The organism is Paenibacillus oryzisoli, from assembly GCF_050467285.1.
GTDB classification, from domain to species: domain Bacteria; phylum Bacillota; class Bacilli; order Paenibacillales; family NBRC-103111; genus Paenibacillus_E; species Paenibacillus_E oryzisoli_A.
Window position 1 is genome coordinate 230,687 of the sequence record NZ_JBCMUN010000007.1, and the last position, 57,671, is coordinate 288,357.

The 57,671-nt window shown below is 48.3% G+C and carries 38 protein-coding genes (1 of these 38 cut by a window edge); 8 read left to right on the plus strand and 30 right to left on the minus strand.

The features are described from left to right. The 16 genes from kdpA to ABE504_RS13585 all read right to left on the minus strand — a co-directional run. Positions 1 to 1,103, minus strand: partial view of a potassium-transporting ATPase subunit KdpA gene (kdpA, locus tag ABE504_RS13510; RefSeq protein ID WP_430089931.1) — the 5' portion only. It extends 568 nt beyond the left edge of the window; only the first 1,103 of its 1,671 coding nucleotides appear in the window; the start codon lies at positions 1,101 to 1,103; its stop codon lies off the left edge, out of view. 48 nt (positions 1,104 to 1,151) lie between these two features. Further along, a complete protein-coding gene (locus ABE504_RS13515) occupies positions 1,152 to 1,229 on the minus strand; it encodes a potassium-transporting ATPase subunit F (RefSeq protein WP_430089934.1) in 78 nt (25 codons plus the stop codon). 189 nt (positions 1,230 to 1,418) lie between these two features. Further along, positions 1,419 to 2,186: an ABC transporter permease gene (locus tag ABE504_RS13520; RefSeq protein ID WP_430089098.1), complete on the minus strand. Its 768-nt coding sequence runs from the start codon at positions 2,184 to 2,186 to the stop codon at positions 1,419 to 1,421. Next, positions 2,187 to 2,945, minus strand: coding sequence for an ABC transporter ATP-binding protein (locus ABE504_RS13525; protein ID WP_430089100.1), 759 nt, complete (start codon positions 2,943 to 2,945; stop codon positions 2,187 to 2,189). It lies immediately after the preceding gene. Between the two features lie 8 nt (positions 2,946 to 2,953). Beyond that, complete coding sequence (locus ABE504_RS13530; RefSeq protein ID WP_430089103.1) at positions 2,954 to 3,310, minus strand: DUF1048 domain-containing protein; 357 nt, start codon at positions 3,308 to 3,310, stop codon at positions 2,954 to 2,956. Between the two features lie 12 nt (positions 3,311 to 3,322). Then, positions 3,323 to 3,670 (minus strand): DUF1048 domain-containing protein, encoded by a 348-nt coding sequence (locus ABE504_RS13535; RefSeq protein ID WP_430089106.1) that lies wholly within the window; start codon positions 3,668 to 3,670, stop codon positions 3,323 to 3,325. Continuing rightward, positions 3,667 to 3,975 (minus strand): PadR family transcriptional regulator, encoded by a 309-nt coding sequence (locus ABE504_RS13540; RefSeq protein ID WP_430089937.1) that lies wholly within the window; start codon positions 3,973 to 3,975, stop codon positions 3,667 to 3,669. The genes ABE504_RS13535 and ABE504_RS13540 overlap by 4 nt, the downstream gene beginning before the upstream one ends. Positions 3,976 to 4,186: 211 nt before the next feature. Then, complete coding sequence (locus ABE504_RS13545) at positions 4,187 to 7,576, minus strand: DUF7594 domain-containing protein (protein WP_430089109.1); 3,390 nt, start codon at positions 7,574 to 7,576, stop codon at positions 4,187 to 4,189. Positions 7,577 to 7,714: 138 nt separating this feature from the next. After that, the gene (locus tag ABE504_RS13550) at positions 7,715 to 14,164 is read right to left on the minus strand and encodes an S-layer homology domain-containing protein (RefSeq protein WP_430089112.1); all 6,450 of its coding nucleotides are present in this window, start codon (positions 14,162 to 14,164) and stop codon (positions 7,715 to 7,717) included. A gap of 14 nt (positions 14,165 to 14,178) precedes the next feature. Next, entirely contained in the window at positions 14,179 to 16,056 is a 1,878-nt protein-coding gene (locus ABE504_RS13555) for an alginate lyase family protein (protein ID WP_430089115.1), read from the minus strand. A gap of 79 nt (positions 16,057 to 16,135) precedes the next feature. Next, positions 16,136 to 17,017 carry a carbohydrate ABC transporter permease gene (locus ABE504_RS13560; protein WP_430089117.1) on the minus strand — a complete coding sequence of 294 codons (882 nt, stop codon included), beginning with the start codon at positions 17,015 to 17,017 and terminating at the stop codon, positions 16,136 to 16,138. A 19-nt stretch (positions 17,018 to 17,036) separates the two neighbouring features. Then, entirely contained in the window at positions 17,037 to 17,891 is an 855-nt protein-coding gene (locus ABE504_RS13565) for an ABC transporter permease (protein ID WP_430089940.1), read from the minus strand. A 202-nt stretch (positions 17,892 to 18,093) separates the two neighbouring features. Beyond that, positions 18,094 to 19,731, minus strand: a complete 1,638-nt coding sequence (locus ABE504_RS13570; protein WP_430089120.1) for an extracellular solute-binding protein — start codon at positions 19,729 to 19,731, stop codon at positions 18,094 to 18,096. A 199-nt stretch (positions 19,732 to 19,930) separates the two neighbouring features. Then, complete coding sequence (locus tag ABE504_RS13575) at positions 19,931 to 22,318, minus strand: helix-turn-helix domain-containing protein (RefSeq protein ID WP_430089122.1); 2,388 nt, start codon at positions 22,316 to 22,318, stop codon at positions 19,931 to 19,933. 137 nt (positions 22,319 to 22,455) lie between these two features. Next, positions 22,456 to 23,589 (minus strand): glycoside hydrolase family 88 protein, encoded by a 1,134-nt coding sequence (locus ABE504_RS13580; protein ID WP_430089125.1) that lies wholly within the window; start codon positions 23,587 to 23,589, stop codon positions 22,456 to 22,458. A gap of 131 nt (positions 23,590 to 23,720) precedes the next feature. Further along, entirely contained in the window at positions 23,721 to 25,415 is a 1,695-nt protein-coding gene (locus ABE504_RS13585; RefSeq protein ID WP_430089128.1) for a P-loop domain-containing protein, read from the minus strand. Positions 25,416 to 25,805: 390 nt separating this feature from the next. On the opposite strand from ABE504_RS13585, the gene ABE504_RS13590 reads away from it, so the two are divergent. Then, positions 25,806 to 26,228 carry a universal stress protein gene (locus ABE504_RS13590; RefSeq protein ID WP_430089130.1) on the plus strand — a complete coding sequence of 141 codons (423 nt, stop codon included), beginning with the start codon at positions 25,806 to 25,808 and terminating at the stop codon, positions 26,226 to 26,228. Between the two features lie 70 nt (positions 26,229 to 26,298). Here the strand turns inward: ABE504_RS13590 and ABE504_RS13595 are convergent, their stop codons facing one another. The 6 genes from ABE504_RS13595 to ABE504_RS13620 all read right to left on the minus strand — a co-directional run bounded on the left by ABE504_RS13595 (position 26,299) and on the right by ABE504_RS13620 (position 32,427). Beyond that, entirely contained in the window at positions 26,299 to 28,377 is a 2,079-nt protein-coding gene (locus ABE504_RS13595; RefSeq protein WP_430089133.1) for a family 16 glycoside hydrolase, read from the minus strand. Positions 28,378 to 28,567: 190 nt separating this feature from the next. Further along, positions 28,568 to 28,981, minus strand: coding sequence for a glycoside hydrolase family 95-like protein (locus ABE504_RS13600; RefSeq protein WP_430089136.1), 414 nt, complete (start codon positions 28,979 to 28,981; stop codon positions 28,568 to 28,570). A 36-nt stretch (positions 28,982 to 29,017) separates the two neighbouring features. Further along, entirely contained in the window at positions 29,018 to 29,263 is a 246-nt protein-coding gene (locus ABE504_RS13605; RefSeq protein WP_430089139.1) for a hypothetical protein, read from the minus strand. Positions 29,264 to 29,287: 24 nt separating this feature from the next. Beyond that, positions 29,288 to 30,112: a carbohydrate ABC transporter permease gene (locus ABE504_RS13610; protein ID WP_430089141.1), complete on the minus strand. Its 825-nt coding sequence runs from the start codon at positions 30,110 to 30,112 to the stop codon at positions 29,288 to 29,290. Then, positions 30,097 to 30,981, minus strand: coding sequence for a carbohydrate ABC transporter permease (locus ABE504_RS13615; RefSeq protein ID WP_430089144.1), 885 nt, complete (start codon positions 30,979 to 30,981; stop codon positions 30,097 to 30,099). The genes ABE504_RS13610 and ABE504_RS13615 overlap by 16 nt, the downstream gene beginning before the upstream one ends. A gap of 63 nt (positions 30,982 to 31,044) precedes the next feature. Next, on the minus strand, positions 31,045 to 32,427 hold the full coding sequence (locus ABE504_RS13620; RefSeq protein WP_430089147.1) for an ABC transporter substrate-binding protein: 1,383 nt from the start codon (positions 32,425 to 32,427) through the stop codon (positions 31,045 to 31,047). 204 nt (positions 32,428 to 32,631) lie between these two features. Between ABE504_RS13620 and ABE504_RS13625 the strand changes: the two genes are divergently transcribed. Further along, the gene (locus ABE504_RS13625) at positions 32,632 to 34,263 is read left to right on the plus strand and encodes a response regulator (protein WP_430089150.1); all 1,632 of its coding nucleotides are present in this window, start codon (positions 32,632 to 32,634) and stop codon (positions 34,261 to 34,263) included. 13 nt (positions 34,264 to 34,276) lie between these two features. Next, positions 34,277 to 37,177, plus strand: coding sequence for a sensor histidine kinase (locus tag ABE504_RS13630; RefSeq protein ID WP_430089153.1), 2,901 nt, complete (start codon positions 34,277 to 34,279; stop codon positions 37,175 to 37,177). A 68-nt stretch (positions 37,178 to 37,245) separates the two neighbouring features. On the opposite strand, the gene ABE504_RS13635 is transcribed toward ABE504_RS13630, so the two are convergent. The 7 genes from ABE504_RS13635 to ABE504_RS13665 form a co-directional block, all read right to left on the minus strand. After that, positions 37,246 to 38,016: a DeoR/GlpR family DNA-binding transcription regulator gene (locus tag ABE504_RS13635; RefSeq protein ID WP_430089156.1), complete on the minus strand. Its 771-nt coding sequence runs from the start codon at positions 38,014 to 38,016 to the stop codon at positions 37,246 to 37,248. Then, entirely contained in the window at positions 38,006 to 38,590 is a 585-nt protein-coding gene (locus tag ABE504_RS13640; RefSeq protein WP_430089158.1) for a D-lyxose/D-mannose family sugar isomerase, read from the minus strand. The genes ABE504_RS13635 and ABE504_RS13640 overlap by 11 nt, the downstream gene beginning before the upstream one ends. A gap of 12 nt (positions 38,591 to 38,602) precedes the next feature. Next, on the minus strand, positions 38,603 to 39,802 hold the full coding sequence (locus ABE504_RS13645) for a carbohydrate kinase family protein (protein WP_430089160.1): 1,200 nt from the start codon (positions 39,800 to 39,802) through the stop codon (positions 38,603 to 38,605). 1 nt (position 39,803) lies between these two features. Next, on the minus strand, positions 39,804 to 40,961 hold the full coding sequence (locus ABE504_RS13650; RefSeq protein WP_430089163.1) for a Gfo/Idh/MocA family protein: 1,158 nt from the start codon (positions 40,959 to 40,961) through the stop codon (positions 39,804 to 39,806). After that, a complete protein-coding gene (locus ABE504_RS13655; protein WP_430089165.1) occupies positions 40,961 to 41,803 on the minus strand; it encodes a class I fructose-bisphosphate aldolase in 843 nt (280 codons plus the stop codon). The genes ABE504_RS13650 and ABE504_RS13655 overlap by 1 nt, the downstream gene beginning before the upstream one ends. Before the next feature lie 165 nt (positions 41,804 to 41,968). Further along, a complete protein-coding gene (locus tag ABE504_RS13660; protein WP_430089168.1) occupies positions 41,969 to 43,747 on the minus strand; it encodes a glycoside hydrolase family 36 protein in 1,779 nt (592 codons plus the stop codon). Positions 43,748 to 43,769: 22 nt separating this feature from the next. Next, complete coding sequence (locus ABE504_RS13665; RefSeq protein WP_430089171.1) at positions 43,770 to 50,285, minus strand: S-layer homology domain-containing protein; 6,516 nt, start codon at positions 50,283 to 50,285, stop codon at positions 43,770 to 43,772. A gap of 394 nt (positions 50,286 to 50,679) precedes the next feature. Here ABE504_RS13665 and ABE504_RS13670 point away from each other — a divergent pair, with 394 nt between their 5' ends. The 5 genes from ABE504_RS13670 to ABE504_RS13690 all read left to right on the plus strand — a co-directional run bounded on the left by ABE504_RS13670 (position 50,680) and on the right by ABE504_RS13690 (position 56,936). Continuing rightward, positions 50,680 to 52,539, plus strand: a complete 1,860-nt coding sequence (locus tag ABE504_RS13670) for a hypothetical protein (protein WP_430089173.1) — start codon at positions 50,680 to 50,682, stop codon at positions 52,537 to 52,539. A 236-nt stretch (positions 52,540 to 52,775) separates the two neighbouring features. Beyond that, the gene (locus tag ABE504_RS13675; RefSeq protein WP_430089174.1) at positions 52,776 to 54,353 is read left to right on the plus strand and encodes a spore germination protein; all 1,578 of its coding nucleotides are present in this window, start codon (positions 52,776 to 52,778) and stop codon (positions 54,351 to 54,353) included. Between the two features lie 33 nt (positions 54,354 to 54,386). Continuing rightward, positions 54,387 to 55,535 (plus strand): Ger(x)C family spore germination protein, encoded by a 1,149-nt coding sequence (locus tag ABE504_RS13680; protein ID WP_430089177.1) that lies wholly within the window; start codon positions 54,387 to 54,389, stop codon positions 55,533 to 55,535. Between the two features lie 28 nt (positions 55,536 to 55,563). Next, positions 55,564 to 55,809, plus strand: a complete 246-nt coding sequence (locus ABE504_RS13685) for a hypothetical protein (protein ID WP_430089179.1) — start codon at positions 55,564 to 55,566, stop codon at positions 55,807 to 55,809. Positions 55,810 to 55,838: 29 nt separating this feature from the next. After that, the gene (locus ABE504_RS13690) at positions 55,839 to 56,936 is read left to right on the plus strand and encodes a GerAB/ArcD/ProY family transporter (RefSeq protein WP_430089181.1); all 1,098 of its coding nucleotides are present in this window, start codon (positions 55,839 to 55,841) and stop codon (positions 56,934 to 56,936) included. A 41-nt stretch (positions 56,937 to 56,977) separates the two neighbouring features. Here ABE504_RS13690 and ABE504_RS13695 read toward each other — a convergent pair whose 3' ends face one another. Next, positions 56,978 to 57,580, minus strand: a complete 603-nt coding sequence (locus ABE504_RS13695; protein ID WP_430089183.1) for a dihydrofolate reductase family protein — start codon at positions 57,578 to 57,580, stop codon at positions 56,978 to 56,980. Between the last annotated feature and the right edge of the window lie 91 nt (positions 57,581 to 57,671).

Genomic DNA, 57,671 nt, shown 5'->3' on the forward strand with positions numbered 1-57,671 from the left:
TTGTTCAACATCATCTCTGCAAAAGGAGCAATACTTCCAAGAGGCGTAAGCGATTCATGCATCGCGTTAACACTCCCTGTTGTTGCAGCAGTGGTTACCGCCGCAAATAAAGCAGTCTCTGACACACCGAATCGAACTTCCTTGCCTTCCATATTGCCGTGCACACCCATTGCATCAATGGCAGCAATTCCTTTGTACTCTGCAAAGAAAACCGTAGACAACATCACGATAAAGATAATTCCCATCGCAGCAAAGATGGTCCACCCTTGTTTCTTGTTCTTAATCATGAGGCCGAAGGCATAGACCAGGGAGGTCGGCAGCAGCATCATACAAATAATGTGGATGAAGTTCGAAACTGGCGTTGGATTTTCAAAAGGATGCGCCGCATTTGTACCAAACCAGCCACCGCCATTCGTACCGATATGTTTAATCGATTCCAGAGAAGCAACTAAACCGCGAGTAATCGTCTGCGGCGCGCCTTCCATCGTTGTTGCTTGAACAGCCCCCAGCAAGGTTTGGGGAACACCTTGGAAAACCAGCACTAAAGCCACAAGGAAGCTTAACGGTAGAAATACACGTGTAATGGCTCTTGTCAAATCCACGTAGAAATTACCGAGATGATCTTGTCGACCGACTAAACCACGGATGAATGCGACAGCGACTGCGAATCCGGTTGCCGCGGAAGTAAACATCGGAAACGTAATAGCGGCCATTTGAGAGAAATAAGACAGTGTATTCTCCCCGCTGTAAGCTTGCCAGTTCGTATTTGTAATGAATGAAACAGCTGTATTGAATGCTAAAGCTGACGGCATATTACCGATACCATCGGGATTAAGCGGCAAATACTTTTGAAGTCTAAATACGGTATACATGAGGATCAGCATGATCAAATTCACAAGCAATACGGCACCAACATACTTTTTCCAACCCATCGCTTCATTTTCCCGAACACCCATGATGCGATAACATACACGCTCGAACGGAGCAAACACACGATCCAGGCCGCTCTTTTCATAGTCAAATACTTTGACCAGGTAACTTCCCATCGGTTTTACCAAAAGCATGATAATCCCTAGTGTGATGACGACTTGTAACATTCCCATACCCATAGTAGGTTCTCCCCCTGCTTACACAAGCTCATAGTCTTACAATTAGAATTTCTCAGGCTTCACTAGAACAAAACCGAGATAAACCATGACGGCACATGCAATTATTCCAATAACGATCATCGCGCTGCCTCCTACTATTTTTCTTTCACCGCTCCCTTTCCTGACTCATTGTAACGCCGAACCGTATAAAAATGGGGTAAAGAAACTTTAGCTCCGTATAAAAAAAACATAAAAAAACTCAACTTTTGAACAACAAAAAAGAAGCCTAAGAGTAGAGAAACTTTACTCTTAGGCTTCTTTTCAGCTTTTTTATACTCTCTTTTTATAAGCCCTCATTGCAAAGAAACAAGCGACGAGCATAATGCCGAGGCACCAGGCTAGCGCGATCCAAATATCATTGCCCACCGGCTGGCCCGCTAGCAAGGCACGGATGGCTTCTACAATTGAGGTGACTGGTTGGTTCTCAGCAAAGACACGAACAACAGTCGGCATCGACGCAGTTGGCACAAAGGCCGAGCTGATAAAGGGCAGGAAGATCAGCGGGTAGGAGAAGGCGCTCGCGCCATCGATCGTTTTAGCGGACAGGCCGGGTATCACGGCGACCCACGTTAAGGCTAGTGTAAACAGCGCAAGTATACCCGCTACGGCAAGCCATGGCAGCACGCCTACGGACGAGCGAAATCCCATCATCAACGCTACAAGGATGATAACAAAAACGGATATGGCATTGGATACCAGAGAAGTGACAACATGCCCCCAGAGCAAAGCGGAACGAGAAATCGGCATAGTGTAAAACCGCTCAAACAAGCCCCGCTGCACATCGGTAAATAATCGGAAAGCGGTGTAGGAGACTCCGCTGGCAATCGCCATAAGGAGGATGCCGGGCAGCAAATAATTCACATAGTTATCCGTTCCGGTTTGGATGGCTCCGCCGAACACATAGACGAACAGCAGCAGCATCGCAATCGGCATGATGGTGACCGTGACAATGGTGTCCATGCTGCGGGAAATATGCCGCAGGGAACGTCCCACCATAACCCCCATATCGGTGAAAAAATGATGTTGTACCGTCTCCATTTACTTCCCCTCCCTTTTACCGATGATAGTGAGGAAGATTTCCTCTAATGTCGGTTGCTTTTCCACATATTCCACTTTGGCCGTTGGGAAAAGCCGTTTAAGATCCGCGAGCGTGCCATGAGCGATAATCTTCCCCTCATGGAGGATGGCGATTCGATCAGCAAGCTGTTCAGCCTCCTCCAAGTATTGCGTGGTAAGGAACACCGTCGTACCGCCGTCAGCCAGCTCCTTGACAATTTTCCAAACCTCGATGCGAGCTTCAGGGTCAAGCCCCGTGGTAGGTTCGTCAAGGAAAATAATTTGCGGTTTGCCAACGAGGCTTAAGGCAATATCGAGCCTGCGGCGCATACCGCCCGAATACGTTGACACTCTGCGGTCGGCGGCATCTGTCAAGCCGAAGCGCCCCAGCAGGTCTTCCGTAACCTGACGCGGATTCTTGAGGTATCTCAGCTTCGCAATCATATTCAGATTTTCCCGACCGGTTAAAATTTCATCCACCGCGGCAAACTGCCCAGTCAGACTGATCGATTGCCGCACTTGATCAGGTTTTGCCGAAACATCGATCCCGTTGATCGCCGCGTCCCCGCCATCCTGCTTGAGCAGCGTGGTGAGGATTCTGACAATTGTTGTCTTGCCTGCGCCGTTAGAACCAAGCAGGGCGAAAATCTCACCGCGCTTGACTTCAAAATCGACGCCCTTTAGGACTTCCGTGTCCTTGAAAGACTTTCGCAGACCGTTTACTTCAATTGCTGTAGCCATCCTGTTCCTCACCCTTTACTTTTTTTATCTGTCACCTTTTTCATGGCCTTGTTCACTTCTTGCAAAACAGATTCTTGATAGATGTCAGCGTAGGTTTTGGAATCTTTGATGAGATCGTCGCAGAAGGCCGCTACGTCACTGCTCGTCACTTCCAGCACGCCTTTCCCCATGGCCGCGCCCTCTTCAAAAAGATCGACAATCCCCGAGAGCAGCCCCGTCCCTTCGGTTAGCTGGACAGGACCGACCTTAAATAAATATTTTTGAATTTCTTTATAAACAATCTGATAATCTTGCGGAAGCGCTTTGACACGCGCCATGTGCGCCCGCCACTCTTTTTTACCTTCGATGATATCCCGGATTCCCATTATTGTGTCCTCCTATTTACCTAATTTTTTGGCAATACTATGGTTAAGCTGTTCACGCCACTTATCACGGTAAGACTTTGCCCCTTCTTCGCCGGCCAGCGCTGCGCAGAAGCCTTGGATATCGTCACCCAAAACCTCTTGGACACTTTGGCCGTCTGCCGCCGTTTCTTCGAGCAGACCCAGTACACCGTCCAGAATTGGCATCAGGTTGCGACCGCTGAAATCTGAGTAGGACCAAAGATTTGTCTTCACTTTTTCCCACGAAGCTTGATAATCAGCAGGCAGCTTTTGGGCACGCGATTCAAAAGTTTTCATCTCTTTCGTCATGTCGCTGCCGGTGATTTTTTCCCAGAAATTCATTGTTTTGTCTCCTTTAACTCGTTAATTTTGGACGATACGAACGACCATTTGTCCCAGAACCTCTGCAGCTCTTTGCGTCCCGCATCGTTGATCGCAAAAAACTTTCGCGGAGGTCCCATGTCGGAGGGCTTCTTGGTGATTTCCACCAAGTTGTTTTTTTCAAGCCGGATGAGGATCGTATACACCGTTCCCTCCACAACATCTGTAAAACCGAGGGCGTTCAACTGCCGCGTAATCTCGTAGCCATACGTTTCGTTGCGGCTTATAATTTCAAGGACACAGCCCTCAAGCACCCCCTTGAGCATTTCCGTTATGTTTTCCAACACGATCACTCCTTGCTATTCTGTATCACAGGTATGCTGTATTACTTACTACCTCTATAAAGTAACACTGAGTAGTTATTTTGTCAATAGCGGTTTTTCTAAAATGGTGTCAAAGTAAAGCCCCACAGCAAAGATACGGCTGAGGGGCTTTGATTCGATTTCTAGTGTAACTCTCTCTGTTTGTCCACGCAGCTTAATTCCCTAAAATGAGATTCGGTTTATAGGATGAGTTACCATATTCTTTACTAGCAATACTTACGTTTGCATTTTTCGTATCCACTTCCAGTCGGAATGACAATACCTTATCCGGATGGCTTTTAACGTAGGTAGTCACATCAATTTCAATAGGAATGTTGGCCTGCGAAACAGGGATTGAGGCAATCAAGGTTCCCGCACTTGTTGGCGCCGTGTTCCATGTCATCGCATCCGTGGTATAGTTTGCTGTTTCCCATCTGTATGCGTTTGCTTCTTTCCAGGCATCTTCAGGGATGCCGTAAAGCTTTATTGTAACAGGCGCAGATACACTAATCGGTGTAATGCTTAATTTCGCTGTAGTTATCGACTGATCATACGGAGCTATATTAAATTTCAAAAATGCTTTTCTTGCATAATCCCCGCTATCATTCTTCAATTCCAAAACAGAGGATTGCCCGTAATTGGTATCCGCATATATCCCTCCTCTAACTGTTGCATCCTCAGTGGCACTAAAGTCAGTAGGGTTGCTAAAGATTGATTTAACAATTTCTGAACCAGGCTGTACTTCAAGTACCGGTCTATAACTGGCCGTTGCATGATCTTTACTGTATATATTTATCGTCTTCTCGATCTCTTTCCCCTCTAGTCTCAATACCGCGTATCTTCCATTCAATCCCTGAATGTAATGGGTAATGTCAAGCTCATATGGTGTTGCTGCTGCTGATAGGGCAATCTCTCCTAATAATGTACCTTTCTCAAAGGGTGCCGTATCCCAAATCAAATTCGTTTCGCTCCATGTAAAATTGGTGATGCCATATACTTTCAGGCTTCCGGAAGGACTAAACCCTGCGGTTGTTGTCACTTTCAACTTACTTGTTCCAGGATTGACCTTTAGCTTCTTTAAGTCGAAAACCATGTAGCCGACCCTGTTGTAATCTCCGGAAGAATTCTTGATGTCCATTTGCGATTCGGATCCATAGTTATTTCCTGCATATGCGCCACTGCGAACATAAGCATCTGCGACTGGCTGCAGGAGTGCTGTGGCCGTATCAGCTTGAATCGTACGATAATCTCCGTTGGAGGTAAAAGTGATAGCGTTACCATTGTAGGTGATGGTCACTACTCCGGGGGCATACAGGGTGATCATTTGGTTTAACTCTTTACTGCTGTACAAGTTCAATGTGCTGCCATTATATTCTACTTCCAAATTATCTATGGCATAAGCCGACTGAATCAGAGGGGTCACACCTTCTTTCAGAACCTTACCGTTCTTAATGATTGCCAAGCCGTTGCTGTCATCTGCATTCTTCTGTACATAGGACAGTTCCCCGTCAAAGTTATAAAAGCCGAACGTTCTCGCTGCAGCCGGGTTCGCTTCATGGGAAATATAGTAGAAGCCGTCTACCCCATTCGAAAAATCAAAACGCAAGGCAGAGGCCACATCCTGATTCACCCCAATATTATATCTGCTGACAGATGCTGTCAGGCTGCTTCCCAATGGTTGCGGCAACAACATCGTATCAAAGGCTGCAGGACCACTTTTATTTTTGACATAGCTTGCATATTTAGCTGTCTGATACGCCTGATCGACATCACTATAGTAGCCGTCTAGCAAAGATGAAGTTAATTGTGCAGGATCGGCAGGAATAATAAGCAAGTTGGGTTCATTTGCCACCACTGTTTTCGATTTACCGTCCGTGGTATTTAAAATCGGATTCACATTCGGCATAAAATGCCATGTCTGTTGATACTTATGGCTATTTACCGTACCGTTCTTTACAATATCGGATATAATCCAGAATCCTGGTTTAACGAAAAGCACTTTGCGGGTAAAATCATAAGGCTTCTCCTCCCCCTCATATCCGGAGTTCGAACTGGTCGTTCCGCTGTAGAAATCGAAGCCATCATTCGTAATCCAGCTGTTCGTTGTATTGCCATTAGCCCTTTGCGGCCTATCATCTACTTCAATCGTACTATGTGCTTCTGTCGTCTTTCGCAACCAGTTAGCCACCGGCACTTCGTCATAACTATACGTTCCAGGGTCTATTAATCTTCCTTTCCCGTAGGCAGATACCGTCAAACTCAAATCATCAGGATGAGCGTGATTACCCGCATATTGATTTTCGATAGCCATATAGTTGGCATCATAGGCCCATGAACTGCGCATAATGGCTACGCCTGCATTCGGATATAGGGCCGATGTTTGGTCTGGTTCTTTCCCGCTTGATCCGCCTGATGCTACGTATGTAAGATCATAACGATGAAGGTAATCTCCTTCCGCAGCAAAGCTTCCATTTTTGGTATCTCGTCTGCTGTCCCCAATCGCCACCTGGAATCCGCCCGGCTCGGAAATATCCCTTGAATAGTTCACCATTTTAAGTACCTTGTCTTCCAAGTTCCCTAATACGTCGTAACCGTTCAGATCATTTAAAGTTTTAATTCTCACATATTGGCTGGCAGCCCCCTCATGATACAGCGGTGCCGGTTCGTTTAATACACCATCATTATATACACTATTGTTCAACTGCTCTTGTAATCGCAATTTCCCGGTATCCCTCCATGTCGGAGCATTTTTAAATTCCGGGAAATATACCCCCATCGAATTCAAGCCGAGACTCTCCATGACGACCCAGTTTCCCGTATGACTTCCTACGTTAGTGAGCAGCCAATTCGCAGATTGAGACATATATTTCAGCATACCGATATGCCGGGCTGCATCGATATTCGCGTTCACGCCTGTATCCCCGATGACAATCGAATACGCAATGACCAGATTTTCTAATCGTATGCCTGTATCCAGCGTTCTTGGGTACCCCGGATTCGCGTTGCCTTTGTCATAAATAAATTCAGCCACTATATCTAAAAAATTGTTTAATTGTACGACATCGTCATGATCCCTTGCGTATCTGGCCGAAGCGATGACATAAGGTAGTCTGCAAATGTTGTAGTTAAATTCCGTTGAATATCCGGCAGGATTGTTCCATGTTACATCTGCATTCGGATATTCGTAACTCTCGCTTCCAAATTTAAATTTTCGATTGGTGATATCATTTAACAGCGTTAGACTGGCAGGATTGCCTGCATAGAAAGGATAAATCGACGTATCCTGGTTAGGGAATTTCACACTTGTTCTGCCTTTGTAGTAATTCAGCAGATTGGTTTTAGCTTGTGTATAATTACCTGCCGCGACACTCGTTTTGACTGCGGATAGTCCCGGATAATCTAGATTAATGGAACTGAAAAAATCGGCATCGGTCATTGTACTTGTATCGCCCCATGTCGATGCAAGCGCTTTCGAATTACTGAAAAAAAATGAGGTTAGACCAAGAACTAGAAATAATGAAAACATAGTTATACGAATATGCCGCGACAAAACTTTGCTCAACATAAAATAAACCTCCATTCTTTAAATGAGATTCCTGTCTATCTGGGTTTACTCAACCTACTTTCGCTTGTTAGTATCAGGAGGGAAGAGGCCAGGCATAAAAGATCTTATACCCGGCCTCTTGCTTAACTCCCCTACTGATTATTTTTTCATTGCTTTCACTATGACAGTTATGACTTCGGCGCGCGTTGCGTTTGCTTGAGGCTTGAAGCTGCCGTCACTATAGCCGCTTACGAGGCCATTCGCCACCGCAGCTGCGACTGTGTCTTGCGCCCAAACCGAAATATCAGCTTGGTCCGTAAAGGACAATTCTCCGGCCTCTTCCGAGAGTTTAGCCGCTCTTACAATCATTGTCGCCATTTGCTCACGGGTGATCAGATCATCAGGACCATAAGAATTCGCACTGGTTCCATTTACGATGCCATAGGCCGCCGCGGTTTCAATAGAGGCTTTCGCCCAGTGGTTTGCAGTATCGACGAAACCTCCTTCGCTCTTCATCTCCAGCTTGAACGCCTTGACTATGACTGTCGCAAACTCTGCACGGGTCATATTTTTCTCAGGAGCGAACGTTCCATCCGGGTACCCGTCGATGACGCCGGCCTTTACAAGCGCCTTAATGTCGCTTTCCGCCCAATGTCCCCGAGTGTCCTTAAAGTCCGGGGCTGCAGGTTTCGGAGCCGGCTGCTCCTCCGTCGCCAAAACAGCAAATTTCGCGAAATGTTTGACCTTACCGGTGACGGTCGCCTGATCCATATTAACCTGAGGTTGATCAAGCTCTACCCATTTGGTGTGCGCCTCATCATACCAGTAAATCGATACCTTGGACTTTGCCGCATCCAGCTTCGCTTTATCAAAAGGCAGCGTAATCGAGACCGCTTTAAGGAAGTCGCCTTCCTTATCTTTCTTAATCTCAAACACATCGCCGATCAGCTGGAATGCAGAATCTTTCAGTAAACTTGCGGCATCTGTCACTTTAGTAACCAGAATCGCAAAGTTGGATGTCGCCGCTTCTGCAGGAATAGAAATAGTCACTCCGCTATCGTTAACAGTACCGCCGGTTGCAGCCTGAATCGGATGATGATAGGCGACAGGTGCGCTGGAGCCGCTGCTGTTCGAACCGCTGTTCCCGCTGCTGGAGACAGGCGTATAGCTGACGAATCGGGTAAAATGTTTGGTCCAGATGACGAGGTCGGTGCCGACGTCAATTGTCGCATCGCCGCCGTCTGCAATCTCGCTGTCCGCTGCTGCTTGGGAATCTGCGCTGAGCGTACGATTGATCGGAATAACGGCATCTCCACGGATATATCCAGCCTTTTTACCCGCCTGGTTCGGGATAAGCACTCTTACGGCTTTATCGAACGTCAGCGCAGCATCCGGTGAGCCAACTTCAATGACCGACTGTACAAGTCCACCTGCGACAAACGCGGTGCTGCTAGCTTGAACTTCTGGAAGTTTGATCGTTCCATTCCAATTGCTCGGAGCGGTAATCTTCGTTTTGTCAGGAATCGTAATGGTGACATCGCCGAGAACCGTACTTGCCTTCACTTCCACTAACGGCAATGTGGCTTGTTTGGTGTCGCCATAAGTAGCGGTTGTGACTTGCACTACTTTATTGCCTGCTCCACTAGGCACAATTAAGCTAATGGGAGCATCGGACAGCGTAATCGGATCACTGCCTACCGTCACGACAGTTGCCTTGGAAATGAGCAGCGTATAATCCCTTTGAGTGACCCCGTCTGGAGCGGTTACTCCAATCGTGATTGTATTCAATCCTTCAACCAGAGCAATCTGCTTACCGCCTCCAGCTTCGCCATTGATGTGAACGGTGGCATTGGAATCATACGTAGCGGCAACGACGGTAACAGCGCTGACGCTGGCTCCGACGCTGGCCGTATATTCCGTTTGACTCACCGAAACATTCAGCGGAAGAACGCCTTGTTCCGTGCTTGCTGTCAGAGAGACCAGGTCTTCATTGTTTGAGGCAGGATTAGGATTCGTCTGATCAAGTTGATACACACGAACCTCCGCATAAGAATTCCATGCATTCACACTGTTGCCATGACCGGTAATCCGGACATACCGTGCATCATGTTGTTTCAAGTAGGTCTTTTCGATCTCCAGACTTTCCCCGCTGCTCTGTCCGATAAATGCCTTATACCACACCTGTCCGTCCTTCGACGTTTCAATATCGTATTTGAAGCTGCGTTCATTCCCGCGCAGGAAAGCAATGCCCACGCTGTTGATCGTTTGCACTGTGCCGAGGTCGAGCATCATCCATTGGTCGCCTTCTGCAGCCCAGTACGTATTATAATTTCCATCTATCGCTTTATCTTCCGTATTTCCTAATTCAGCTTGCGAACTGCTTGCCGATACCGCCGAGATCGGCACTTCCATTAATCCCTCTTCTTCTCCACTTTGAGGCACCAGTTTATAGTTAAACTGATACATGCTCTTAATCTCCGGATGTTGACGAGAGCTTACAATCACCTGGGTAATCCCCGGAACCTCTGCAGGGGCGGTCGCCGTGACATCATACAGGGATGCATCCACGTTGTAGGTCAAGACGGGGACATCTGTACGATTAAGCGGCAACGGAATCTCGTAGCTGAATGTTCGGCTATTAAATCCGGTTAAAAGCGTTCCGTCGATACTCACATTTTGCAGGACGGGAACGACGAGGTCGCCGTCTGGAATGCTCCACTGATCGAGCGGTGTAACCGCAACCGTTGTATCTGTATCCGCCAAAGCGCCAATGATCGGGATCAAGGTGACCGTCAGTCTCATATTCTTGACGCCATCCATCTTCACAAACAGTTTGCGAATACCTGCATTCTGGTTCTGATTAGGAGGATTCGGCGATCCCGGAAGCGGTTTGGCATCCATGACGTCAAACTTCACATCAAGCGGCTGGTTCGCCGCATCTCGGGCATCGGCGTTTAATCCGACCCACAACTGCTGCCCGGCTTTGGAGAGAATCGCCGATTTGCCGTCAGCGCTTATCTGAATATCCGCTTCCGTATGCATGAACCAGTAGGCGGTTGAAGGATTCAAGAAGGCGACTTCATCCTGAATCGTAGCCCGTTTACGGTTGGAAGCCAGCATGAAACCGCGTTTGGCCTGAGAGACCTGTGTACGATAAGCATCCGTCAGATTCGCAATAGCGAACCCGCCTTGTGGCTTGCTCTCCTCCTTCTCAATCTTGGCGAATGCCTTGATATCCTGCTCCGGCCCGCCATTCGGATTGATGACTAACGTATTGTGCCCCTCTGGAATCGCACGATAGTAGGCCAACCGCCCCACTTCTTCATCCGAATAGCCCGGAAGATTGTAGTCATCCTTGCCGATGTCAATCGCCCACTGACGCCCCAGCGCTTCGAATACAAAGCTGCCCAGATCATAATGGCCGTGGCTGGCTACGTTATTGCCCGCCTTGACCCCGAGGAAGCTTGTATTGGCATCTTCCCAGGAACCTCTGAATGTCGTTACTTCCGTCCCGCTAAAGTATTGATCCAGCGCGAGCTGCTGCCCCGGAGCATACAGTTCTGGTTGATACCACAGCATTTCCAGTTCAGAGCCGGCATTTTTATACTTGATTTTATTATCCAAATGCACAGAAGCCATGATCGGATCGTTATACTTTTTCGCCAGCCATAATTCGTCCGGAGATATGATTTTGCCACTGGAAGCATCCCCATAATTCAGAGAACCAACTGGACCGGTCAAGTAACCCGGGAAAAAGCCTGTTTTACTCAGACCCGGGGTCTGGTCGTAGCCATAGCTTGTGCCCAGCGCGGATTCCATTGCGGCAATATATTTGACGATATACTGCAGCGTATATTCCCAATAGCTTGGGCCTTCAGCCCATGCCCCGTCAGGGACGAACTCCAGCAAAATATAATTTTCCAGCGAACGGAACGCAACATCCAGCACTTTGCCGCCAAATTGCTGCATCGATACTTTCTCGCCCGACGGCAGCGAAATTTCTTTGTTCACGTCCCCGATCGACATCAAGGTAAGAATGGCAGCGCCGTTGCACACTGCATTCCAGTTATTCGTCCTTGGATACGTATGAATCCACCAAACATTGTTATTGTAAGCTTCCAGTGTTTTGACAAGCCCTTTTTGAATCATCGCGTCTTCAAGAATACCTCTTTGCTCCGGCGTCCATGCGTCGTACAGCCAATCGTAGGCAATCGCAAGACCTTCCGTAAACTCGGCTGTATTCAAAAATTCATTCTGTTCATTCCAATCAGGGAACTGTGAAACGGTATACACTTCATTCCAGATCCGCTGCTTGTATTGCTCCTTCTTCACAGGGTCATCGCTCAGGTGGTAGAGCATGCCCAAATTGATGACGAGCGGGCCAACCTGTCTGGAGCTGACCATTCTTCTGCCGTCGGGAATCTCGTATTTGGGAAGCGCCAACTGCAAATTTTTCTCGCCTTGCAACTGAATGTCCTGATACCACCTGTTCATCGTCGCTTCACCGCTGGCGATTGTCGACTTGATGCGGGTAAAATCCGACTGGGTCGCTAAAATTCGCGGATGTTGCGCATGGTTATTTGCCAACTGCGCGATGACTTCATCCCCGGTTGGTCTGTCATAAACGATCTCTCTGATCGCCTCTTCGATATAAAATTTCTCATTATCCTGCGGTTTAACGTTTCCGTCCAACCGATCGAGCGCATCATCAAAGGGCTTCGCCTGATCGCCAATGACAATGAGTCCTCTACCTTTCATATCGGTATACACTTGTTTGTGAAGGATAGCCCCAGCGATGTCCAAAGGAACCAGCACATCGTCGGAGGTAAATTGAATGTGAGGAGAAGGAACTACCTGTCCCGCGATGACGGCCTGATCTTGCGTAACGACGATCGCTTGCCCAGCTACAGTTGCGCTGGCGCTTTGTCCATCGCTTTGAACGGTAATCCCGAATTTCTGGCTTACAAAACGAAGAGGGACAAGAACGATTCCTCCTTCTTTGCGCGGTCTATTCTGCTTCGAGATTGCATTGACCGTTTTCACGTTATCCATCAGTACATTCGTGCTGTCTACTTCCATCGCCAAAGCGCCGGCAAGTCGATCTTGCACAGAAATGCCAAGGTGATTGTCCACATCCATGAGTGAATCAGGTATGCTCAGCTCTTGCAATTCTTGCATCGTCTTCAGTGTGGTACCGGAATATACACTCATATTATCCAGCAGCGTCGTGAAGTTTTTGACGCCATTCACATCATTCGTAAGGTCAGCGGGCAGGTTCCGTTTGCCACGTACCCGCAAATAATTGATCCCTTTGGCATTGCTGCTATTCGTCAAAGTAGCATCTATCTTATTGACACCATCGACGTAAACGGATACGGTTTGCACGCTGGGTTGAAAATTGATCATAAAGGAAAGTCTGTGCCATTGTGTGGGATCCAGATCTGTCCTTTTTCCTCCGACCCTTAAAGCGCCGTCCGCTCCCAAGTTTCCTAGGTCAAGACTATTATTGTTGCTGTCCTTCATTTCAAAAAACTTCATGCCATTGGCATCCAACGATTTGATCTCAAAATCGAAGATAATATTTCCCGTCAAATCATCCGTGCCAAACCGTTTGGCTAGTCCCGCATCCGGGGTGTTCGGAACCGATTCGTTGATCCGCAGGGCTACACTTGTTCCGTTCGGTGCCGTGCTGCTATCGTTCAACGGACCACTGGATTTTGTCGTATCCGATGTACCGACCATCTCAAATCCGTACGGTGGCGTTCCCGTCTGTGTATAGCTTTCGAAATCCTGGGTCGAATAGACCACAGTCTTCACATCTACAGGTGGATCAGGCTGGTTTATCGTTTTCAGCTCCTGCATGGTCTTCAACTCGGTGCCGGAATACACCCTCATATTATCCAGCAGGGTTGTGAAGTTTTTGACGCCGTTGCTATCGACGGTCAGGGCAGTAGGCAAGACCCGCTTCTCCCGCACTCGCAAGTAATTGATGCCTGTGGCACCACTGCTATTGGTCAACGTGGCCGCATCTATCTTCTTGACGCCGTCGACATAAACGGATACCGTTTGTACGCTGGGTTGGAAATCGATCACAAAGGAAAGTCTGTGCCATTGCAGCGGATCCAGATCTACCCTTTTCCCGCCAGCCCGCAAGGCACCGTCAGCCCCCAAAGATCCAAGGTCAATTCCTTTATTGCTGCTGTCCTTCATTTCAAACATCTTGTTGCCATTGGCATCCAAGGATTTAATATCAAAGTCAAAGATAATATTCCCCGTCAAATCGTCCGTGCCAAAACGTTTGGCTATCCCCGCATCAGGTGTATCCGCAACCGATTCGTTGATCTGCAAAGCTACACTTGTCCCGTTTGGAGCCGTACTGCTATCTTTCAAAGCACCGCTGGATGCCATTGTAGCCGTTGTACCGGTGAGTTCAAACCCACTGGGCGCCGTCCCTGTCTGTGTATAATCTTCGAAATCCTGCACCAGATAGACTGTGGGGCCGTCGGATGCAGCCGCACTTGATGGAAGGACGCCAGAGAATCCACTGACGCCTACCGCAATGCTGACTAACAAACTGATTTGTTTAAATAAATTTCCCCTCTTTCGCATGCCGATTGCTCCTCTCAATTAGTTTTACGAATCATCATATCCTTATCATTCACAATCACTTGATAGCGATCACCGCCACAGCTAAATTCATAGCTGGCAGCGCCCGTTAAGCGAATATCGACCATCGGCCTTTGAACACCCTTATAAGGAATAAGCACCGTCAGATAGGTAGCCGTGCCGCTCTGAATGCCATGGAACCGTACTCGTGTGGCTGCTCTGGCCACATCGTTGTCGTCAGACAGCCTTCCCGGCAGCAACTCAACTTCCTCCCATGGATACGAATAGATGGCGAGGTTCGCAATATCGCTTGTGGCTACAACTGCATTGGGTCCTGCCACTACTTCGGTAAAATCCAAATGGAAGTACCGCTCCACCTCTTGCTGATCCAGTCCTTCAACCCGATCCGCAATGACGACCATTTGGTCATCAACGAGCGCAATATGGCGATGATGAACGACAGGCTCATAATTCAAGTGGTAAGCGCTTGCAATTTGATAAAACCCCCGGTCATCCACATTGTAAATTTCCCCGGGTTTTTGTGGTCCGTACTCCCATGAACCCCAGTATTCGAAATGATCCCTTTCATCAATTAGAAGTGTGGAATGATAGTTGGCGCATTTAAACTGCCTCCGATCCTCATCCTCCCGATAACAAAAGAACCCCGGATCGCAAACCATATTTTTGCCGAGCGCCGTGAAGTCAAAGCTCATCAGATCGATATGCGCATGTACATTCTGCACAGGGCTTCTGCACGTAAACAGGAAACTCAGTGCCTCGGAGTCCCATCCGCTGCGGATAATCGCTTGATGAAGCGTCCGATTCCAGAACGTCGTCAATTTATCGCACTCATAATACTGGTCTTGAAGCGCGCGCAAATCCTCATGCAGCCTCTGAACATCCAAAGCACGCCATACATGTTGGCTTGCCTCATGAACAATTTTCTGATAATCAATCAGATTAGCGGCAAGTCCAAGCCAGGTCGAATCGCCTAATGCCATGTAGCCGTACACCGTGCCCAAAATCGTCGTATTGGCATAAGAATCTCCTACGGGGACGCATGTTCCGGTCGGGCGCAAGGCATAAATGGCGTAATCCAAATTTGTACGCAGCAACGCCATATAGCGATCCGAGAAGTTAAAATGAAAACGCTTGGCAAGGACGACAGCCAGACCGAACCAAAACATGCAGCCGTTATGATAGGAAGGGCAGCCTTCGATCTGACCGCCGTCTTCCGTCAATTGCGCCGATGCGCATCTTTCGATCCCATCGATCGCGAAAGATTTCCATTCCTCAGCTTCTTTCAGTTCTGGAAAATACAGCGCTGTTGTCAAAACACCAAGACATTCCATAAGAAAATGATTGTGATCTGCCTCCGGCCATAAAATCGGAGACACCTTGCGCAGTATTTTAGTTTGTTTATATACAGCTTCCAAGTACTTCTCAAGCAATTCCTCCGTAAACAGATCGGTATGTCCCAGATGCTCAAGCACCAGCGGCCAAGTCTTGTAATTTCGAATACCAAGCTCCAACGCTCGCAATGGATGGCATTGAGAGAAATATTCAATTGGATAGTCCGCCATGTCTTCATGGATGTCAACCGATTCAATCCAATCCAGCATTTCCTCGATCACTTTGCGTCCATATTTGTCATCCTGCGTCAGAGAATAAGCTTGCAGCAGTTCCTGCCAGTGATTCATCCGATTAAGCTGCCAAAGAAATTCGTTGTCGTTATGCCTGTGTTCCAGCCAGCAGGGCGGGTTGCCAACAAATTCAGGCACACCGCCGGTACCCGGTAGGGTAATCATGCCATTGTAAGCCATCTCGGCGTTTGCTATCGTTTCCCGCGCTAGTTCAGGCATATACTCCGAAATGTAGGCGCTTTTATTTTCCATAGACTCTACTCTGGATCGGAGACTGGACAGCAGTTCTCGTGTGGAAATTGGTTCTATGAATAAAGTTTGCATGCTAACGTTACCCTTTAAGCGACCCGACCATCGCTCCCTTTACAAAATACTTCTGAACAAACGGATACACACACAGAATAGGCACGGTCGCTACCATGATAGTGGCATACTTAATCGTTTCGCCGATCTGAAATTTATCCTGGTTGGAAGCAGCCGTCGCCATGCTTTCGGTTGAATTGGCAATTAATATCTCACGAAGCACGAGCTGCAACGGGTACAATTTCGTATCTTTCAGAAAAATGGACGCATAGAACCATCCGTTCCACTTATCGACCGCGTAGTACAGAATCATCACCGCGATGACCGGCATGGAAAGCGGAACAATAATCCGGAAGAAAATCGTCAGATGATTGGCGCCATCGATTTTGGCGGACTCTTCCAAACTATCTGGTATGGACTGAAAAGCCGTTCGCATAATAATCAGATTGAATGTACTGATCGCGAAAGGGACAATGACGGCCCACAGGGAGTCAATGAGACCAACACCTTTTACAACCAGATACAATGGGATTAGACCTCCGTTAAAAAACATCGTTAGCACAATGATGATCATAAATATTTTGTTCCAGAAAACATTCTTGCGTGACAATACGTAGGCGCCAATCCCAGTCAAAAACAGGTTTAACGATACGCCAAAGAAGAGTACGAACAGTGTATTACGGTAGCCCCTTAAAATACCGGGATTCTTAAATACGCTGGTATAGGCATCCAGACTAAAGCCTAGCGGATGCGTGAGAAATCCACGATGGGCAACGAGTTTACCTGCATCGCTAAAGGACGCAAAGGCAACATAGAGTAAAGGATACAACGTAACCAGGACAAGCACGGATAGCACGGTGTATACAAAAATATCAAGAACCTTTTCCGACAACGTGTGATTTTTAACCATAATGATGGTCCCCTCCTCCTTACCACAGACTGCTATTGTTTAATTTGCGCGTAATCCGGTTAGCGAGAATCAGCAAAGTCAAATTAACGACCGAGTTGAAAATGCCAACAGCGGTACTATAGCTCCAATTAAACTCAAGGAGTCCTTTGCGATAGACAAAGGATGCAATCACGTCAGCCGTCTCGTACGTCAACGAGTTGTAGAGCAGGATGATTTTCTCAAAACCAACATTCAGCATATTGCCAATTCTTAAAATGAACATAATCGAAATCGTCGGCATAATCCCTGGCAGCGTGATATGCGTAATCATCTTGAATCGACTAGCGCCATCCATCCTTGCCGCTTCATATTGCTCCTGGTCAATGCCAGTCAGAGCCGCAATATAAATAATGGATTCCCAACCGATTCTTTGCCATATTTCAGATAGCACATAGATCGGTCGAAACAATCCCGCCTTTTGCAGCATCGCTTGCCCATCATAGCCAAAATGTGTAAACAGATTATTAATGACGCCGCCTGAATTGGTGAAGCTGACGATAATACCGCAAATGACAACGAGCGAGATAAAATAAGGCATATACGTGATCGTCTGTGCAAAACGTTTAAAGTACTTGCTTCGCACTTCATTCAACAGCAAGGCGAGAATAATCGGGGCAGGGAATTCAAAGACAAGTGTACACAAGCTGATAATGACGGTATTTTTCAGGATTCTCCAGAAATAAAAAGAGGTAAAGAAATCCTTAAAATTCGCAAATCCAATCCACTCACTACCGGCGATTCCCTTCGCAGGCGAATATTCTTTAAAAGCCATTAAGGTACCGTATAGCGGGGCGTAATGAAAGATGATGTAATAGGCGATAACCGGTATCATCATCACGTATAAGAACTTGTTTAAGGCAAAATCGCGAACAATTACCGCTCTCAGACCTTTTCGGTTACGAGCACGATGATCTACAGGCACCCTCTTCGCTACAGTTGCACTTCTGGTCATCTCTCCAGCTCCATTCATTTTCTACTCATGGTTCTCCTATGATGCAACAAAGGGAGCAACGCTCCCTCTGTTTGCGATTAACGAATTAACGTTTATTGTAGCGATCCAGCGCAGCTTGTTGGATTTCCAATGCACGGTCAATCTTCATTGCTTTCATCTTTTCTGCATATTTATCAAAGCTTTCAACAGGCTCTGCACCCAGCACAATTTTTAAAATCATTTCATTGACAAGCGTATTCATGTCGTTCATAATTTTCGCAAATTCCGTGCTTTCGTCAGGCGTCGGTGTAACTGGCGGCAGTTGATGCTTCACCATATCCGTCTTCTGCCAAGCCGTAACCGCATCGCGCTGTGTTTGAAGTGCAAAGTATTGCTCAGCATAACGCTTATCTTGAATGAACGGCCCTGTGTAACCTCCACGGGCATACAGCGCCATCGCTTGGGCTACAGCCAATTTATCCGGATTCTTCATGACAAGATCGGTATAACGCGGATTCCCGTTATCCATTGTGTAACTAACACCTTCGGTACCGAAGTTAAAGAATGTTTTCCCTTCCTCGCTATAGCCGTAGTCAAGCATTTTCACGGCAAGCTCAGCATTTTTGGACTTGGCTGAAATCGCTACGGAGCCCGACGGGGTAAAAGGAACATCAAGCTGACCAAACTGCGGCGTATCGCCTTTCTTTAATGTCGGATAAGTCGTACCGATCAAGACTGCCTTCGGATCTTTGCCAGCTACGATAGGCTGCCAACGTCCAATTCCGCCGCCTGCGTTCCCCACCGTTGCACCTGTCATCCCGTTCGCAAAGTTCGCATCAATGGCTTTCATATCGGTTGTCGCCAAGTTCTTATCAATCAGGCCTTCGGCGTACCATTTTCTGAATGTCGCAAGGAAATCTTTAAATCCTTGTTCCATTGGACCGTATTTAATCTTGCCATTATCCAGATAGAAACCGTTGGTTACACCGAATGCACCAACAAAATCACCGGTCACCGTATCATTCAGCGGATTCGGTTGTCCAACAAAGGAGATCGGGGCTGACGCGCCTTTTTTCTCCTTAAACGCTTTCAACGTTGTGTACCATTCATCAATTGTTGTAGGTACCGGCAATCCAAGATCATCCAGCCAATCTTTGCGGACAATCGGTCCATGGAAAACTTGCAGGTAGCTGTCCCCACGAATAAATGGGAACACGTAGTAGCTGCCGTTATCCGTTTTTACCATTTTGTCAATTTCCGGATGTTCCTTGAGATACTTCTTCAAGTTTGGCGCATATTTGTCAATGAGATCATTCAGTTTAAGAATGTAGCCATCCTTAATTGCTTTTTCCGGCCCGCCTGGATAACCATTCGTCCAGTTATATTCGATCATATCCGGCAAATCGCCGGAAGCGAGCATCACGTTAAACTGCTGCTCATTGCCGTTGTTAGGCGCTGTCGTATATTTAAGCGTCACCCCGGTTTTCTTCTGCCAATCCTGGAAGAAAGGGACTTCATCCAAGGATGACTTTACCCCTACGAGGTTACCTTGAAGTGTAGCCCAATACGAAAGTTTTTGATCTGTTTTCATTGGGTAAGTTGCAGTTTGATTCGCTGGACTGCTTGTGCCGGGGGCAGCAGTGCCTCCATCCGATGGCGTCGAATTCGGTTTGGACGTACAACCTGCAACAAAACTGCTGAGCAACAAACTTGCCGCCATGAGCGTTACGATTCTTTTCTTCACAATAGTTGACCTCCCTTAAATGTTCCGGCTCCAAGCCGGTTTATACGAGCGTCAGTCTCTCGAGTTGACCAACGTCTATATTCCTACCCTAAATCAGTTGTTACGGTCATGCAATCTGATAAACCTCCAATTTGATCGATAAAAAAGAGACTCAATCGACCATATAGCCAATTGAATCCCTGCAATCCTGCGTAAGACGTTACGGCTCCATGGAGCCCCCTCTTAACCGACTTTCCGAGGCCATTTCTTTATATTTGCCTGGTGTTACCCCTTCAAATTTCTTGAATGTACGAATAAATACCGTTACGTCATTAAAGCCAACGCATCCCGCGACATCGCTCACATTCTTCTCCGTCCCATTCATGAGCTGTTTCGCTTTATCAATGCGTGTTTTATTAATGAACTCAAGCAGCCCTTCCCCGGCATAATCTTTATACAATTTGGACAAATAGGTTGGCTTCATATCAAAGTGTTGACCAATTAACGAAATATTTAAGTTGGCGTCCTGGTAATTCTCCAGAATGAAGGCAATGATTAACCCGATGCGGTCATCCATGGCTTTTTGGCGATTCATCTGCAGTTGACGCTCGCGTAAAGGCGCATTGTGCTCACAGACTTCCTGGACGAGCAGCGTCATCTCCTCGCGTATTTCGTGGATCGTCTCGCAGATCATGAGCTGCTTGATTCGCTTCGGATTTCGAACTAAAAAGCTGTCACCCAGACTGCCTGTCTCGCTTACAGCCTTAATCATCGTACTCGCTAAATTCAGGATTAAGCAGCGCGCCAGATCGACAGATACCACAGACGATTCGAAATTGTTCTGAATGATTTCATCCAGCTTCTCTTTGGCCTTGCCAAACTCGCCAAGCTTCAGAAAATTGATCAACTGCTGCTCAACTTGAAGCGGATAATAATACCCCATCTCATTCGGTTCTTGATGAAGCGATTCATAGGACAAAATTTCCTTGCTGCCCATCACAAGCTTGTACTCCATCGCATCCATGGCTTCCTGATAGGCTTGCGGAATACTTTCAATTTGGCTGTGAATCCTGCTGATTGAAAGCGTCAAATGAATCGAGTACTTTTCCAAAAGAAATCGCTGAGTATCCCGTGCAATTCGCTGCAATTCCAGCGTACCTTCCTTCTCTAACGTTTCTCCAACATTAACTAGTACGGCAAGTCCTTCATCGATCTCCACGACATAACCGTCGTTTTTCTGACCCGTCATTTCTTCGAAGACATTTGTAAGGATAAATTGTAACAATACTTGCTTCCTGACCACGTTCATCTCCTGGTATCTGCCCTCGAATTCGTCGACATTTTCCACATAGAGGAGAATAACCGCAAAGTTCTGCGTTGCAAAGTGTATGTGAAACGCAGCTAATGATTCTGTAATCGGCGTCGTACCATCCTGCCTTCCTTTAAGCAGTCTGACCAAGAAATGATTGCGCAGCATTAAGTTCTGCCGCTCCATCTGACTCTGCAGCGAGTCCAGCTTCGTTTGTGTATTGTCAAAAGCCTTTTGAATGTATTGAAATTCATTCCCCTCCATACCAGATAACATATCCGATTTTCCCGATAACGCTTTCACAAGTTGATAGACAGGGTTATAATTCCGCCGAATGAAAAATAAGGTGAGCAGCACGCCGCCAAGCACACTTAACATGCAGCTTGCAATAATCAGGCTCCGAATCAGTTTGGCCTTTTCCCAGTACAAATTGCTTGGAACCATGGATACATACTTCAGCCCGGAGCGCTGCGACTTGGCGTAAAGCACTTCATAAGGCGTGCCATCGAGTTCAACAAATGCTACGCCTGTGGGGGCGCTCATCGTGTCAAATGGAATGTTGAGCTCACGATTTACGCTAGAATTCGATACAAGAATCCCATTTTCTTCGTTCAAAATAAAGACATGCCCTTTGCTAAACAATTCCACGTTCGAAATGGCGCCCAGCATGTGTTGCTGATCCACCATAATAACATTTGTCGCTGGTGAAGTGGTGTCGCCGAACGAGTAAGAGCTGACATAGGCCACTGTTTTTTGCATCTGGCCATTCTCATCTCTTCGGATCATGGGCATAAAGCCCTTATAATCATTTCGATTGACCGCTTTCGACCATTCTTCCAGGGAAGGGGTCTGCTCGTTATAGTAAATCCCGTACGCGTAATTGCCCTCATAAATATGGGAGGGGGCAACCACCTGATTATAGTTCTTTAAAAAGATATAAAATTGATCAACAAATCCATAAGCGTTCACATAGTTTTCCAACTCTTTCGAGATATAATACATATCTACGTTAAATTCCGCTGGATGAAGGACATAATTGTTGGAATAGAGCAGATTCTGTACGTTGACGTTCCAAGTCAACTCGAAGTTCAGCCGCTGCATCGCATCAAAGTAGTTATCGGAAACTTCCTGAACTTGACTAAGAAGCGACCGATTGGCCGTATCAATCTCATTTTCAAGCGTTCGGCTGGATATGAAATACACCACGATGCTGCATAGAATCGGCAACAGGAGCACCGTCAAATAGGAGATGAGCCACGTCAGGGCAATACTGCGGCGCAGATAAAATATTTTCTTCATGGTCATTACCCTTTCGCTAAATAATGAATATCACCATTCTAAGTGCTGCTGAGGTTCATGTACAGTCAATCCTAATAGTAAATTCCTGCTAAGAAATGAAAATAGAGCAGAGGAGTTACCCGTCTGCCCCATGTGATTTAAAAAATCCGATGGCGCCAGCCCTTTAATTTCGCCATTGCCTCTACATAGTAGTAATCCCCGTAGATTAAGGAAACATCGACATTTACGTTGCCAGGTTTATGCCCCGTTGCATGAAGGAGGATCCCCTCGCAATTGGGCAGGTCCCACGTACCACATCGGTGTGTTAATGCAGAAAGAATACGCTCGGCTGCCGTCTGATAGAGACGCGACTCGGAAGGTTCGAGCAAATTCGCAATTTCAATTAAGCCCGATGCAGCGATGGCACCGGCAGAGGAATCTCTCGGTTCATCCTTGAGACTTGGCGTGCGAAAATCCCAATACGGCACACCGTCTTCAGGCAGGCAAGCGATAAAATAATGAGCCACTCGCTTCGCGGCATCGAGAAACCGCTGTTCACCCGTGTATCGGTAGGTGTTGGCCATGCCGTAAATCGCCCACGCTTGGCCTCGACTCCAGGAAGAATGCGGGCCATAGCCTTGCCCTCCAAGGGATTCAATAAATGCGCCAGTGTCTGCATCGAAGCTGACGATGTGATTCACGGAGCCGTCCGGACGAATAAAGTGTTGTAACACGGTGTCCGCATGGGAGATCGCAATATGCTTGAATCTGGGATCAGCCGTTTCATTCGCAGCCCAGAAGAGCAAAGATAAATTCAAGGAGCAGTCGATGATCGCCCAACCGGTCGTGTTATCCTTATCCCATGTGCCATCATTCCATGCACGTATGAATTGTCCGACGGGATTATAACGCCCTGCCATATAATTGGCAGCAGCCAGACCTCTTCGCTTGCCAGCATGATCGCCTGTAAGCATGTATTTAATCACAGCTGTTGGAAGGAATTGAAAGCCAACATCATGATGCAGTTGGCCAAGCTCCCCCTCATGCAGCCAGTTCTCTATTTCTGCATCCCATTTCCATGCCTTCTCCTTAAACATGGGCTCCTGCGTCATATCAAACAAAATCCAAAGCAGGCCTGGCCAGAAGCCCGATGTCCACCACCAGGTTGGCATGGAATCATACTTGCCGTCCTTGTCAGCACGATGCGGGGATCTGTCTTTCATCCCTTCTGCCATTACCGCGACTTTGGCTACAAGTCGCTCCCAAATCTTGTCTACTTCTTGAGATTTCATCTACTTACCCCTTATCACATTAAGTTCTTGAAATTGATTATCTATGATCTTATGAATGAATAAAATCGTATAAACCTACAACTTCATCGACTTTTTTTTCGAAACGATTGATTATTTCTTCAGACTCATCGCTAAATAAAATTCAAATGTTTCATTCGGTTGATGACAGCTAATACTTCACTCATTCTTGGCAATTCAAGCCACCTTTCAAAACCGGGAAAGAAGGAGGAAAATACAATATCCACGCCTTCTCTCTCCATATCTTCGAGCGCTTTTTGGATCTTTTCATGAAGCAAGATGAGGCGATCCTGATTACTTACCGCGATTTTTCGAAGTACAAAGGCAATCGCTGCGAGCTGGGCGTGCGATGTGATATTGTAAAGCCCTCTGATATCAACTTGTTCGTCACCGATCATGATGTACCCCATGGTTGAAACCCTCAGCTTTTCTGTACCACTGCCCTGGGGATAGGTCGAAAAGTGATCGGTGGTTATATCTCTTATCTCCCATTTTGTAAAGGGAATTCGTTCCCCTGGCATGTCGTGTTCACATAATTTTTTTGCTTCCTGAGTTACGTTTATTGGCATAAAATTGTCCATCAGGATGATTTGATCGGCAACGGATAAAAACTCACCACTGCCGCCAATAACAAGAACGGAAGATACGCCTATAGCCTCATAAAGTTCCCTGACACGTTCCGTAAATGGTGTAATGGGTTCACGTTTGATTAATGAACGCATTTTGCTATCCTGGATCATAAAATTCGTCGCACTTCTGTCTTCATCAATAAGGAGCAGCTTGCATCCGAAGTTGATGGCCTCCATAATATTCGCGGCTTGAGAGGTGGAACCTGAGGCGTAGTCCGTCGAAAACTGCTCAGCCGAACCATTGGGTATCCATTTTATAAAAGGCGTAATATTGATATTTTTTATGGATCGGCCTTCTTCTGCCGATATTTCCATGGCACTTTGATCTGCAATCACAAGTTCACGTCCATCGCCTAAAATATGATTGTATATCGCCGAATTTAGCGCATCCAGCATTGTGCTTTTCCCCGAGTAACCACCGCCGGTGATGACCGTCACACCTTTCTTTATTCCCATTCCTCGCACACCACAAATCTCAATTTCAAGATCTTCCGGGGATGTAAACGGCAAGGCCCCCTCCAGCGGCCCGCTGCCCTCTTTATTCCTTGGCAGAATGCTGCCATTCCCAACAAACGCACAATAATGACTGGATTTCAACCATTCGCGAATCCTATTTTGCTTTTTTACCATTTCATAGGCAGCATTTAACTTGGTGAGATCCCAATTGCCAATAAACGCCTCCACTTCTTTGGGCAGCATTTTGCAGAGCATGCGCATCGCTTTATCATGATTCTGGAACGGAAGTTGAACGGTAATCATTAGGCATAGGTACCATTGTTCTGAGATGACCTCGACAAAGGATGCATTACGCTGCAACACCACATTGGTAGGGCGAAAACAATAAAAAGCGCCATTTTCTTTCTCCGAACGCGACCGGTTATAAATCAATTCATTTAATGCCTCAATATGGCCAACCCATTCTCTTAATGCAAAATCGGAGAGAACAACGCCATCGGTAGTTCCAACCAAGCCGAGACGGTCAAAAGGTATTCGTATGGTGATACACGGTTTATCCAATGTGAGTTTATGTGTCCGTTCAATGTAATAGGCCACATCATTGTACCAGTAGGTTGGGTCGCTGATCATCCCCCCCTGATCATAGTAGGAACCTTCATAAATCAAACTGTACGATGATTGTCCGGATTGCATGGAGCGAAAATATTGAGCGAGTCTTTTCAAAAATATCATCCTTTCAAAGTTGGTAAAAAAAAACAGCCACTCTGAGAGTGGCTGTCATAGACGGGCAAGGACGTCTAAACGTTCCTTCCGCCTAAAATATAAAAGCCCTGAGAGTGAATCCCACCCTCAGAGCTGATGTATTTCGAAATAAATAACTAGAAAGCAGCATGAGGATAAGATGTATATTTTTTTGTTTTCATCGTCCTCACCTCATTACGTTTTATTTTTAGAATAATGTCATCATAGCATAACGATCATCCACAGTATAGGGAAAGATTAATTATAATGAACTTAACCCCTCAAAGGTAAAGGATGTGATTAAAGTCACACCCACTGTTTAACCAAAAGTTGTATACTATTCCTATATCTTTTTGAGGGAGTGGTCACACCATGTTATATTCCAAAATTGTTGTTGCGTACGATGGTTCAGAAACTTCTGATAAAGCGCTCGATTCCGCCATTAAACTTGCTCAGTTAAATCATTATTCGAGGCTCGAAATTATTCATATTTTCAACATTCCCAATTATGATATAGGCGGAAGCTTCGTGGTTCCGCCCGTTCAAATGGAACTTGACTACGCGGAGGAAGCCCGAGCGAAAATCAAAAGGAAAATATCCAATTTCACCAATGTTCATATCGAAGTCAGAAAAGGCGGTGTCGCCAAACAAATTCTCCAATACGCTAAGGAAGTAGATGCTGACCTGATCGTTATCGGGAGCAGGGGACTGAATAGCTTGGGTGAATTGGTACTTGGCAGTGTTAGTCATAATGTCGCTCAACATGCCCATATTCCTGTTCTCATTATTAAATAATTTGAATGGACAAGAACTTAGCCCTGATCATCTTCAAGTGATCAGGGCTATTTCTGCTAAGGCTGGCGAGTTACTGCGTAACCACCGCGTCATCAAAACTCGCCGTCGAAGCTGCCATGCGGTAGCCGATTTTGCCAGTAGTCAGCTCCGACACGCTATTCGTATAGGTAATAAGCTGAGTATTATTGACCGATCCGTCAATCGTATTGCCCGTTACCTTCACCTTGAGGTCATACCATGTGCTAATGCTGGAGCTGAACGAAGCACTCGTTAACAAGGTCAGCGTTCCGCTCACCTTTTTATATAAATCGAGGGAATTCGTGCTGTTGTTGATGCGGAGCATATAATAATTGTTCGCATCTGTCACACGGAAAAGCAGTCCTGCGTTGGCATACACATTGTTCAGCTTCACCTTGGAAGAATACGTATAATTCGTCCAAGCGCTACCCGCAAAGGCTAAAGCTTCACCTGTCACCAATGACTGATTGAACACTTTCGTACCGTCCGTGACGACACTCCATGTTCCGCCGCTTGTTGTCCAATTACTGGAGCCACTTTCAAAATTATCACTAAATACCGTAACCGCTGGGTTGGAAGGAATCCCTACGCCTTCGTATGCGCCTCGGTCTGTTACACTGTTAGCCGGGACTGCGCTGCCCCAATAATCGATACCACCGTTACCTGTAATCGCGACACCGCTATCAATGGCTGGTGAACCATTCTGCAGCTTATAGCCATCCACCGCTGTTCGACTCGTTCCTGTACCAGGACTAACGAGAAGTGGGTTGGACGTAAGTTTGTGCGCATCACTTGGCTCAGAGCCGGGATGATTGCCATAAAACACATTATAATCAAACACCGTATTCGTGCCGCTGCCGAAGGAGTAGCCGCCGCTGCCTAGATTATAGATGATATTGTTTTTAAAAGACGTATTGCTCGCGTATCCCCCCCAATCGTTGATTAATAAAATATGGGTACCCGTCCCGGCCTTAACATAAATCGTGTTGTTATAGATACTCGTATTCGTGACAGGACCTGCCAATTGAAAAATCCGTGTGCCATCGTTCTGACTGATGTTATAGCGAACAATGGTGCCATTGTTGAAATTACTTGTACCGTTATTACAAATGAGTACGAAGCCGCCTTCGTTGTCATGGCTATAGTTATATTGAATGATCGTTCGATTCGAGTCATAATCGGAGTCGAATCCTTGGCCGTCCAAGCTGCCATGTGTGCTATACGCTTCGTTGTACTGCACGAGTGCATCGTCCGTATTGAACGGCCAGATCGCAACCGCCTCCGCGCCGGAACGCATATTGGCATGATGAACGACATTGTACTGGATGACAGGAGCTGTGCTTACCCTAACCAGAATGCCATCACGCCCTGTATCGTACACCGTGTTATACTGAATCAGCACGTTGGTGAAGCCGGACCACGGACCGGAATCCACCATACCGCCTCGGTTCATCCAGCGAGAGTGCGTCTGAATGCCCGTTGCATCCACGGTGTACACGGTGTTATTTTCGATCAGAACGTCATTCCATTTGGTGGATACGGAAGTTCCTAAGGCCTGCACCGCAATGCCGCCGTTTTTCTTATCTGTATTGATCCCGTTCACACCATGTACAGTGAGATTGGAGATATGGATGTAGTTGGCCGTTCCGTAGTCCGAAGCAACAACGTTGACGCCTAATCGTTTGGCAGCGGTTGCCCCCGTGTTCGTCACTTCCAGGTTCTTAATTACCCAGTACTCTTGATTGTACAGATAAACGGCCGCTCCTCCGCTGCCATCCGCATTCATCGTAAGCCCACCCCCGTTAATGAGCGGCTTACTTCCACTGCCGTAGCTGGAGAGCGTAATCGGGCTGCCAGACACGCCAGAACCCTTTGGATAAAGCTGTCCGGTCCAAGTGCCTCCTGATTTAAATAAGATTTGATCGCCAGGTGCGAACGTTGTCGCATTCACCTTGGACAAGCTTTTCCAAGCCGTTGCCGCGCTTTTTCCATCTCCACTGTCATCAGGTCTCGAGGAATCCACATAGTAGATGGTACCCGCTGCCATAGCGGCCTTGGGCAAAGCTCCTAACAAGGAAAACAAAATAATGAAGACAGAAAAGATGACAAGCCATTTTTTAGCTGAATACATCACTGATTCCTCCTTACATAATTGAACAAAAAAACTGTTAGCGCTTTCAATTATTTCCATTCCAATCCTACTCCTCGTTAGCTAAAAAAACTCAGCATTCAGCTCCTGATAATTTGTCAACCATCCGTTTGGTTGCTTTTTCACGCGAATGCTACGCCCCACCTCCCTTCAAGAATCCCCATTTTAATATTTATAGGCTCCGTCCTACCGGACCGATGCCGATCTCCTCGGGTTGGTTTCCCGTATAAAGAAGTACGGATTCTCCCTGTTTCAAATCAATCTTATACACACCCGGTGACACTTCCGTAATGGAAAAATTCCGTTCACCGCTTGCTTCCAGCGGTCCAAGTAAATTCGGCATGATCTTCAATGGCGCGCCGGCAAGGCTTTTGATAACCACATATTCCGTCTTCCCTTTACTCCATCGACCAGACACTTCAAAAGCGCCTTCCGCCAGCAGCTTCCCAAAGGATATGTCCTTCCACTCATCAGGAACGGCAGGAAAGACACGGATCGTATCGCCCCAACACTGCATAACCATGTAATGGATGCACTCCGCACTGGACAACGGCGTTTCGATCACTGGGAACGTCTCGGTATACATCTATGCAGCGCCCACGGCAAATTCCCATATTCAAAATCAGGCCTTGGACATGGCGATACTATCATTTCTCCCCAGCTCCCACGCCAAATCCTGAGGCGAGTCCTTCAAAATCATGGCTCCGATCATCCCATTTCCGATGAAGGCGCCTTCTCCGCATTCCTTTCGTATACGATGGCAATTCTGCTCTTCCGTTGCTTCGTAATATCCGCCGTGAAACCTAAGCTTCGTCTGAACCAAATCATGTGCGGAAAGAAACGATTCCCAATCTACGCTAAGCTCCATCCTTGAACCCTCGATTCTTAGGTATCAACCTTTAACCCCTGACATCGCAACGCCTTGCACAAAATATTTTTGCGAAAAAATAAATAGCGCAATCGTCGGCAGCACGGCGACAGCAGCTCCAGCCATTTGCAGCGCATAGTCAGCGCCTGCCTCGGTCTGGAAATAAGATAATCCAACCGTGAGAAGCTGCTTCCTCATGTCTGTGATGAACACAAAAGGCGAAGCGAAATCGTTCCAAGTCCATAAGAAGGTGAACAATACCATAGTCACAAGTGCCGGCTTAGCCAGCGGTAAAATAATGCGATAATACACTTTGTAATGCGAACAACCATCCACAATGGCCGCTTCGGATATTTCTTTGGGAATACTCATGAAAAATTGCCGGAGCAAGAACAGGAAGAAGACATCAAAGGCCGCAGGTAAAATAATCGCCCAATGCGTATTATTTAAATGTAAGTACTTATACAACAAGAACCTCGCTACAATGGTCGTATCGGATGGAATCATCATCTTGGCGATCAAGATCATGAAAATGACATTTTTAAAACGAAACGCCAGCCTGGCAAAAGCATACGCCGCCATCGTGACGAGCAGTCCCCTTAACACGAGAACCCCCAGCACGACTTTAACTGAATTCCAATACCAGATGAAATAAGTTTTGTGTTTGAAGATGGTTTCAAAATTGCCCGTAAACGGATGACTGATGAAAATCGAAGCCGGATGCTGCGACATCTCGATCGGCGTTTTCAGCGAAAATGAAATCATGAACAGAAACGGAATGATCATCACAATGCCGATAAGAAGCATCACGTAGGTAAGCACGAATTTCGGTTTTAATAATGCACCCATTTTTTTTGCCCCCTCCATTGGATGATGGTAATCACTAAAATGACGGCAAATAACAGAATCGCCTGAGCGGAGGCAAAGCTATATTTGTTGTAAGCAAAGGCTTCTTCGTAAATATTTAACGAAATCACACGCGAGGAAGTACCTGGACCGCCATTCGTCAAGTTACGGAAAATCGCATAGTTCTGAAAGGATCCGATAATGTTGGTGATCACAAGAAAGAAGGTTGTTGGTGAAATCAACGGCACTGTCACACTTATGAACTTCCGAAATCGCCCTGCCCCATCGAGATCCGCGGACTCGTACAAATCCTTCGGCACCCCTTGCAGAGCCGCCAAGTACACAATGGTTGGAAAAGCGAGGGAATGCCAAACTTCAACGCCGGCAATCGTTGGCAGCGAGGTATGAATACCTCCGAGCCAAAGCGGGGGATGTGCAACGCCGAGAGCTGTGAGCAGTTTATTGACAACACCATCATAGGGATTAAGCAAAATAGAAAACACAATCGCGATCGCCACAACGTTCGTTACATACGGCAGCATAATCAACGTCCGTGCTAATGTTCTCAAGTGGAAACTCGCATTAAAGAGCATAGAGAGCAGCAGGGCTGCTAGTATTACGCCTGGCACATAACAAATCATGAACAGAAAGCTTCTTCCAAATGAACTGATCGCAATAGGATCCTTTAAGACATTGATATAGTTGGAAAGTCCGACAAAGTTTACGTCCGATAAGCTTTTGAAACTGTTGTAATCCAATACGCTAATGACAAAGGCGTAAAGGGTAGGCAGTAAATAAAAAAGCGCAAATCCTGCCAAGAAAGGCGTGATAAACCAGAAAGCAACCTTTTCTTCGTTAGTAATCCGCAGCATGCTCCATTCTCCTCTTTTTAGGAAGGAGGACACCATCATGATGTCCTCCTTCGTCACTCTCATTTATTGTTTGCTGGTCGCTTGAATCGCTTGGTCTTCTCTTTGTTTAATGGATTTAACGGCTTCATCTACGGATTTCTGCCCGGCAAAGTATAACTCGGATTCTTGCATAATAATGTTGCTGTACTCACTCATAGCGCTACCTAGCAGTTTCTCTTGTGTAAAGCCTAGTCCATTATCCAGCAGCGCTTTCCGAAGATCGTCGGCTGTCACACTGCCTTGCGATTTATCAGCGATATTTTGCAGAACCGCGTTCATGTCATCCTTGCTCAAATTCTTCTGTGCAGGGAATTCGCCTCTTTCTTTGTAGCTATTCTCTGCAAAGTACGTGAGGAAATCAAACGCTTCCTTAGGATGAGCGGATTTCTTGTTAATGCCGAGCGCGGAAGTAACCCCGATATTGTTTTTGCCTTTGCCATCGTCAGGTGTAGGAGGTTGAACAACGCCCCATTTCCAGTCACGCGGATATTTATCGAAATTGTTTAATGAACCCAAGTACCATGTGCCAATAAATTGCATCGCATATTTACCTTCCAGGAACCCGAGGTTAGATAGTTTCTTCGTCTTAAACTCAATCCAGGATGGCTGAATTTTGTGAACAGCACTCAAATCGTTGTACCATGTCAGCGCATCTTTAAAAGCCGGATCGTCATAATTGGAAGTGCCATCTGCCTTATAACCGGGTACGTCTTTTTGTCTTGCCTGCAAGTACAAATAGTTATCAAAAGTAAGCATGTAAGAGCCGTAGATGCCTTTATCCGGCTTCGTCAATTTTTTAGCCGTCTCGATGTATTGGCTCCACGTCCAGTTTCCTGTAGGGTATGGAATGCCTGCTTCATCAAACAGCTTTTTGTTATAAAAGACAGCCCACATCGATAAATTTACCGGGATATAGTAGACTTCACCGTTGTATTTCGTTAGGGAGTCGCCGTATACCTTATCCATATCATAGTTCGCCTGCTTCGCTAAATCTTTCATCGGATACAGGAAGTCTTTGGACGCATACTTGTTCTGATCGATGGGATTCGAAAGGCCGATGATATCCGTCTTGTCCCCGGAGAGCATAGCGATGTCGATTTTCTTCATGGCCTCGTCTTGCGACCCTGGTAAAATGTTAAGCTCCAGCTTGTTCCCGGACTTGGCTTCCCACTGTTTCTTTATTTTATCGTTAGGCGAGCCGTCCTCCCATTCCTTTTGGCCAGCTGAAGTAATGAACATGGACAATGTGACTGGTTCAGCCTTTTTCGGAGCACTGCTCGCAGCAGTTGTTGCCCCTGCTGCTTTCGTATTTGTTGTCGTGGCAGCGCTACCACAACCACTTAAAAGGCTTAACCCCACGAGTGACGACAAACTAAGTAACGCCCAACTTTTTTTAAACCCCTGCATAAAAGCGCCTCCATTTTTGTGAATTCCACATGTTTTGTCTGCTACGAGTTTCATTGTAAGGGGGCTGCGGTCAAAAAAATAGGGGATGCTTTTTGGATTAGGTTTGATCTTTTTGACTGTTGCCGTTTTCATTCCGAAGTTCGTTAGAAGTTGCTTTACATGAAAAGAACGGGTGATTATGATAGATGCAAAGGAGTGAATCCGATGGACGGCACCTATAAAATTATGATTGTTGACGATGAATTCGAGATTCGGGAAGGCTTAAACGCCTATTACTGGGAACGCTTTCAGTTCCAGGTCATAGCGTGCGCGGCCAACGGCAAACAGGCACTTGACCTCATGCAGAGAAATGATGTCGATGTTGTCCTCACCGATATTAAGATGCCCGTGATGGATGGCATTGAACTCAGCAGAGCGATTAACCTCCATTATCCTCATGTCAAAATTGTCATTTTATCCGGATATAAAGAGTTTTCCTATGCCCGTGACGCGCTTCAAGCAGGCGTATCCGAGTATTTATTGAAGCCTGTAGATTTGAAGAACCTCAGCGAAAGCATGACGAAATTAAAGCTTCAATTGGATGCAGAGCGGGAATCGTCGCAAAGGCTGCAAGCGTATGAGAACCAATTAGCGAGCTCCTTGCCTGCGGCCAGAAATCACTTTTTCCAATCTTTGATCGAAGACCCCTTGCCTGAATACCATAAAGCCAAAGAGGAAATGAGCTTATTGGAGATTGAAATGAACGCAACGTATTGTTGCTGCGCAGCCGTTAAGCTCGAGGCCAAAGCGCGTCAAGAAAACGCTTTACCCGACAGCGTGGTTGCGAAAGCACAGGGCATCCTTGAACGTCATCTCGAAGCTGGTCAATGCCAAAGCTACACACTTCGGAGAAAGGCTGGCGAACTAGCCGTCTTCCTGAATTTGAACGCGACATCGGTTCCTGCTCGTCGATCACTTTCTTTGCTTTGGGAGCAGATCATCTCATCCATCGAACAGGAGACGGGGTGCCGATCCATCGTAGGCTTAGGCGATGTTTATCAGAGCCTGCTCTCTTTCCCCGATTCTTACAAGCAAGCGAGAAGTGTGATGGAACGCAATATTTTTTGGGAACGGGGGGGATTATTTCTCTGGGATACCGCAGACGAACAGCACGTTGAACGCAAAGAATATCCGTATGCTCATGAAACGAAATTACTCGATGCAGTGCTAGAGGGCAATCTGGACAACAGCTTGCTGCATTTCCAGCAATTTTGGACTAGCTGCGGATTGGACTCGGAACGGGCAGAACTCCCCATCGTCCTGAAGTACTTGGCGCCGCTCTTCACGATGCTTGAGCGAAGGCTCGATCTTCACGGTGCATCTTTGAAATCGATGGCAAGTCTCCCTATGCCGATTAGCGAATTTGTAGAACGTTTCCCCACTTTGTCGACATTAAAAATGGCGTTGGAACGCTTAATCTCAGACATTACGCTGCATATTAAACATGTAAACGACGATGTGCAAACGACCTCCCATTCGGCTGTCCAGCAAGTCAAAAAATATATCGAAGAGCATTACAGCGAAAAAATCACCTTAAATCAAATGGCTGAGCTCGTTTACCTCAATCCCAGCTATTTCAGCATTCAATTCAAAAAAGAAACAGGCATTAACTTTATCGACTATTTAAAAAATTGCCGGATGGAAAAAGCGAAGGAACTGTTGCGCCGCATCGACCTCAAGGTCTATGAAATCGGTGAATTGGTCGGCTACCAAGACCGGAAATATTTCGCGACGACCTTCAAAAGCCACACCAAGTTAACGCCGCTCGAGTACCGTCAATCCTTCATCACTTACTGAAAGCGGTGTCGCCATGGAACGTTTGAAGCTGTTTCTCACAAGCTTTCTCTATAATCATTCGATTCGCAAGAAACTGCTGTTCTGTTCGGTACTGCTTACGTTGACATTAGCCTCAGCTTTTTATTGGTTGTCTGAAGATTTCGTAAGTCGACTCATCGTGCAAGAAAAAGCGGACTATCAAGTTAATGAATTTAAGCAAACAGCCAATTACTTTAAATCCCTATTCGCAGATCTGGATGCCAATACGAACAAGCTGGTCAACGAACCCTCGTTTCAGAAGACCGTCACGGAACCGTTCCCGCAGAACGATTTCATCCAAATTGCCCAACGGGTGCAGTCACTGTCCGGCGAAATTAATGATACCTTGTTATACCATAATTATGTCGACAAAATTATTGTTTTAGGAAAAAACAATCTGGTCTATCTGTATGAATATGATAATGGCGGCAAGTACGCGGGAACGGACTTTAAATACGCACATTGGCTGAATGAAAGTGCTGCTTATCTGAATAAACAGCAAGAAGGCGTTCCATTTTACTTTCAGTCTTCGGGTAACCTGTCCAAAAATGCTGCGGATGAGCAAGTACTTGATGGCATGCTTGCCCATAAAATCGCTTATTACCGTACCATCCGCTTGGAAAATGAAACGGTAGGCACCCTAATCGTGACATTCAACATTCCGGAGTTCGCCAAAGAGGTATTCAATAGCTCTGATACCGATGAGACGCTGCAGTTGCTGACCAATCAACATGTGCCGATTTGGAGCAATAAGCCTTCTAGCTTAGATAAGGAAATCTCCCCTTCTTTCTTGCAATCGGATGATGCTTCCTACAAAATCCTTCACAAAAATGGAAGTAAAGTGCTAGTTACTTATTTTCAGATATCGTCCTACCCGTTTGAACTTATGAGTGAATTCCCAATTGCTTCTATTTTGGAAAGCAACGGTGGAACGCATTCCCTGGTCTTTCTTTTCGGTCTGGGAGCGCTTGTATTTGTCATGATCTTATCGTTCTGGTTCGCCGGAACCTTATCCAAACCGTTGTTTGAATTAACGCAAGGATTATCCGCGGGACTGGATGCCTTGAACGAACGCACACCTCTTGAACCGCGAATCATGTTTCCCAATTATCGTGTACGGTCAAAGCTAATTGCCTATTTTGTCCTGGCAACCTTTGTGCCTAACCTGCTGTTCGTCCTGCTGCTGACTTACGTTCATTATGACAACTACCAAAATAAGGTGATGCAGCTTACAGCGAGCACGATCCAACAAGTCAAACGTAATATTAATGACAGTCTGAAAAACTACGACAGATTAACGCAGCAGTTAATTTATCATCCAGAAATCCAACAGACGATGCGCAAATCGGAAACGACGTCTTTACAGCCTTCGGATAACATGGTGCTCGAACTGCAATTCGGCAATATCAAGCAGCGGAAAAGAGAGTTTCTTTCCATGGAGCTCTATAACCGCACCCGTGAGCGGATATACTCAGGCATGTATGCAGGCACAGTTCCCATTTCGAAAACCGATCCACGCGTCTTTGAAAAACTGGATCAAAGTTCAGGCGAGCTGCAGCTCATAGGAACGTATCGCAATTTGTACATGACGCCAGTCCTCACATTTGCCAGAAAAATTAGCTCTTCCAGCGAATCCAATCTCGGATCCCCACTTGGGTATTTAATTGTCAATGTGGAACAAGACATGCTGAATAACATCTTCCGAACGATTCGCATCGGAGATTCGGGCTATTTCTTTCTGATCGATGCGAATGGCACCATTCTATCCCATGACAACGACGACCTCACGTCACATGTATTAGAGCCGGAAGACCCCCTCGTTTCTGAGATGATGCAGCAGCAGAGCGGTTCTTATTTTAAAAACGCAGGCACTAAACGGTATATGGTTTTCTACGACACCGCCTCCTATTTTGGCGTTAAAATGGTAGGGATTGTCCCTTCCAACGAATTGAAAAAGAAGGTATTCACCCTTATCTGGTACAGCGCAGCCTTCTTCGCGATATTCGGGATCCTGATTATGCTCACAGCGACATGGATCTCGAGCCTAATCAGCAAACCGCTGCGGAAACTGCAGGACTTAATGCATGAGGTGAACGGCGGAAACTTTGAAGCCCGTATGAATCACAAAGGCCGAGACGAAATCGGCGCGCTGGCGCGGCATTTTAACAACATGATCAAACGGTTGAACGAGTTAATTACCGAGAATTATCAATCGAAGATTCGGGAGAAGGAACTCCTGTTTCTTGAGAAAGAAGCGCAACTTCATGCTCTGCAACAGCAAATTAACCCTCATTTTTTATACAATACACTGGAGTCTATTAAATGGATGGCTTTCCGACAGGGGGCCGACGAGATCGTTGAAATGACAACCGCGCTGGGGCAATTTTTCAGAGGAAGTATTAGCAAAAAGAGCGGCTTAGTTCGCATGTCAGAGGAATTAGATCACCTGGAGCAATACTTGCGTATTCAAAAAATTAGAGCGAAGAACCGATTCATCGTGATTTGGGATGTGTCCGAAGCGCTGCAATCTTCCTTAACGGTCAAATTGATTTTGCAGCCAATCGTGGAAAACGCAATTTTACACGGCCTGGATACGATCGAGGCGGACGGACTCCTGATGATCAAGGGGTATATCGATGGAAGCCACATGCATATCGAAATTCTTGATAATGGCACGGGGATGAGCGAAGCGCAATTGCAACGGTTGCGAATGATCAAAGAGGAGGCCCGGGAAACGAACCCTTCCGGTATTGGACTAACGAATGTGTTCGAGCGATTGCATTTGTATTTTCATGAAGGCTTTACCTGGGATATCGACAGTGAGCTGGGCAGAGGAACGCTCGTACGTCTTCATCTCCCCGTACTGACCGAAGGTAATCCCTTTACAAGTCAATAAATAGAGCATAAGCTGCATGATCCGAATCATAGCCCTCCTCCATATTGAGCAGGGCTAGACTTGCAAAGTTAAGTAGCCACATCCAGTTCAACACCCGCTTCTTCGCATGCACGGTGAAGCTCGCCTTCCGGCAACTGATCTGTCACAATGCGATGAACACCGGATAAGGGGGCAAACGAAATAAGAACTTTCGCTCCGAACTTGGAATAATCCAGAACAATATTCGTTTCAGCGGCTTGACGGATAGCGATTCTCTTGATTTCCGCTTCATAAATGTTTGAATTACTGAATCCATGTTCGATGTTGACACCGGTAGCTCCAAGAAAAATGCGGTCAAATGCCATTCCTTCCAAATTCTGACCAGCTATGGGTCCGACAAGGGAGTGAGTAGCTTCAAGCAGCATACCGCCGATCATCATTGTCGGAATCTGTTTGGCTGTCAGTTCTGTTGCCACATTCACTGCATTTGTGACCACCGTAATATTCATCCCCTGAGGGATGTGACGCGCTACCTGAAGGGTCGTTGTCCCCCCGTCGATGAATATGGAATCTCTGGGCTGAATCAGAGCAGCTGCCCTGCGCCCTATTCGCACTTTCTCTTCCGTCAGCAAACCGGAGCGCTCTTGCAGCGTGATATCTTTGCCTACAAAAATTGCCCCGCCGAACGTCCGTTTAACGCCTCCGGATTCCTCCAGTTTCTCCAGATCGCGGCGAATCGTCATTTCCGTTACTTCAAATGCTTCTTTTAAATCGGCGATCCGAACCTCACCTTCCCGAGAAATCAGGTCAAGCAGTTGTTGTTGTCTTACATTCAATGCCACATGGCTATTATTCCGCATGAGAATGGAGCCCCCCGCCCGTTTCATCCTCCTCGATAACCGGCACTCTCACGATCGCGGCATCGGTAAAAATGTCGAATTCGTCCCGGCTCGTGCTGGAAAACTCCGATACTACCGCGCCTTCCGGCCCCCCCTGAAACCAATGCTTCGTTCCCGGCATAATCGTGTACTGCTCTCCGGGCTGGAGGATGATTTCGTGAAACACCGTATAGGCTGCTTCGCTTCCCTTGGGGACAACCGCATGAATAGGGGACATCGGCGTTCCCTCCACGTATAAATAAACGGTTCCCCACCGGCAGCGGAACGTCTCCATCTTGCCAGGCTCCCCTTGCACCGGAGGATGTAGATGCTCAGGACACGTTTGCTTCGGGAAAAGCGCCAGCTCCTTGGCGCAATACCTTTCTGTGTTGACATAGGTGACAATCTCCAAGCCCTGAAGATCCAGATTTCCGAGTCCGAAACCCGCAATCTCGATGCCTTCCCGCTCCTGTGACGTCAAGACGATTCCCGCATGACTGAACAAATCTGCCGCTCTAGCCTGCGCTTGTTTAACCTCGCTTCGCTTCAGAGTCATAGTCTGACCCTCCTATCCCATTTTCTCGTAAAGCCGCATTCCCTGCACATCGAAAGTACGCCAGCCATTAAGCGGAATTGTCTGACCGCTCTGCGTCCAACCCGCCTGTATTCTTTCCAGCACTTCCGTCCACGGCCGCACGCCGCTCACCGCATCGGATCGTTCCACATTACACGCCCCAACGCCAACTGCCCCCAGTAGCGTATTTTCGATGGGAAGCCCTTTCATCAATCCTGCCAAAAAGCCTGCGATCGTGCAATCTCCCGCTCCAGTCGTGCCAGCCACCGCGACTTGAAAGCAAGGGACGAGAATCTCGCGGTTTAACCAGCTGTCCGCTTGTGCGGGCACGCACGCCCCCATCCTGGAAAGCCTTTCTGCGTCGGCGGTTGTCCGGATGTAAAGCCCATATTCGCCCAATTTAATTCCGACGATGGCAGCGCCCATCTCTAGCAGCTCTTCCGCTATCGAAGACAGAATTGAACTATCCGCATTGGATAAAAGTTCTTTCGCGCCGTATTCCTGCCTCATTTTTTCATAGCGCTTCGGATCGAGCATATACACGATTTCCTCGCAGCTAGGAATAAATACATCAACGAAAGGCAGCACTTGGGAGAAGATCCCACGCCAATCGGCACGGCCCGCAGGTGACGCCGGGTCGGGCATCGCAGTATCCAGCGACACCGTTGCCCCGAGTCCCTTTACCCTGGTCAGAAGACGAACGAGCTCCTCACCGTTGTTCTCAAACATACGCCGCATCAAAGGAGGATAGCCGAAATGGAACAGTTTAGTTCCCTCCAGCCGATCTAGTTGTATATCAGCCGCGCAAAATGTATCGTTTGCCCCCGTCGCGTGAAGGAATATTCGGTCTACGTCAGGAGGACTTATCACGATGGAATATGAACTACTTTCCCCTGGAGCAACAATCATGCCTTCCGTTAGAGCTTCGTCATATCCTGAAAGCACACTCGTAATCGCCTTGCCGAAGAGGTCATCCCCCACTTTGCCCATCAACTGAACTGCGAAGCCAAGCCGATGAAGAGCCAGGCCGGTGTTGGAAACCGCTCCGCCGGTTGACATGAGCGCCGGTCCAATTTCCGTCAGCTTGCCGGGCACCAACAGTTCGCCAAGTCCGCCCGCAAGCCCCGAGATCTCGGGAATGACATCCAGGCAAACATGTCCGGCCACTACAATTTCAGCAGTAACCTTCTTCACCTCAATTCCCCCAATCTACGCCTACAGTTAAACCAGTGCGCTCAGACTCCAGGGCAGCCGTGAACACGCGGTGACTTCCTGCCGCTTCTTCCGGCGTAGCGCAGCGAAACGGCTGCCGCATGTCACCGCGGTGCGCCAATTCATCGCAGAAAGCAGCCCACATCTGCAAAATCGAGTCTGAGAAGCCGAATTCGAATATCCCGCCCGTAATGGTGCCATAGGCGGATTTGTAAGGCGCATCAACGACATGCCATGCTTGCTGTCCCCCCGGCTCATACGGGAGAGACGCGACTTGCTTCGGATTTTTCGTTGAAAATTCGGCCGACAACGCCGTACCTTGAATACGGATAAACCACGTGTTTGCATGGCCGGGTGCAATCCGCTTTGTAGACAAAAGCATTGGGAACTGTTGGTCGTGCAGCTTTACATCGCAAGCAAGAATCGCATTGTCCCATGTTTCGCAAGGCGCAACGCCGCCTCTGCCGTCCGGGCGCTCAGGGATGATCTTGGAGAGCAGCGCCCGAACGCTGGAAGGCTTCCAGCCGAAACGAAGAGGAAGATGAAGGACATGCATGCCCAAGTCGCCCATACAGCCATACTCGCCGTTAGTGGCTATTCTCCTTTTCCAATTGATCGGCTTCGTCGGATCCAGGTCGCTGGAATGCCAGAAACCCGCTTCGACTTCGATAATTTGTCCGAATCTCCCCTCGTTCACCCATTTCACAATCTGCTGTGCCCCCGGAAAGAAAGGGAATTCCGACGAGCAGCGAACGATGACGTCCGGATGGGCCGCGAGCGCCTCTTGAATGGCGGCATTCGCATGCTGGTCGATCCCGAACGGCTTTTCACCTAAGAGGTGCTTGCCGGCTTTAATAATATCAATATAGATTTGCTCGTGAAGGTTATGCGGTACCGCACAGTAAATCGCTTCGACCGACGAATCTGCAAGCAAATCCCGATAGTCCGTATACGCTTGCTCGACGCTCGGAACCTGATCCCTGAACCATTGCGTCGCAGTCGGATTGGCGTCGCATACGGCCACGATGCGCGGCTCGAAATCCACATCCGCAAGATGGCACCAGCGCGCTGTCGCACTGGCGAATTCCTTGCCCATCAGACCGCAGCCGATGACACCGAATCCAATGATCTTTTTCTCCATTATGCCTGATCTCCCTTCAAAATAGCCAGTGCTTGTTCGGCTCCGGCTCCTTGATGGACAATAGCCATCAGAGCGGATGTCATGGAGGCCGGATTCGGATGCTGGATGACATTGCGGCCGTAGACGATCCCGGAGGCACCTTGATTCATCAATTCCACGGTACGGTTCACGATTTCTTCGTCGCTCGCCCTGCCTCCGCCTCGCACCAGTACCGGAATGCCGGAAGCAATCTCGATCACCCGGTGGTATTCCGTTACGTCGTCGCATGGATCTGCCTTGATGACGTCGGCGCCAAGCTCTACCGCCTGACGGACGAGCGGCATAATTTTGCGGAGATCGCCGTCCACCATATAGCCGCCATTCACTTCGTTCGGCTGCATGACCAACGGTTCGACCATGAGCGGCATTCCGTATTTCTCGCTTTCCGTTTTCAGCAGCGCAATATTGCGTACGCACTGATGATGCAGCTCCGGCTGATTCGGAAGCAGCAGCAAGTTCACACACACCGCGACGGCATCCAGAACTACCGCTTGCTCGATCGCCCGGTCAATCATCTCGCTGAACAGAAAGCGCGGCAGCAAGCTGCCATAAATGTTAGCAGCGTCCGTTCTGAGCACGAGTCCAGGCTTATGTTTGCCAGGAATGCTCTGAAGCAGTCTGGCTTGACCCGAGCTTAATTGAACGCAATCCGGCCCCGCCTTAACGACAGTTTCAATGGCTTGCTTCATATTCTCAATACCCGACAAAAAAGGAAATTCGTTAAAAAAACCATGATCGATTGCAACATCGAAGCATTTCCCCTGATCGCTGAACATACGGTTTAACCTGAATTTTGTAGACATCACTGAACATCAACTCCGTAATTTGTTTTATTCAAACTTATAAATGTTTAATTATAACATAATGTTACACCAATTAAACAATCGCGTCTATAGATATTAAAAAGAGCTGAGGACCCTGTCCTCAACCCTTTTTGCCAATACTGCTTCACCCACAGGGGTTCTATCCTATGCTCCAGTAAGCGTTGCGATGCCAGCCGGCGGAACAGGGAGAGAATGGACGCCTTGTTTCATATGATACAAGGATTGTTCCACAACATTCCCCATGCAATCCTTAATCTCTAGCGTCCAGCTTCCGCCATCCCTGTCCAATTCCAAAATTACGCCGTCGTTCCGCGTACCGTTGACAAGAATGATCGTCTCCGGCAAATCGCGATCAAAGGTTACGACCGTTCGGTAATAGACAGCCGCAATCACCTTGTCCATACTGCTCGCCAAAACGAGCGGATACAGCAGTTCCGGATTGTGGGGTTCAAGGCGTCCATCCAACAGAACGCTTCGATGCTCGTTCCAGAAAGCGAGCCAAAAGGCCGTCATTTTAACGTGTTCGACCGGCAGTCTTTCAAGGAGTACCGAGAGTTGCGGCACGGAAAACAGAACGTTAATCAATTGCAGTGCTGCGCTCTCCACCGGTTCCTCCGGGTGCCACATCAGCATATCGGAGTGGGCAGCCGTATCGCCGCACAGCAGCCGGATATCAATGGTCCGAACCCGGTTTTCGATAGCATCGTTCGGACAATCAGCCGCACGAAACATGTTTCCGTATTTGCGCATGTATGGCCCTACATAGCTTTGACGGAATTCAATCATCACGTTTGGATTAATGCTGCGGAGCCGATCCATGATGTCGGACATGAGACGGTCAACCGCCTCCGGTACGGATACATAATCACGGCCTCTGCCTACGTCATGCTTCTTCTCCTCGGGAAGGTAGAAGCTATCCACAAAATCCAGCTTGAAACCGTCCAAATTCCACTCACGCATGGCGGTTTCATAAAGACCTATCAAATATTCCCTGACCTCGGGATAGCGTGGATCAACAACCCCGTAGCCGCGCGAATCGATTGTATAGAGCATCTTGTCGCTGAAGCGATCCCAAGCTTTGCTATGACGTCCGACATAGGGGACGGAATACCACAGCATGTATTTCATGCCGAGGCTGTGTACTCTCCCGACATGAACGTTCATATCCGGTATTTTATCCGCGCATACTTCCCAGTCGCCGCAAAAGGCGTAACCGCGGGCATTATCGGAGGTTTGCCAGCCGTCGTCAACGATGATCGTCTCGCATCCGAGCTCTTTCGCCAAACGGCACTGCTCCTCGATCGCCTCTGGATTAATGGATTGATGGAGGCTGTACCAAGTTGAATACATGGGCTCGCGCGCGGAGGCAGGAACCGGCGACGGGGTTAACCCCGTCAATCCGCTCCACCACTTCTGTACTTCATGCAAACTGTCGTAATAGGCCATATTGCGCACATCCACCCGCAGCGTCGCTTCGTAACTTTCAAACGGAGATGTGGGTTCTTCAAATAAGGTAACGGAGCAATGGAACATGGCAGTCTCTTCATGAACCCCCGCTTTGCACACAACGGGATTAAGCGTATCCGACAAAGCGAACGTCAATCGATTGCGGCTTGCACCGTTAAATAGACAGACGACCGGCGCTGAACTGGTTGATTTACTTGGGTAGCCGCCGTTTACAAAATCAGGCATCAGCCCGCGGTTCCGATTCCCATTTGGATGCCATGCACCCTGGATATCCATGATCGGTCGCTCCCAGGACAGCCGTAATACTGGCGGTGTTTCAGGCTGTTTCGCCGTAACAGAGATATGCACGAGTTCGATTCCTTCCTCGAGAACCTCGATGGTTAAGGCAGTTTGAAACTTGTCGCCGCCGCCTGTCAACTGATAACTATGTTTGGATTGCTTTGCGGATTGCAGCATTGCGTACCCCCAGGTTATTTGTTTATCGTTGTTTGTACAGGTAATTGTAGATCACTTGTGCCGTTTCAGCCCGATTCGTTTCGATACGGGGACCAAATTGGCGATCCGCCTGTCCTGTCATCAAACCTAGCTCAATTGCTTGATTAATACCGTTCCTCGCCCACTCTGCAGCATGATCGCCGTCTGCGTATCCGACCAGCAAGTCATTTGGTGAACTCAGGGCGCCATACCGGTATGAATAGGCTCTAACCATCAGCACTGCCATTTCCTCACGGGTAATGAGGCTGTCAGGAGCAAAACTATCCCCCGATACTCCTTGTATCAGACCCGACTGGTACGCCGTTTGCAGCTCCTTCTTGTACCATGCATTCTCCGGGACGTCCTCGAAAGGAAGCTTATCTTGCGTCGCCTCTTGCAAACCGAGCATCCGAACGAGCAGCACGGCAAATTCTGCACGGGTTGTTGGAGAGTCCGGCGCATACAGGCTCTCGGTCTGGCCTTGAACAATATGTTTGGCTGTTAACACATGAAGCGCCTGATAAGCCCAATGATCCGGACCGACATCGGAAAACGTCTTGTCGAAAGCCATTACCGCATAGCGGCTAAAATGACTGACTGCGGCAGTGATCTTCCCTTGTTCCCCTTCGCCTGTTTCACCGCCGATATATTCCCAGCCACCGCTATTTTCATTATCGTAATAGATGCCAAGCAGTTCTTTATCCAAGCCGTTCTCTTCAATCGGCAGCTCAATCGTTACCGGCTCCGCAAAAACCGATGGCTTCATGCTTCGTTCCCCACTGCTCACCTTCAACTCGAACCGGAAGCTTGCGCCCTGAAGTTGCAGCCCTTGACGCGAAGAACTGGCTTGTGCCAACTCGCGTTCGCTTCCCGTTTCCGACTGGACCCTGAATGCGATATATCCGCCGCTTTTCTCCTGCTCGCTCAGCAGCTTGCCTAATTGCTCCAGATCAGCTGCCGGGATAACCGCTTTGACGCCCGCTGCAGCCGAGTCGATACGCAGAGCCTCTCCGTTCAACAGTGAGAACGCGTTAACCGGCATATAAACCTCCGTCTGCTTCGGCCCAAGTGCAATGATCTTCTTGCCCGCCGGCATAGCTGCAAGTTCCTGCACGCTGACGACCCGCCGTTCCTCTGTTCCGACTGGCCTTTGCTCAACCGGTGCTGTGGATGGCGAAGATGGCGCCGAACCGCCGCAGTTGCTGCAACCGGATTCCACAGCTTTCGTACGGAGCGCTGTGTATAGTCCGCGCTCGCTCCAATTACCGGCAGCGTCACGGACATGGACGATGAAGGTATACGGGGTATTCGGTGTCAGCCCCGTAAGAATCTGGCTTGAAGCTGCCGTATACACACTGTTGTAGACGCTGCCGGTTACGATGCCGTCCGCCATGCCATAGACAGCACCGCTGACGCTGGTGTAAACAGCACCGGAAACGCTCGCCGACACGTGATCGCCGTAAATAATCCGATACCCCGTCACCGCCGTATCGTCATGTGCCGTCGTCCAGCTCAGTGACACGCGGTCCGTACCCACATCTGCTGCGGTCACACGGGCATCAGCTGGCCAAATCGGAGCTGTCATGTCAGTCGTTGGCTCAACCGGTGTTGGCGGCGTGTAGTGAATGAATGCGAAGGCATCATACAGCGCTGTGTTTTTCGAATCGGCCGTCCCTTGGGTCCACTGGATAAAATCGTCCCGGCCGTTCTGAAGGTCCGCATCATTGACAGCCACGTTAAAGCCGATCGTTCCGCCGAGTTGCGGCTTCAAGTCTTTGACATAGGATGCCGGAATTTTTAATTCGTAAGTCGTTCGATGAGCGGCTTCGTCCCGAATGGCCTGGAATGGCGTCTGTCCGCTGATGTCGCCGTTCGGGTTCGGCTGCGACGAGTTGAAAATGTTAACGAGCGGCCTTCCGTCATCCCTCAGTGCAAAGCCCCATTCCGTATCGTCTGCACCGTAAGGCGCTTCCCGATTGTTTAGCGGGTCAAGGCTGACTTGAACGGAGTCGTTTTTCCACATGTTGGCAGCATTCTCAGACTGCTTGTGAATGTCGTCTTGCACCGAAACCGCGACGTACATGCCGTCTGGGGCCCACTTGGCGTACGCCGTAGCTTCGAGATTAGCAGGATCGCGATAACCGCTCGAATGCTGCGACTTGCTGCGCAGATGAAACGGGAACGCATCTTGCCAATCGCTCAAGTCACCGTCAATTGTAATGCCATCAGCTTCCTGAATGAGGTTGAATTCGAGCGGTAGCGCCGGGTCGTGGTAAATCACTTTGTTCCGTGACGTCTCTTCGATTTGCATATCAACCGTATATTCATTGAATGGAACCGGCTGATGATCGTTCCATCGGAAGTCCATCCTTACAACGCCGCCCTTTTGCAAATTGCTGAACGTGTCGGTCGTGACCGGCTCCAACAAGGCGCCGTCCGGTCCTTTGACCATCACTTTCCCCGTCTTGGCAAATGACGACGTTCCCGTCAGTTGCACGGACAGCACATCCAGTTGCTCGATCGTCATCTTCGCGGGAAGTAATTTCACATCCAGTCCGTCCTCCACCGTCAACTGGACGTTCTTCACATCGAAAGGCGCCCCATGATACAAGATTTCAAAGTTGATATCATATCGTCCCTTGAGTGTATTTTCCGGCACGAGCACGGAATATGGGGTGTCCAGCGAGCTTTGTGCCGGAATGGTCAGCACTGATGACGCTGGAGCCGATTGTGAGGCTTCCCACCCGTCTGGTACTTTCAACTGCACCGTCACCTCTTGGGGGACATCCGTATTGTTCACAAGAGATAACGTCAGCGTATTCGCGTAGCCTGCTTCGCCGTTAGCTTGCGTCGGCACAACATTGGCCAGCACGCCGATGAATTTCGCCCCTTCGGAATCGATGATCGCGGTTGCCGCATTCGTGAACTCGCGCGCCAATACATTGAACGCATAGCTTTCTGCGTAGCTGCCCCGGCTCTGTGCAGCTTCCGCCAACCTGCCGTAACGGTTCAGTCTCAGCACCGCCGCCGTGGAGATCGGCATCACGCTATAATCGCCTTTCTTGGCATTGAATGCCGTTGTCGTCGCCTGCACGGCGGATGTGTAATCCAGATGGTTCGAGCCTAGGCCATGGAGAGCGTAAACCAATGCGACAGATGCGCTTTCCGCCATATTGTAGAAAGCCTCAAGCGCTACATAACCGGGAGCCTGCTCCAAGGAGCCGTCCTTGATCTGACCGGCAATCTGCGCCATTAAAGCGTAAATATCTTTGATGCCTTGCTCGATCCCCGCAGCCTGGCTGCCGCTTGCCATAGCTGACTCAAGCTGCGTCTGAATGCGATTCAACTCCGACAAATCGGCCGTAATTGTGGGTCCGCCCAACTTCTGAGCCCAGATCAGCTTGCTCTCCGCCTGCTGCCGCTTGCTGCGCAGCAGCTTCTCTGCGGAATGAAAGACAAAATCGGCGGAAGCGCCTGTTATATAGATTGGCGAGCCAGACACCGTAAGCTGCACATCGCCATTGGCGGCAGCAGGAACGGGCATATTGACTCCGTTAATATCCTTGACGTTCGCACCGGCTGCGCTGAATGGAAGTGTGATCGTGCTAACCGGTGGCTTGACGGCTGGATTGTCTTTGTGATCCACCCTTTTCCAGGCGACCACAACCGGAGCCCCATCATTCAAAAAGACTTGAACGGCGACATCGGGATCTGCCGTATCCCACGTTCCGATGTACATGGCCTTATCTAGTGTCGTCATCAGTTGGTTAACGGCGGCGTAAGCCAGTTTCGGTCTACCGTCATTGTCTGTGATCCCCCAGAAAATATCGTAATACCTGTCATCGGTGCCGTCATTCTTGTAATTGTAATACTCGTAAGCCTTTACTTGATCGGTGACCATATAGTTCAGAAATGCGCGAACGATGTAGTCCCGCTGCGTCTCCTCCGATACCGACGGATAACCGGCTTTGGCCGTCGGCCAGCCCCCCTCGGTCAAGTAGTAATCTTTCCACCCGCCGTAAGCGTTAACAAGATCCTTAACGCCATCCATCATCGCCTGCAAATTGCCGTCAGGCATCGAATTGTATACGTACGGATGGTAGGAGTACGCGTCGGCATAATCGAATGAACCGGCTTCCAGTTCTTTCGGCAATACACTGCGCACGCTGGAGGTATGATCCCCTGCAAGCAGCATCGCGTCTGGATCAACCTTCTTCATATTCAGATAAGCCACTTTTTGCAATTGAACGAACTCACTGGGTACATAAGGTTTGGAGAATATCTCCGGTTCGTTCGGCATTTCCCATTGCCGGATTCGGCCCTTATACCGGTTTACAGTGCTCGCAACGAAGTCGCCCATTGCCTTCAGTGAAGAGGTTGTATTGACGGTTCCTTCCTGATAATACGCATTTCTGTCGATACCGAGCACAGTAATCTGATTGAATCCGTAGGAAAAGAGTTTATCGAGCTGCGGGTCAACTCTGCTGTAGTCGTATACGGGACTCCCCGCTGTGTCCTGAGCATGTTTATCAACATCTTCCCACGTAATGCCTGAACGGTGAGAGCGCGCACCCAACTTGCGGGCTCCATCGATAATGTCGTCGTTCCAGTTAAGGGCATAGTGCGTGTTCAATCCAAACTTGCTCTCATTGTCCAGATCGGGCGTTTGCACGGGTGCAGCCTCATTCACAACCGCAAGCCTCATCTTTTTCGACTTCGACAGCTGCGTTATGCCATCGACCTTAAATTCTGCCGACACTTCGTAGGTTCCGATATCCACGATATGTGGCATGAACGGCTCCGTGTCGGTTGTCTTCGCGTATTTGTCCAAGCTGTACGTCTTCATACCGGAAGCGACGACCGCTTGGTTGCCGTCAGCCCGACGTACCGTGTAATCCATTTGAAACGCATGGGCTTCCGCACCCGCTTCCAAGGCCAGCTTGAACCCCGGCAGCTCCGCTTGCGTATAGATACCTGCGTAATTGCCGGACGGCTGCAGATCAATGACATAGGGTGACTGAATCGGTTCAATGTCCAAGTTATCAATCATGAGATTGATGCCACCGACCACGTTCCATTGAAAATATCCTTTTTTCAGCGCTAGGGGATCGGAATCATCTCCGCTAGCGATCTCCACACCGTCAATGAACAACTTGTGTGTAATTCCGCTGATGCGCAGCTCGTAATCATGCCATTCATCCAGCAGCGACTTGACGTAGTTGGCGATGTAATAATTACTGCCGAGCGTCGTTTTGCGCATGAGGAAATACTTGGAGTTATGCGTCGCCCACTCCAATGCATTATTGTTGGCGTCATCCGTCGCACGGTAGCGAAAACGCCATGTATTTTGGACCGCCGTGCTCGTCCGCTCATATTTGGCTCTAAACTTGACAACGAAATTGTCCGCATTTTGATACATCGGCAAGTTCAGCTTGGCGCTGCCCGATCCATTCAGGTTAAATACCTTGTTACCGTCGGGCAACTGGATGACCTTGGTGTTTCCGCCCACTTTCCAATCAGCGGGCGCCGTATTCACGGTTTCCCCTTCGAAATCGTTCACATACGGCACAATATCTCCGATAGGAACCGTCATTTCCCCCGTCTCTGGATAGCGGGCCGTTCGGCCTTCATCATCCTGAGCCGTCAAGTAGTAACGAATGTGGCTGAACTGGTTCGTGCCTGCAATCGTCCCCGTATATGGGCCGTTTCCGCTGCCTGTCGCTTGAATGGCCTGATCAAGAGCTTCGTCTCCGTAACCATAATGGATTTCAGCGGATACAGGTGTACTCGATCCCGTTAGCGTAAAAGAAACCGGTAAATCAGCATTATACGGAATTTCTGTCACAGGTGTGTGCTCGATCGTAAATGCAGGCTCGACGACAACAGGCGAAACCGTCAATTGCTCAACATTGAAGCTGACAGCCGGACCGATACTTTTTACAGAAAAGCCGACTCCGCCCGCGGTCAACGATGTATCAGTGAAGGTTGTTACCGCAACGCCGTCTATGGAAAGTTTAAAGTTACTTCCCTTAACCTCAATTTGATACTGATGCCAATCTGTCAGATTGAATCCGGAGATAGCCGAGCCGATATCTACAGGCGTGCCTACCTGGACGTTAGTTGATGAGTTGGGATATTTCCACAGCTCAACGGATTTCGTATTTTTAAATTCCAAAAAATAATAATTAGTGCCGGACGAATACCGGAATATAGCACGGAACCGATCTCCCTTAGCCGAAAATCCGACGTTGTAATCGGTAGAACTATAAGGAAGATTTGAAGACTTGACAACCGCACGCTGCGGCGATGTTGCCGATGTCGCCCCTTTCAGTTGCGCAGCTTCTCCACTTCCTTCAATCGTCCATGCTGTACTGCCAAATAAATCCCAATTGCCTAATCCCCCTGCGAAGCTGTCCGTAAATAGCGGGGTCGCCTCATTCGCTTCAGCGCGTAACGAGTACCATGGCAAGAGAAGAACAGCAAGAAGCAAACATAAAACCCGAATCCAATTTCTTTTCATGCGCTAATTCACCTCCTAAATGTGTAACAAGAGCTCCCGCCTCTACTGGCAAACCGTAAGTGGCGGGAGATATTCAATATTTCCGGTGAGTCCAATAAAGAAAGTGCTTACATTTGTAAGATTATATAGGAAGTCAAGGGGCGGAAAAACCGGAGAAAGGGACGATTTCCCCCGGGAAAAGTCTTAATTATGATTCGTCCTTTCCGAACACGGGGACCTTCAAAATCACAACGGCTGCAAGCGAAAGAGGCAGACGATCTTCTGCACCAGCAAGTCATAAAAACAAGAAATCGGGTCACATCCCCCGATAGAGGGATCCTAACCACTGCACTATACTTGAGGGTGAATACCGTTAGCTCTACGTAGTTTACGAAACAGGGAGGCATTGGAAACTATGATTCACCCCTCTATTTACGAACAACTGGCCGATGGCAGCCCCGACATCGGCAATTGGCTCTTTCGGGAAGATCGGGAAGTCGTGCGCAATCGAGTTATGTCAGAGCCTGAATTCCAGCCGATTCTTGAACAATTGGCTGCAGATGGAGAACGATTTCTCGGGCAGCCCATTACTGAATTGCCCTGGACGCTATTCCGCCGCGTTTGGGAGGATGGCTTCCGCAAAACATATGAGCCCGTCTATTTCTCCAGGAGACAACGACTAACAACATTTGGCTTGTTGAGCTGGCTGCATCCTGAACGCTCCGATTACCAGGACGGACTTTTGGATACCGTCTGGGCCATTTGCGGGGAATTTTCCTGGTGCGTGCCGGTCCATTTTGACAGCCCGCCTGGATTCAGAACGGCTCGCTACTCCGTACATGAGCAGCATGTGCCGGACCCGGGAATCGGGATTGATCTGTTCGCTGCGGAGACCGCTTTCGCACTGGCTGAGGTGATGATGCTAACGGGGCATAGTTGGCCGGAAACCATACGCGATCGCGTATATAGAGAAGTGCACCGACGCGTTTTTGCACCTTTTCTAGTGAACGATTTCTTTTGGGAGCATGTGCGCAATAACTGGGCGGCGGTATGTGCCGGTTCGATCGGTGCGGCAGCTATCTATTTAATCGAGGATAAGCAGGAATTAGCTCTCGTCTTGGACAAAGCGCTGCCGACGGTCCAATTGTTCCTTGAAGGCTACGGAGAGGACGGCGCCTGCTTGGAAGGATATATGTATTGGGGCTATGGATTCGGTTTCTATACGTATTTCGCAGAGCTTCTCTCCCGAAGAACCAATGGGGAGGTCGATTTACTCGCCACTCCTAAAGTGAAGGCGGTAGCCTTATTTCAGCAGAGATGCTTCCTTCACGGTCGCAAGGTCGTTAATTTCTCCGATTCGCCCGCGGAGGCTGATGTGTACATCGGGCTGACCCATGAAATGGCGCGGCGCTTTCCGGAAGTGCAGCTCCCCGCCTATACGTTTCAGGATAAGGCGGTTTACGATCACTGCGGCCGCTGGGCGCCTGCGTTTCGCAATTTGATTTGGTTCGAACCGAAGACGCAGGGGGAGGAATGGAAGGAGGCGTCGATCTATCTGGCAGACGCGCAGTGGATGGTGTCGCGGGTCGAGAAGGCGGAAGGAACGTTCTGCTTTGCCGCCAAAGGCGGCTGCAACGATGAGCCCCATAATCATAACGATGTCGGACACTTCATCGTCATGGCCGGAGAAGAGACGTTCCTCGCTGATATGGGAGCCGGGCAATATACGAAGCCGTACTTCGCACCCGCTACAAGGTATTCCTTTATTTGCAACAGTGCGCTGGGGCACTCTGTCCCTATGATCGATGGCGTTAGCCAACAAGCTGGCGCAGCGTATAAAGCGACCGTACGACAGGCTGACATTACGGCCGACGATGACCGGTTCGTCGTAGAGCTGCAGGATGCCTATGCGATTCCAGGGCTGCAGAAGTTGGAGCGAAGCTGGACTTGGCGCAAAAACAGCGGTCTGCCAAGGCTCGAGCTGGAGGATCACTATGTGTTCTTAGAACAAGCAGGCGCTGCGTTAACCGAACGCTTCATTTGCCAGGTGCAGCCCAGGGTTGCGGAAGCCGGTCGGGTTGAGCTTGTGGGCGCCGGCTTCAAACTTGTATTGAGCTATGACGAAGCATTGATGGAACCGTTCGTGGAGCCGCTGGCGTTCCTGAACCATTTTGGCCAAGAAAAGCTGTATTATGCGTTGGATATGAGGGTGCGCGTAACGGACGATTTGGATCGAAGGTTGCATTTCGAGTTTTATTTTGAAGGGCTGGAATAACCTATTTATTTGTCCGTTGAACGGTTACAAACCAAACCATACGGCCTTTGTCCCATGGAATTAAGGGCAAAGGCCGTTTACCTGATTATGACCTGGTATGACAATGCGAATACCACCAGATTATTATCCATATATTTCCTGTCGGTTTTATGGAGAAAATTCGAGGCATTAATATTTCCAACATTGGAAATATTAACGAATAAACCCGTGCTGACATTGATGAGGAGGGCTAATCTGTGAAACTGTTCAAATGGCTCACGAATACGAAGCGCAGCTTCGCAGTTCCATCATCGAATTTGACTGACAAGCCCCTACCAGTTTCTGAAGAATCGTTTGCGGCTACCGGGATATCAAGCCGTTTGGCTTCGAATCGCGAGCGAATCGATCACATTTTTATTAATTGCAGCGACATTATTACCCTTCCCTGGTCTTATGGGCCTGAAATGCAATACGAGGCTTACTCGGTGTATGCCAAAACGCTTATTCAGAAAAAAGAATTTAACGCCTTCAAGGAAACGTTAAAAGATCTGGTGGAAGGTTCGCCCCCTCCTGACGCGGATGTAACGCCACAAACGGTCAGCTACTTCTTCAGCCACCATGCCGCTTCTTCCAAAAGCGCTGACATCCTCGAAAGTTTCCCTGAAGCGATAGACGCCATACTGGAAGGCAATATCGTCATTTTTTTCGATCAGTGGGATTGCGCGTTAAGTTATAGAGCGGTTGGTCTCGAAACGAGGCAGGTCACAGAATCGGTTACCGAACCAGTCGTCCAAGGCCCGCGAGAAAGCACCGTCGAGAACATCTCCAAAAATTTGGGCATGATCCGGCTTCGCCTTAAATCGCCGGATTTGAAAATCATTACACTTCCGCCGTCAGGCCGTACGAAAACAACCGTGGCCTACAGCTATTTACAAGGTGCGGTCAACATGGAGGTGCTGGCTGAATTCGAACGAAGAATGTCGCGGCTCTATGACTTCGATATTCTCGAAACTTCCTATATTGAAGAAATTTTGGAGGATTCTACGTATTCTCCGTTTCCACAATTCAGATATACCGAACGAACGGATGTAGCCACGGCCGCACTGCTGGAGGGCAAAATCATTGTACTCGTCGACGGAACCGGTTCTATGCTGATCTGCCCCAGCTTCCTCGTCGAAATGCTGCAATCCAGCGAAGACTACTATCAACGAACGGTGGTTTCCAGCCTTATTCGACTGCTGAGGATCTTTGCCGTTCTCATAGCGCTTGGACTCCCTAGTCTGTATATCGCTTTTTCCACATTTCATTCCGAGCTTATTCCAACCGTTCTGCTGATCGCTGTCATTAATTCAAGAGAAGGCATTCCGTTCCCTGCGGTAATTGAGGCTTTTATCATGGAGTTTCTATTCGAGCTGCTGCGGGAAGCCGGCATTCGGCTTCCCCGCCCGGTTGGCTCGGCAGTTAGCATTGTCGGCGCGTTGGTCATTGGCGAAGCTTCCATTAATGCCGGGATTGCTTCACCTATCATGGTGATTATTGTCGCTTTGACGGGCATTGCGTCCTTTGCCATTCCACAGTACAACTTTGCTTTCGGACTGCGCCTGCTTCGGTTTCCGATTATGTTGTTTGCTGCGTTTCTAGGCATTTTCGGCATCCTGATCGCTTTCTTGCTAATTTGGCTGCATCTGGCTAATCTACGCTCCCTCGGTCAGCCTTATTTAAGCCCGATTGGCCCCTTCTACCCTAAACAAATGAAGGATGTATTCATTCGAGCACCATTGCGCAATTTAATGCGCTCCCCTCGCATGATGAAGAATGATAAACCGCAGCACTAATCTCCACAGTCTGCGCAAGAGGTGATAACAGGCATGGCTCCAGCCGTATATCGGTTCGTGCTTAGCGCCGGCATGCTGATCCTACTCACCGGATGTTGGGATCGATCCGAGCTCCCCAGCAAGGGGTTCGTCATGGGGGTGGCGCTTGACCGCACGGATGACGGACAGTTCGAGATGACGACACAGGTATTTAAGCCTTCCCAAGGGCTAGTGGGTATGAGAACGAGCGATAAATCAACGGTCAATATTGTGACTCATAACCATACCTTATCCAAAGCGATTCGCGACATCCCCATTCATCTCGGTCGCAAGACGATGTGGGGCCACGCGCGGATATTAATTATTAGCGAGCAATTGGCCCGTGAGCAAAATGTTCTCGAGACCCTCGACTTTTTTTATCGCGATCATGAGCCCCGTTTAACGACTTCGCTCGTCATCGCTAAAGGCAAGGCCAATAAATACCTGGAGATAAAGCCACTTATTGAAAACACCATCTCCCAACAGTTTCATCAAAGCAGCGATGCTGCCGACATGAATAGTTCCAAAACAATCAATACGAACTTGCTGGATCTCGGCTTGCAATTGAAGAGTCAGGTCGGCAACGCAACGGTGCCTTATCTCTACCTTAGCGAAGATCACGAAATCACGGCAACGAATGTCGCTGGCGTTGCCATGCTGAAAAAAGGCGTGATGGTCGGTCTAATGAAGCCATTTTATGTAGAGAGCTTGCAAATGCTGCAGAATAACTTTAACAGCGGCATGATTGCAGTCGCCTGTCCCCATGACTACAAGAAGGAAGAAGCTGTTGAAGTCCTCCTTCTCACAAGCTCTTGGAAACCGGTCATTGCTCCCGATCAGCCGCTTCGCACCCATATCACAATCAAAGCGGACGTAGCCTTATTGGAGGCTGCCTGCACGAAGCTGGAAACGCAAGAAGATGAGCAGCGATTCAAGGAGAAAATCGAAGACAATATTCGCAAGCAGGTGTTGGAGACGTTAGCCTGGCTGCAGCGTAATAAATTCGACGCGCTAGGACTCGGCAATAAAGTGTACCAGAGGAATCCGGCGTTATGGAAGAAGTGGAAGCCGAACTGGGAGGATCGCTTTGCAGAGTGCGAATTCAGCGTAAACGTTAGCGTTCACCTCAGTACAACCGGCACCTCAATTGGTAAGCCGACCTAATTATCTGCGTGACGGGAGGCTGGCAAAGATGACAAACCCTAGCATCTTGATGCTGCTCATTTATACCGTCATGGTTATAGCTGACTGGCGCAGGCTGAAAAAGCTCAAGCCTCGTGACCGAATTGTCTATGCGGGAGTCTTCCTGCTTTCTTGTTATTTGGCGGTTGACCACATCTGGCATCTCTCTTTGTTTTTCATTGAAGATGCCGCACTACTGTTATTTGGCGGCTGGGGGCGCCAACTGCTGGATCTCCTCAACGTTCCGCCAAGCTAATCAAATCAGCGACGGAGGTGATGCACGCGATGTATCAGAAAGAGCAAATCAACTCCTTTCAGATGACGCTGCTGTTCTTCGCATTCATGACAGGATCGTCCATAGTCAATATTCCCGGCCCGCTGATTGGCTTTGCCAGAAACGGCGCCTGGCTTTCGCTGCTGATTGCCATGTGCAGTGGTTTGCTCATGCTCACGGGAGTGCTCTATTTGTACAAGCGCTTTCCAGAATTGACGCTCATTGAATATAGTCGGAAACTGGTAGGAAATGTGATCACCAGCATCATCGCTGTCGCTTTCGTATCTTTCCAATGGCACATAACATCCGGAATCGTACTTGATATAGGACTTTTCATGACCAGCTCCATGATGCGTCAAACTCCCTTGTACTTGTTTCTCTTCTTCGTCTATATTGTCGCGGCGCTATCCGTGCGCTCCGGCATTGAGACGATAGCCCGCATGCTGCTTGTTCCCTTTGTTATCGTTATCTTCTTCATTGTATTGACACTCATTCTGTCGATTAACAATTATGACGTCAATCACCTGCTCCCTGTCATGCCTGAAGGGGTGAAACCCATTCTGCTTGGCGGCTATTTTGCATACGGCTTTCCCTATACCGAGTTGATCCTGATGTCCATGCTGCTGCCTTATGTGCGCTCAGACGAACGTTCCCTGGTAGGAAAACGGATGTATATCTCATTGCTGCTTAACGGCTTCTTCCTTCTCGCAGTGACGCTGTGTACGATCCTTGTATTTGGACCCATGGCCGGAGAGCGCAAATATTCCATGTTTGAGGTTGCACGTATTATTAACATGCTGGAAGTCATTCAACGCATCGAATCCATCATCGGCATATCGCTCATTACCACCGCCCTCATGAAGGCTACAATTACCTTGTACATTCTGAATCTGACGCTTACCAACCTGTTCAAACTGTCGGACAACCGAATTCTTGTTTACCCGTTAGCCCTGACATGTTTTCTCTTCTCCCTCATGCAAATTAGAAAAGGAGCCGCCTTCTGGGTCAATTCGGTTTCTGTTCTGCACGGGTTATGGGGGACATTCGCAGCAGTCCTTCCCTTACTCTTTTTGATTGCAGTTGCGCTAATGAGAAGAAAGCAAAGTTGAATGATGTAGAAGGGGAGTCATACAACCGAGAAATCGTCGCCTTAAGCTTCCATACTCCCTGTCTTGACTTCCCCAGCTCGCTCGTAATTCACGACAATAACGCCATTCGGGGCAACTGTGCTTTCTGCCACCTTGAACGCCGCCGGGATCGTGCCGTCACCAAACAACCGCTTCCCACTGCCCAGCGTGATCGGATAGATGATCAGCCAGAACGCATCGACCAAATCATGCCGGATTAACGTCTGAGCGAGATCACCGCTTCCCCAGACATGCAGTTCCGGCCCCGGCTGCTGCTTGATTTGAGCAATTTGTTCCGCAATATCTCCACGTAATACCACGGTCGGATGCCATTCGCCAGATGTCATCGTGTTCGAGGCGACGTATTTGGTTGCCTGGTTAGCCATTGGCCAGATGTCCCCGTGTTGAGGCCAATACGATGCCCATACTTCATAGGTTTTGCGCCCTAACAACAGATCGATCGTCTTGTTCATCTGCTTTCTCACGAGCGTTCCTACGCCTTCATTCACATACGGGACTGACCACCCGCCATATGCAAAGCCGTCGTCACGATCTTCGTCCGGACCGCCTGGCGCTTGGATAACACCATCAAGGGAGACATGTTCAAGCACAATAATTTTTCTCATCATTACTTCCTCCTAGATCTGAAATCAATAAAACCGATTTCACTCGATTATTTGTTGTTCTCATGTATATAGACGAAATGCGGTTGCCATA

What these genes read in the sequence shown, in the direction of transcription:
- ABE504_RS13515 (WP_430089934.1), bottom strand. Translation starts at nt 1,229, where the DNA reads ATGATCGTTATTGGAATAATTGCATGTGCCGTCATGGTTTATCTCGGT.
- ABE504_RS13520 (WP_430089098.1), bottom strand. Translation starts at nt 2,186, where the DNA reads ATGGAGACGGTACAACATCATTTTTTCACCGATATGGGGGTTATGGTG.
- ABE504_RS13525 (WP_430089100.1), bottom strand. Translation starts at nt 2,945, where the DNA reads ATGGCTACAGCAATTGAAGTAAACGGTCTGCGAAAGTCTTTCAAGGAC.
- ABE504_RS13530 (WP_430089103.1), bottom strand. Translation starts at nt 3,310, where the DNA reads ATGGGAATCCGGGATATCATCGAAGGTAAAAAAGAGTGGCGGGCGCAC.
- ABE504_RS13535 (WP_430089106.1), bottom strand. Translation starts at nt 3,670, where the DNA reads ATGAATTTCTGGGAAAAAATCACCGGCAGCGACATGACGAAAGAGATG.
- ABE504_RS13540 (WP_430089937.1), bottom strand. Translation starts at nt 3,975, where the DNA reads ATGCTCAAGGGGGTGCTTGAGGGCTGTGTCCTTGAAATTATAAGCCGC.
- ABE504_RS13545 (WP_430089109.1), bottom strand. Translation starts at nt 7,576, where the DNA reads ATGTTGAGCAAAGTTTTGTCGCGGCATATTCGTATAACTATGTTTTCA.
- ABE504_RS13550 (WP_430089112.1), bottom strand. Translation starts at nt 14,164, where the DNA reads ATGCGAAAGAGGGGAAATTTATTTAAACAAATCAGTTTGTTAGTCAGC.
- ABE504_RS13555 (WP_430089115.1), bottom strand. Translation starts at nt 16,056, where the DNA reads ATGGAAAATAAAAGCGCCTACATTTCGGAGTATATGCCTGAACTAGCG.
- ABE504_RS13560 (WP_430089117.1), bottom strand. Translation starts at nt 17,017, where the DNA reads ATGGTTAAAAATCACACGTTGTCGGAAAAGGTTCTTGATATTTTTGTA.
- ABE504_RS13565 (WP_430089940.1), bottom strand. Translation starts at nt 17,891, where the DNA reads ATGATGATACCGGTTATCGCCTATTACATCATCTTTCATTACGCCCCG.
- ABE504_RS13575 (WP_430089122.1), bottom strand. Translation starts at nt 22,318, where the DNA reads ATGAAGAAAATATTTTATCTGCGCCGCAGTATTGCCCTGACGTGGCTC.
- ABE504_RS13580 (WP_430089125.1), bottom strand. Translation starts at nt 23,589, where the DNA reads ATGAAATCTCAAGAAGTAGACAAGATTTGGGAGCGACTTGTAGCCAAA.
- ABE504_RS13590 (WP_430089130.1), top strand. Translation starts at nt 25,806, where the DNA reads ATGTTATATTCCAAAATTGTTGTTGCGTACGATGGTTCAGAAACTTCT.
- ABE504_RS13595 (WP_430089133.1), bottom strand. Translation starts at nt 28,377, where the DNA reads ATGTATTCAGCTAAAAAATGGCTTGTCATCTTTTCTGTCTTCATTATT.
- ABE504_RS13600 (WP_430089136.1), bottom strand. Translation starts at nt 28,981, where the DNA reads ATGTATACCGAGACGTTCCCAGTGATCGAAACGCCGTTGTCCAGTGCG.
- ABE504_RS13605 (WP_430089139.1), bottom strand. Translation starts at nt 29,263, where the DNA reads ATGGAGCTTAGCGTAGATTGGGAATCGTTTCTTTCCGCACATGATTTG.
- ABE504_RS13610 (WP_430089141.1), bottom strand. Translation starts at nt 30,112, where the DNA reads ATGGGTGCATTATTAAAACCGAAATTCGTGCTTACCTACGTGATGCTT.
- ABE504_RS13615 (WP_430089144.1), bottom strand. Translation starts at nt 30,981, where the DNA reads ATGCTGCGGATTACTAACGAAGAAAAGGTTGCTTTCTGGTTTATCACG.
- ABE504_RS13620 (WP_430089147.1), bottom strand. Translation starts at nt 32,427, where the DNA reads ATGCAGGGGTTTAAAAAAAGTTGGGCGTTACTTAGTTTGTCGTCACTC.
- ABE504_RS13625 (WP_430089150.1), top strand. Translation starts at nt 32,632, where the DNA reads ATGGACGGCACCTATAAAATTATGATTGTTGACGATGAATTCGAGATT.
- ABE504_RS13630 (WP_430089153.1), top strand. Translation starts at nt 34,277, where the DNA reads ATGGAACGTTTGAAGCTGTTTCTCACAAGCTTTCTCTATAATCATTCG.
- ABE504_RS13635 (WP_430089156.1), bottom strand. Translation starts at nt 38,016, where the DNA reads ATGCGGAATAATAGCCATGTGGCATTGAATGTAAGACAACAACAACTG.
- ABE504_RS13640 (WP_430089158.1), bottom strand. Translation starts at nt 38,590, where the DNA reads ATGACTCTGAAGCGAAGCGAGGTTAAACAAGCGCAGGCTAGAGCGGCA.
- ABE504_RS13650 (WP_430089163.1), bottom strand. Translation starts at nt 40,961, where the DNA reads ATGGAGAAAAAGATCATTGGATTCGGTGTCATCGGCTGCGGTCTGATG.
- ABE504_RS13655 (WP_430089165.1), bottom strand. Translation starts at nt 41,803, where the DNA reads ATGTCTACAAAATTCAGGTTAAACCGTATGTTCAGCGATCAGGGGAAA.
- ABE504_RS13660 (WP_430089168.1), bottom strand. Translation starts at nt 43,747, where the DNA reads ATGCTGCAATCCGCAAAGCAATCCAAACATAGTTATCAGTTGACAGGC.
- ABE504_RS13665 (WP_430089171.1), bottom strand. Translation starts at nt 50,285, where the DNA reads ATGAAAAGAAATTGGATTCGGGTTTTATGTTTGCTTCTTGCTGTTCTT.
- ABE504_RS13670 (WP_430089173.1), top strand. Translation starts at nt 50,680, where the DNA reads ATGATTCACCCCTCTATTTACGAACAACTGGCCGATGGCAGCCCCGAC.
- ABE504_RS13680 (WP_430089177.1), top strand. Translation starts at nt 54,387, where the DNA reads ATGGCTCCAGCCGTATATCGGTTCGTGCTTAGCGCCGGCATGCTGATC.
- ABE504_RS13685 (WP_430089179.1), top strand. Translation starts at nt 55,564, where the DNA reads ATGACAAACCCTAGCATCTTGATGCTGCTCATTTATACCGTCATGGTT.
- ABE504_RS13690 (WP_430089181.1), top strand. Translation starts at nt 55,839, where the DNA reads ATGTATCAGAAAGAGCAAATCAACTCCTTTCAGATGACGCTGCTGTTC.
- ABE504_RS13695 (WP_430089183.1), bottom strand. Translation starts at nt 57,580, where the DNA reads ATGAGAAAAATTATTGTGCTTGAACATGTCTCCCTTGATGGTGTTATC.